The 57,671-nt window shown below is 42.8% G+C and carries 46 protein-coding genes and 1 pseudogene; 24 read left to right on the top strand and 23 right to left on the bottom strand.

Going from position 1 to position 57,671, the window contains the following annotated elements:
* Nucleotides 1-17: 17 nt before the first annotated feature.
* The gene (locus E5N72_RS02265) at nucleotides 18-545 is read right to left on the bottom strand and encodes a sugar O-acetyltransferase (protein ID WP_135923061.1); all 528 of its coding nucleotides are present in this window, start codon (nucleotides 543-545) and stop codon (nucleotides 18-20) included.
* Nucleotides 546-700: 155 nt separating this feature from the next.
* Between E5N72_RS02265 and E5N72_RS02260 the strand changes: the two genes are divergently transcribed.
* From E5N72_RS02260 to E5N72_RS02245, 4 genes are all read left to right on the top strand, one after another.
* A complete protein-coding gene (locus E5N72_RS02260) occupies nucleotides 701-1,471 on the top strand; it encodes a DeoR family transcriptional regulator (RefSeq protein ID WP_135923060.1) in 771 nt (256 codons plus the stop codon).
* A 95-nt stretch (nucleotides 1,472-1,566) separates the two neighbouring features.
* Nucleotides 1,567-3,387 carry a glutamine--fructose-6-phosphate transaminase (isomerizing) gene (glmS, locus tag E5N72_RS02255; RefSeq protein ID WP_135923059.1) on the top strand — a complete coding sequence of 607 codons (1,821 nt, stop codon included), beginning with the start codon at nucleotides 1,567-1,569 and terminating at the stop codon, nucleotides 3,385-3,387.
* 130 nt (nucleotides 3,388-3,517) lie between these two features.
* A complete protein-coding gene (locus tag E5N72_RS02250; protein ID WP_135923058.1) occupies nucleotides 3,518-5,104 on the top strand; it encodes a D-aminoacylase in 1,587 nt (528 codons plus the stop codon).
* A gap of 170 nt (nucleotides 5,105-5,274) precedes the next feature.
* Nucleotides 5,275-6,393, top strand: a complete 1,119-nt coding sequence (locus tag E5N72_RS02245; RefSeq protein WP_135926207.1) for an alpha/beta hydrolase-fold protein — start codon at nucleotides 5,275-5,277, stop codon at nucleotides 6,391-6,393.
* Between the two features lie 19 nt (nucleotides 6,394-6,412).
* Here the strand turns inward: E5N72_RS02245 and E5N72_RS02240 are convergent, their stop codons facing one another.
* The 7 genes from E5N72_RS02240 to E5N72_RS02210 all read right to left on the bottom strand — a co-directional run bounded on the left by E5N72_RS02240 (nucleotide 6,413) and on the right by E5N72_RS02210 (nucleotide 13,957).
* Nucleotides 6,413-7,561, bottom strand: coding sequence for a serine hydrolase domain-containing protein (locus E5N72_RS02240; protein WP_135923057.1), 1,149 nt, complete (start codon nucleotides 7,559-7,561; stop codon nucleotides 6,413-6,415).
* 176 nt (nucleotides 7,562-7,737) lie between these two features.
* Nucleotides 7,738-8,100 (bottom strand): hypothetical protein, encoded by a 363-nt coding sequence (locus E5N72_RS02235; protein ID WP_135923056.1) that lies wholly within the window; start codon nucleotides 8,098-8,100, stop codon nucleotides 7,738-7,740.
* A gap of 19 nt (nucleotides 8,101-8,119) precedes the next feature.
* Entirely contained in the window at nucleotides 8,120-8,479 is a 360-nt protein-coding gene (locus E5N72_RS02230; RefSeq protein WP_205994284.1) for a hypothetical protein, read from the bottom strand.
* A 3-nt stretch (nucleotides 8,480-8,482) separates the two neighbouring features.
* The gene (locus tag E5N72_RS02225) at nucleotides 8,483-9,571 is read right to left on the bottom strand and encodes a hypothetical protein (RefSeq protein WP_135923054.1); all 1,089 of its coding nucleotides are present in this window, start codon (nucleotides 9,569-9,571) and stop codon (nucleotides 8,483-8,485) included.
* A 206-nt stretch (nucleotides 9,572-9,777) separates the two neighbouring features.
* A complete protein-coding gene (locus tag E5N72_RS02220; protein WP_135923053.1) occupies nucleotides 9,778-12,993 on the bottom strand; it encodes a S41 family peptidase in 3,216 nt (1,071 codons plus the stop codon).
* A 168-nt stretch (nucleotides 12,994-13,161) separates the two neighbouring features.
* Nucleotides 13,162-13,407, bottom strand: a complete 246-nt coding sequence (locus E5N72_RS02215; protein ID WP_171040424.1) for a DUF3297 family protein — start codon at nucleotides 13,405-13,407, stop codon at nucleotides 13,162-13,164.
* Between the two features lie 85 nt (nucleotides 13,408-13,492).
* Nucleotides 13,493-13,957, bottom strand: coding sequence for an energy transducer TonB (locus tag E5N72_RS02210; protein ID WP_135923052.1), 465 nt, complete (start codon nucleotides 13,955-13,957; stop codon nucleotides 13,493-13,495).
* A 179-nt stretch (nucleotides 13,958-14,136) separates the two neighbouring features.
* Here E5N72_RS02210 and E5N72_RS02205 point away from each other — a divergent pair, with 179 nt between their 5' ends.
* The 3 genes from E5N72_RS02205 (at nucleotide 14,137) to tkt (ending at nucleotide 19,476) form a co-directional block, all read left to right on the top strand.
* Nucleotides 14,137-16,221 carry a TonB-dependent siderophore receptor gene (locus tag E5N72_RS02205; RefSeq protein WP_135923051.1) on the top strand — a complete coding sequence of 695 codons (2,085 nt, stop codon included), beginning with the start codon at nucleotides 14,137-14,139 and terminating at the stop codon, nucleotides 16,219-16,221.
* Entirely contained in the window at nucleotides 16,211-17,356 is a 1,146-nt protein-coding gene (locus E5N72_RS02200; protein ID WP_135923050.1) for a heparan-alpha-glucosaminide N-acetyltransferase domain-containing protein, read from the top strand. The genes E5N72_RS02205 and E5N72_RS02200 overlap by 11 nt, the downstream gene beginning before the upstream one ends.
* A gap of 119 nt (nucleotides 17,357-17,475) precedes the next feature.
* The gene (tkt, locus tag E5N72_RS02195; RefSeq protein WP_135923049.1) at nucleotides 17,476-19,476 is read left to right on the top strand and encodes a transketolase; all 2,001 of its coding nucleotides are present in this window, start codon (nucleotides 17,476-17,478) and stop codon (nucleotides 19,474-19,476) included.
* A 121-nt stretch (nucleotides 19,477-19,597) separates the two neighbouring features.
* Here tkt and tal read toward each other — a convergent pair whose 3' ends face one another.
* Nucleotides 19,598-20,551 carry a transaldolase gene (gene tal / locus E5N72_RS02190; RefSeq protein WP_135923048.1) on the bottom strand — a complete coding sequence of 318 codons (954 nt, stop codon included), beginning with the start codon at nucleotides 20,549-20,551 and terminating at the stop codon, nucleotides 19,598-19,600.
* 231 nt (nucleotides 20,552-20,782) lie between these two features.
* On the opposite strand from tal, the gene E5N72_RS02185 reads away from it, so the two are divergent.
* The 6 genes from E5N72_RS02185 (at nucleotide 20,783) to E5N72_RS02160 (ending at nucleotide 28,607) form a co-directional block, all read left to right on the top strand.
* A complete protein-coding gene (locus E5N72_RS02185; protein ID WP_135923047.1) occupies nucleotides 20,783-22,435 on the top strand; it encodes a ribulokinase in 1,653 nt (550 codons plus the stop codon).
* Complete coding sequence (locus E5N72_RS02180) at nucleotides 22,432-23,127, top strand: L-ribulose-5-phosphate 4-epimerase (protein WP_063528078.1); 696 nt, start codon at nucleotides 22,432-22,434, stop codon at nucleotides 23,125-23,127. Before E5N72_RS02185 ends, E5N72_RS02180 begins: the two co-directional genes overlap by 4 nt.
* A 23-nt stretch (nucleotides 23,128-23,150) precedes the next feature.
* A complete protein-coding gene (gene araA / locus E5N72_RS02175; RefSeq protein WP_055198523.1) occupies nucleotides 23,151-24,650 on the top strand; it encodes an L-arabinose isomerase in 1,500 nt (499 codons plus the stop codon).
* A gap of 130 nt (nucleotides 24,651-24,780) precedes the next feature.
* Nucleotides 24,781-25,365: a beta-phosphoglucomutase family hydrolase gene (locus E5N72_RS02170; RefSeq protein ID WP_135923046.1), complete on the top strand. Its 585-nt coding sequence runs from the start codon at nucleotides 24,781-24,783 to the stop codon at nucleotides 25,363-25,365.
* 71 nt (nucleotides 25,366-25,436) lie between these two features.
* Nucleotides 25,437-26,648 carry an aldose epimerase family protein gene (locus E5N72_RS02165; protein WP_135923045.1) on the top strand — a complete coding sequence of 404 codons (1,212 nt, stop codon included), beginning with the start codon at nucleotides 25,437-25,439 and terminating at the stop codon, nucleotides 26,646-26,648.
* Between the two features lie 12 nt (nucleotides 26,649-26,660).
* On the top strand, nucleotides 26,661-28,607 hold the full coding sequence (locus E5N72_RS02160) for a family 43 glycosylhydrolase (RefSeq protein ID WP_240704484.1): 1,947 nt from the start codon (nucleotides 26,661-26,663) through the stop codon (nucleotides 28,605-28,607).
* Between the two features lie 212 nt (nucleotides 28,608-28,819).
* Here E5N72_RS02160 and E5N72_RS02155 read toward each other — a convergent pair whose 3' ends face one another.
* The gene (locus tag E5N72_RS02155) at nucleotides 28,820-29,254 is read right to left on the bottom strand and encodes a DUF4019 domain-containing protein (protein WP_135923044.1); all 435 of its coding nucleotides are present in this window, start codon (nucleotides 29,252-29,254) and stop codon (nucleotides 28,820-28,822) included.
* A gap of 494 nt (nucleotides 29,255-29,748) precedes the next feature.
* Here E5N72_RS02155 and E5N72_RS02150 point away from each other — a divergent pair, with 494 nt between their 5' ends.
* Nucleotides 29,749-30,699, top strand: a complete 951-nt coding sequence (locus tag E5N72_RS02150) for a diguanylate cyclase (protein WP_135923043.1) — start codon at nucleotides 29,749-29,751, stop codon at nucleotides 30,697-30,699.
* A gap of 3 nt (nucleotides 30,700-30,702) precedes the next feature.
* Here the strand turns inward: E5N72_RS02150 and E5N72_RS02145 are convergent, their stop codons facing one another.
* The 3 genes from E5N72_RS02145 to E5N72_RS02135 form a co-directional block, all read right to left on the bottom strand.
* Nucleotides 30,703-31,125: a hypothetical protein gene (locus E5N72_RS02145; protein WP_135923042.1), complete on the bottom strand. Its 423-nt coding sequence runs from the start codon at nucleotides 31,123-31,125 to the stop codon at nucleotides 30,703-30,705.
* 132 nt (nucleotides 31,126-31,257) lie between these two features.
* A complete protein-coding gene (locus E5N72_RS02140) occupies nucleotides 31,258-34,677 on the bottom strand; it encodes a LamG-like jellyroll fold domain-containing protein (RefSeq protein WP_135923041.1) in 3,420 nt (1,139 codons plus the stop codon).
* Nucleotides 34,678-35,031: 354 nt separating this feature from the next.
* A complete protein-coding gene (locus E5N72_RS02135; RefSeq protein ID WP_135923040.1) occupies nucleotides 35,032-35,994 on the bottom strand; it encodes a glycoside hydrolase family 43 protein in 963 nt (320 codons plus the stop codon).
* A 599-nt stretch (nucleotides 35,995-36,593) separates the two neighbouring features.
* Here E5N72_RS02135 and E5N72_RS02130 point away from each other — a divergent pair.
* The 4 genes from E5N72_RS02130 to E5N72_RS02115 all read left to right on the top strand — a co-directional run bounded on the left by E5N72_RS02130 (nucleotide 36,594) and on the right by E5N72_RS02115 (nucleotide 43,981).
* Nucleotides 36,594-39,410 (top strand): TonB-dependent receptor, encoded by a 2,817-nt coding sequence (locus E5N72_RS02130; RefSeq protein ID WP_135923039.1) that lies wholly within the window; start codon nucleotides 36,594-36,596, stop codon nucleotides 39,408-39,410.
* Between the two features lie 272 nt (nucleotides 39,411-39,682).
* A complete protein-coding gene (locus tag E5N72_RS02125; RefSeq protein WP_135923038.1) occupies nucleotides 39,683-41,020 on the top strand; it encodes an MFS transporter in 1,338 nt (445 codons plus the stop codon).
* Nucleotides 41,021-41,100: 80 nt separating this feature from the next.
* Entirely contained in the window at nucleotides 41,101-43,545 is a 2,445-nt protein-coding gene (locus tag E5N72_RS02120) for a glycoside hydrolase family 127 protein (RefSeq protein ID WP_135923037.1), read from the top strand.
* Nucleotides 43,546-43,555: 10 nt separating this feature from the next.
* Complete coding sequence (locus E5N72_RS02115; protein ID WP_135923036.1) at nucleotides 43,556-43,981, top strand: FKBP-type peptidyl-prolyl cis-trans isomerase; 426 nt, start codon at nucleotides 43,556-43,558, stop codon at nucleotides 43,979-43,981.
* An 82-nt stretch (nucleotides 43,982-44,063) separates the two neighbouring features.
* On the opposite strand, the gene E5N72_RS02110 is transcribed toward E5N72_RS02115, so the two are convergent.
* Complete coding sequence (locus E5N72_RS02110) at nucleotides 44,064-45,038, bottom strand: arabinan endo-1,5-alpha-L-arabinosidase (protein WP_240704536.1); 975 nt, start codon at nucleotides 45,036-45,038, stop codon at nucleotides 44,064-44,066.
* Nucleotides 45,039-45,171: 133 nt separating this feature from the next.
* On the opposite strand from E5N72_RS02110, the gene E5N72_RS02105 reads away from it, so the two are divergent.
* Nucleotides 45,172-46,200, top strand: a complete 1,029-nt coding sequence (locus E5N72_RS02105; RefSeq protein WP_135923034.1) for a family 43 glycosylhydrolase — start codon at nucleotides 45,172-45,174, stop codon at nucleotides 46,198-46,200.
* 42 nt (nucleotides 46,201-46,242) lie between these two features.
* Here E5N72_RS02105 and E5N72_RS02100 read toward each other — a convergent pair whose 3' ends face one another.
* Nucleotides 46,243-47,871, bottom strand: a complete 1,629-nt coding sequence (locus E5N72_RS02100; protein WP_135923033.1) for a sodium:solute symporter — start codon at nucleotides 47,869-47,871, stop codon at nucleotides 46,243-46,245.
* A 262-nt stretch (nucleotides 47,872-48,133) separates the two neighbouring features.
* On the opposite strand from E5N72_RS02100, the gene E5N72_RS02095 reads away from it, so the two are divergent.
* From E5N72_RS02095 to E5N72_RS02080, 4 genes are all read left to right on the top strand, one after another.
* Nucleotides 48,134-48,856: a FadR/GntR family transcriptional regulator gene (locus tag E5N72_RS02095; RefSeq protein WP_135923032.1), complete on the top strand. Its 723-nt coding sequence runs from the start codon at nucleotides 48,134-48,136 to the stop codon at nucleotides 48,854-48,856.
* Between the two features lie 45 nt (nucleotides 48,857-48,901).
* The gene (locus E5N72_RS02090) at nucleotides 48,902-49,681 is read left to right on the top strand and encodes an SDR family oxidoreductase (RefSeq protein ID WP_135923031.1); all 780 of its coding nucleotides are present in this window, start codon (nucleotides 48,902-48,904) and stop codon (nucleotides 49,679-49,681) included.
* Between the two features lie 124 nt (nucleotides 49,682-49,805).
* Nucleotides 49,806-50,513: a sulfite exporter TauE/SafE family protein gene (locus E5N72_RS02085; protein WP_135923030.1), complete on the top strand. Its 708-nt coding sequence runs from the start codon at nucleotides 49,806-49,808 to the stop codon at nucleotides 50,511-50,513.
* 27 nt (nucleotides 50,514-50,540) lie between these two features.
* A complete protein-coding gene (locus tag E5N72_RS02080; protein WP_240704483.1) occupies nucleotides 50,541-51,425 on the top strand; it encodes an SMP-30/gluconolactonase/LRE family protein in 885 nt (294 codons plus the stop codon).
* Here E5N72_RS02080 and E5N72_RS02075 read toward each other — a convergent pair.
* Genes E5N72_RS02075 through E5N72_RS02065 form a run of 3 tightly spaced genes read right to left on the bottom strand, consistent with a single transcriptional unit; the run spans nucleotide 51,420 to nucleotide 53,713 of the window.
* Complete coding sequence (locus E5N72_RS02075; protein ID WP_135923029.1) at nucleotides 51,420-52,307, bottom strand: LysR family transcriptional regulator; 888 nt, start codon at nucleotides 52,305-52,307, stop codon at nucleotides 51,420-51,422. The two genes, E5N72_RS02080 and E5N72_RS02075, sit on opposite strands and share 6 nt — an antisense overlap.
* 54 nt (nucleotides 52,308-52,361) lie before the next feature.
* Nucleotides 52,362-53,228, bottom strand: a complete 867-nt coding sequence (locus E5N72_RS02070) for a pirin family protein (RefSeq protein WP_135923028.1) — start codon at nucleotides 53,226-53,228, stop codon at nucleotides 52,362-52,364.
* A gap of 59 nt (nucleotides 53,229-53,287) precedes the next feature.
* Entirely contained in the window at nucleotides 53,288-53,713 is a 426-nt protein-coding gene (locus tag E5N72_RS02065) for a DoxX family protein (protein ID WP_135923027.1), read from the bottom strand.
* Between the two features lie 128 nt (nucleotides 53,714-53,841).
* Between E5N72_RS02065 and E5N72_RS02060 the strand changes: the two genes are divergently transcribed.
* Entirely contained in the window at nucleotides 53,842-54,378 is a 537-nt protein-coding gene (locus E5N72_RS02060; RefSeq protein ID WP_135923026.1) for a hypothetical protein, read from the top strand.
* A gap of 26 nt (nucleotides 54,379-54,404) precedes the next feature.
* Here E5N72_RS02060 and E5N72_RS02055 read toward each other — a convergent pair whose 3' ends face one another.
* From E5N72_RS02055 to E5N72_RS02035, 5 genes and pseudogenes are all read right to left on the bottom strand, one after another.
* On the bottom strand, nucleotides 54,405-55,247 hold the full coding sequence (locus E5N72_RS02055) for a DUF4198 domain-containing protein (RefSeq protein ID WP_135923025.1): 843 nt from the start codon (nucleotides 55,245-55,247) through the stop codon (nucleotides 54,405-54,407).
* A 9-nt stretch (nucleotides 55,248-55,256) separates the two neighbouring features.
* The gene (locus tag E5N72_RS02050) at nucleotides 55,257-55,757 is read right to left on the bottom strand and encodes a DUF2271 domain-containing protein (RefSeq protein ID WP_135923024.1); all 501 of its coding nucleotides are present in this window, start codon (nucleotides 55,755-55,757) and stop codon (nucleotides 55,257-55,259) included.
* A complete protein-coding gene (locus tag E5N72_RS02045; RefSeq protein ID WP_135923023.1) occupies nucleotides 55,757-56,389 on the bottom strand; it encodes a PepSY-associated TM helix domain-containing protein in 633 nt (210 codons plus the stop codon). Before E5N72_RS02045 ends, E5N72_RS02050 begins: the two co-directional genes overlap by 1 nt.
* Before the next feature lie 196 nt (nucleotides 56,390-56,585).
* Nucleotides 56,586-56,975: pseudogene (locus E5N72_RS02040) on the bottom strand (YbaN family protein); the annotation flags it as partial.
* Complete coding sequence (locus tag E5N72_RS02035) at nucleotides 56,975-57,553, bottom strand: biliverdin-producing heme oxygenase (protein ID WP_135923022.1); 579 nt, start codon at nucleotides 57,551-57,553, stop codon at nucleotides 56,975-56,977. The gene E5N72_RS02035 and the pseudogene E5N72_RS02040, both read right to left, overlap by 1 nt.
* Nucleotides 57,554-57,671: the final 118 nt, after the last annotated feature.

Here is a 57,671-nt window from a genome sequence, read left to right as displayed (position 1 = left end):
GCGCGTTGGTATGAGAGTTAAATGTCTTTAATCTTCACCGCGGGGTTACCTGCTACTAGAGTATTTGCCGCGACATCTTTGGTAACTATTGCCCCTGCGCCAATCACTGAATTATCAGCAACTTTAATACCTGCAAGTATAATAGCGCCTGCACCAATCCATACATTGTTGCCAATGTTAATCGGCGCTGCAAAATTAGCTTTTGCTAAACGCTCGGTTGGGTTTACTGCATGCGATACCGCGAGTATTTGCACATTTGGGCCTATTAAGCAGTCATCGCCTATCGTAATTTGCGCATCAGATAGCGGTGCATCGAGTACAGTACAGTTAATATTTATGAAGGTTCGATCACCTATTTTAATACCACTGCCATAATCACAATGAAAACCCGCTTCTATAACAACCAGCTCGCCACAGTGAGCAAACATGCCTTTTAGTCGTTTTAAGTTACCTTTACTTGGGCTTTTGGCAAATAAACGGCAAACTTCATGGGCATTTTTCCGTTGTTCTAGTAAGGACTTATCGAGGCTATTAAACTCTTTCATCGGGTATGTTCATGGTTATATTTGCCAATAGCTTAGCCTGTTGACGATGAAGATCAAAATTAAAGCTGTGTAGGTTAACGATCATTCACTTGCCATTTATATTGTTTCGTTTAAAATCTCACAACTTTCGAAACGAAACTTATGTGATTCACTTTATGACAAAACGAAACACTCAACAACGTCGCCATACAATCTTAAGCCAAGTGAATGAACTCGGTGAAGTTGCTGTTGAAGCGTTAGCTGAGCAGTTTCAAACTTCTGAAGTGACGATACGTAAAGATCTGACAGCCCTTGAAAAAAGTGGCTTGTTGCTACGCCGTTACGGGGGCGCTATTGCACTACCACAAGAAATCGTTGCAAATAGCAACGAGAAAAGCGACTCGCTTCGCAAAATGGCAATCGCAAAGGCGGCTGCAAAGCTTATTAAAGATCATAATCGCATCATAATTGATAGCGGCCGCACTACAGCGGCAATGATCCCCGAGCTTGCGAGTAAGCGCGGTTTAGTGGTGATGACAAATGCTATAAATGTCGCTAACCGGCTGCTTTCATTAGAAAATGAGCCAACACTTTTGATGACCGGGGGAACCTGGGATCCGCATTCAGAATCGTTTCAGGGTCAAGTTGCGGAGAATGTTCTTCGCTCTTACGACTTTGACCAGCTCTTTATTGGTGCCGATGGCATTGATGTTGATAGAGGTACTACAACCTTCAATGAATTAGTTGGGCTTAGCCAGGTGATGGCTGAAGCTGCTCGTGAGGTTGTGGTGCTGGTAGAGTCAGAAAAAATTGGCCGAAGAATACCTAATTTAGAACTGCCTTGGCAACGTGTGACCACCGTTATCACAGACAACAACCTAAGCGAAGATAAACGCGAGGCGATAAAAGCGTGTGGTGTACAGCTGATCTGTGCAGAAATTGAATAACCCGTAATAAGACCGACAACACCTTATTACATTAAATTTATGACAACACATACCGCCCAAAGTAAAACGCTTTGGCATGTGCAAAAGGAGAGATTATGTGTGGAATCGTTGGGGCTGTTGCAGAACGCCCAGTAAATAAAATTCTTGTTGAAGGCCTAAAACGCCTTGAATACCGCGGCTATGACTCGGCAGGCGTGGCTTTACTTAAAGGTAATAAGCTTAACACGGTTAAAGCTGTGGGTAAGGTTGCAAATCTTGAAGCGGCACTTAACGATGCAGCTGTTAATGGCACTACCGGTATTGCACATACGCGTTGGGCAACCCACGGTGGTGTAACCGAAGCCAATGCTCACCCACATATTTCGAACAGCGAAATTGCCCTTGTTCATAACGGTATTATCGAAAACCATGCCAGCCTTCGTGATGCATTAAAAGGCGACGGTTATGAGTTTTTATCAGAAACAGATACAGAAGTAATGGTGCACCTTATTCACCAACTTCGCCAACAGCACGATACGCTATTAGCATCAGTACAAGCAGCTGTTAAGCAGTTTGAAGGCGCATTTGGCACCGTTGTTTTTGATAAAGCGAACGACAACGAAATCATCGTAGCGCGCTCAGGTAGCCCACTGGTGATTGGTTTAGGTCTTGGCGAAAACTTTATTGCATCTGACCAACTAGCGTTATTACCAGTTACACGCAGCTTTATTTACCTTGAAGAAGGTGATGTTGCGCGTATTACCCGTGACAGTGTAGAAATCTTTGATGCAAACGGCGATGCAGTTGAGCGCGAAGTGATTGAATCAAACATTACGCAAGACGCATCAGGTAAAGGCGAATATCGTCACTACATGCTGAAAGAAATTTACGAGCAGCCGCTTGCTGTACGTAACACCCTTGATGGCCGCCTTCACAATGATACTGTAGCGATTGATGCCTTTGGCGAAAGCGCTCAGCAAATCTTTAAAGACGTAAAACACGTGCAAATTATTGCCTGTGGTACTTCATACCACTCAGGTATGGTTGCGCGTTATTGGCTTGAACAATTTGCTGGTGTGAGCTGTAACGTAGAGATTGCGTCTGAGTTCCGTTACCGCGAATCATTTGTACATGACAACAGCTTACTTGTGACAATTTCACAGTCTGGTGAAACAGCCGATACGCTTGCTGCACTTCGTCTTGCAAAACAGCAAGGTTACATGGCTTCAATGACCATTTGTAACGTGCCGGGTTCATCATTAGTACGTGAATCTGATTTAGCCTTTATGACTAAAGCGGGTGCTGAAATTGGTGTTGCATCAACGAAAGCCTTCACTACACAACTTGTTGGCTTACTAATGCTAACGGCTTCGATTGCGCAAGAAAAAGGCTTAGATCAAAGTGCGATTGTAAATGCAATCAAAACACTACCTAACAAGTTAGAAGAAGCATTATTGCTTGCTGAGGGTATTGAAGATTTAGCTGAAGAATTCGCTGACAAGCACCACTCACTATTCTTGGGTCGTGGTTCACAATACCCAATCGCGATGGAAGGTGCACTTAAGCTGAAAGAGATTTCATACATTCACGCCGAAGCATACGCAGCGGGTGAGCTTAAGCATGGCCCTCTTGCGTTGATTGATGCCGACATGCCAATCATTGTTGTAGCACCAAACAACGAACTACTTGAAAAGCTTAAATCAAACGTAGAAGAAGTACGTGCCCGTGGCGGTATTATCTATGTATTCGCAGACAAAGACTCAGCGTTTGAATCTGACGAAACAATGCGTGTAATCAACGTAAACCATGTAGATGACGTGATTGCTCCAGTTGTATATACAATTCCGCTACAGCTGCTTTCATACTATGTTGCGGTTATTAAAGGCACCGACGTAGACCAACCACGAAACCTAGCAAAATCGGTAACGGTTGAATAAGTTAAAGCATCGAGAGCCGGCTAATTAGCCGGCTTTTTTGTGCCTGTAATTTGCTTAATTACTGTTCGCTGATGCAATTTGTATTGCAATTGATTAGGATGGTTAAACACTCTGGCTAAGGATAATAACAATGAAAAAGCGCAGTGTTTTAACCTCTATAGGATTGACCGTATTAGTACTCAGCTCGGGGATTGCTTATGGACAATCATTTGATCTCATCATCAAAAACGCTATGTTGCTCGATGGTCATGGCGGGAAAGCGGTTCGCGCAGATGTCGGTATTGAAAGCGGCAAGATCACTAAAATTGGTGATATGGCGGCTGACAAAGCTCAACAAGTTATAGATGCCAATGGCAAGGTTGTAGCACCGGGCTTTATCGATTTACATTCCCATGCAGAGCGCTCAATTGCAGAGCTGCCTCGGCTCGATAATTTAGTGCAGCAGGGGATTACCACTATTTTGGGCGGTAACTGTGGTTTTTCTCCTGTCGACTTTAAGCAATTTTTTGCGCAAACCGAGCGCTTACCTCTAGGGCCTAACTTAGCCTTATTAATTGGCCATAATGATGTTCGTAAAGCTGTTATGGGTGAAGAGCAACGACTTGCCAGCGCTGATGAGCTAAAAGCAATGCAAGCATTGGTCGATAAAGCGATGCAGCAGGGGGCGTTTGGTTTATCGACTGGGCTAAAATATGTTCCAGGTGTGTACTCAAACTTTGCTGAGGTAAAGGTGCTTGCCGAAACCGCTCATGCGCAGCATGGATTTTTTGCCTCTCATATGCGCGATGAAGGCGCAGAGACTGTTACGGCGATGAATGAAGTGCTCGATGTTGCAAAAGAGACCGGTATTCCTGTGCATATCTCTCATCATAAGCTGATTGGTCATCCAAATTGGGGTGAGAGTAAGCACACTATTCAGATGATCCGCGATGCTCGTAAAGCGGGTTTAGATGTCACCCTCGATCAGTATCCTTACACGGCTTCTTCTACGCGATTTGCTATTTTATTTCCTGCATGGTCATTGGCTGGTGGCCAAGCTGAAGTTGAAAAGCGTCTACACGATCCAGAGTTAAGGCAAAAAATAAAACAAGGCTTGATCAAAAATATACGAGAAGACAGAGGCGGTGGTGACCCCGCAAGGCTGCAAATAGCGCATTATGCGGCAAAGCCTGCATGGGATGGGCTAACCTTTGCTGAAGTTTTAAAACGTGAAGGGCGAGCGCAAAGTATTGATGAAGCCGCTGAACTTGCCATGGAAATTCAAGCAAATGGCGGTGCTCAGGGGATCTTCCACGCTATTAATGAAGATGATGTTAAGTACATTATGGCTTACCCAATTACTGCAATCGCCACCGATGCGGGTGGTTCAGAACTTGGTAAAGGCAACCCCCATCCAAGAGGATACGGCACCTTCCCCAGAGTACTAGGTCATTATGTGCGTGAACAAGGGGTGATTTCGTTACCAGATGCAATACGCAAAATGACCAGTTTACCCGCTGCAAGAATGGGCCTAACTGACCGAGGAGTGATAGCACAAGGCTATGCTGCTGATATTGTTATACTCGACCCTGCGACGGTTGCTGATAAATCAACGTTTAGCGCACCTCATCAGTACGCAGAAGGAATTGAATACGTCATTATTAATGGCCAAGTCATTAAATCACCGGATGGCATGACGGGTAAAAGCGCCGGGCAAATATTGCGTCATACGCTTTAGTTAAAATAATGACTTATATGTACTTTTTTACGAAAAAAGTACATAAGTTATCTTTGTTTGTACCTGCAATTCTGTTAGCTTAAAAAATTACCAATATTTCTTAAGGATAAGTCGTGCGACTATTTAAGTTACTCTGTATTAGTGGTTTTTTACTCTGTACTAGTCATGTAATGGCTGAACCAGCTGCAGATGATGCGGTTACAAATTACAGCCAACATACGCATACAATCGAATCAAGTAATCTTAGTGAGCAACGCACTGTCGTTGTGCAATTACCAAAAAGCTATCAAACACAACCAAACAAAAGATATCCCGTTATTTACCGTTTAGATGGGGCCGGTAATTTACCATTGATTAATGCTGTGCTTGAGCGCTTACAACAAGATGATCAAGCGCCAGAGGTGATTGTAGTTGCAATTGAAAGTACTAATCGACTTAGAGATTTTTATCCTACAGTGAACAAAGAGCCACAAGGTCCTGTTGGTGAAGGCGGTGGTGCAGCAAAGTTTTTAGCTTTCGTAGAGCAAGAGCTGATGCCTTTGGTTAATAAACAGTATCGTACTCATGATTATAGAGTTATCGCAGGAGCCTCTGCTGCGGGTGTATTTGCTCTTTACGCAATGCAAGCTGACCCTGAGTTATTTCAGGCGCACATTGCTTATAGCCCTGCGGTATGGTGGAACTATGGCGCCCCGGCTAAAAGTCTAAATACCTTTGTTACCAAAGCTAAAAGTATTAATAGCTATGTATATATGAATATCGGTGAAGAAGCCGGCATTATGCGCGAAAGGTACGATGATATGCAGCAAACTATGCAAAATAGTAAGGTGCAAAATCTGCGCTTTAAGAGCGATGCCTTTGCAGGCGTTTCGCATAACCTAACCTCAGCTGCTGGGGCATTTAATGCGTACCATGGCTTATTTTTATCTAAACAAATGCCTTTGAGTGCATTGGGCGATGATGTTTCATCAATTGATGCTTATTATCAACGCTTATCACAGCAATGGGGCGAGCAAATAGCGCCACCAGACCGCGCTGTTAGGATGCTGGGTTACAGCTTAACGGATAACCAGCAATTTGAGCGGGCTATTGAGGTGTTTAAGTACAATATAAAAAACTACCCTAAATCAGCGTATGCACTGTCAGCTTTGTCATATGGCTATGAAATGCAAGGTAATACTCGCCAAGCATTAGTTCAAATCGAGGCTGCAATAGCTGTTGCCGATGACTCTTATCCCTACCCAGATTACTTAAAAGAGACAAAAACGAGGTTACAAGGGCAGCTATAATTAAGCTGCCTTAAACAAATCAATGGTCTTGGTGATAATAGCTTAGGGTTTGTAGGGCAAGCGCAAATACATCTGCGCTGTTATCACCATTAACGTTTTTAACTACAGTCACCGCGCGTTGATGATCAACACACATAATGGTCATGGTAATGCCACCCATACTACCGCCAGAGTGCATTACCGCGTGTGGCATGTCGGCCATCAAGGCTTGTAGTTCAGTATCATGTTGGTATTTTTCTCTTTGTTGATAGTTTTTGAAACCAGTCATCCAACCGATACCAAAATCGACCTGTTCACCATTATTGAGTGTGGCTGGGCTAAACATTTCATCCACGGTGGTTGCTTTTAGGTAATTGCCCTGCGTGTGAGCTACTGCAAACTTGACGATATCACTTGGTGTTGCAATAAAGCCACCGCCTGCCCATTTATAGCTGTGATCGGTCTGCGGTGAGTTAATTAAACGGCCCTGATCAATGCTATAAGGTCTTGCACGATGTGGGATCAGGGTAAACTGCTCATCAAAATATATGTCGTTTAACTTAAGTGGCGCGAAGACTTCTTGTTCGATAATTTCTCTAAAGTTGCGTTTCGGATCAGCGCCTTCCATCGCAGCGCTTACTAATGTCCAAGCGAATGTTGAATACTGCTGTTTGGTGCCCGGCTCAAACAGCAGGGGATCATCTTTAAACATGGCTAAAGCGCTATCAATATCGCCATACCATTTGTTGAGTAAAAATTCATTGGCGCCTTTTTTGTAATGGCGGATCCCTGCTGTATGTGACGCGAGTTGGCGCAGTGTTAAAGCGGCATGTTTTTCTGGCCAGTTAGTTACATAGTCGGTTACAGGTTTGTCTAAGCTAATCAACCCCTTGTCGTAAAGGCGCATCAAAGCAGCTGTGGCAATAAGTTTAGAGACACTGCCAATGCGAACCTTATGCTCGGGACTCATTAAAACTTGGTTTTCGATATCGGCAAAACCATAACCCTTTGCGGCGATTACTCCTGATTTATCGGCCACCGCGACAGTAATGCCCGGCACCGTTTTCGCACTCACCGCCGATTGAAACGCAGCATCAATCGCTTGTGGTAGTTCAGCTGCGCTACTTACATGGGCAGCCATCAATAGAGGTAGGCTGATGAGTGAGCGAGCTATTCGGTGTTTGAGCATGGCGGCATCCTTTTTGAGTAACCTTGCAGTCACTCTTGTTATTATTTTTTAAGGCGTTTTTAGATTGCTCAAATTTTCTCTAGATGACAACCCATAGGCGCTTAATTGCACATTTTTCACGTTGTGATGAACATTTAAACAGGGCGTAATTCCATAAGTTGAATCGAGTAGCTTAATTAATAAGCGCGTTCCCCTAAGTCATACGCAAAATAACCATAGGTCGCAAAGATCATCATAATAATGAGTGAGTAATGCATCGTTCGAGCGAGTACAAGGTCAATAGGGCGTGCGTGGCGAAGTATTGCCTCATCGTTAACGATGGTTGCTTTTGCTGGTTTTTGACGACGAATTACTTTGCCATACATGCTCACTCTTATACCTATCCCTTTATCCCAAAGAGGCTCATGTATTCCTTCTTCGCGCATTTTTTTCTCAATATGCTTCATCGAAATGCGAGTGAAGCATAGAGTTGAGATTAAGAAAGCAATAAATGATGGTCCAGCTAAAATCCAGAAAATATTTTCAGGTATAGTAAACATTTAAAAGTAACCTTGTTTATTAAGCGCCTTCCCCTAAATCATACGCAAAATAACCATAGGCAATTATTAGCATCAAACCTAAGAATGATACATGCATTACGCGAGCTAGAATTAAATCAATAGGTCTGGCGTGCCGTAAAATTGCTTCATCATTAACAACAGTAGCTTTTGCAGGTTTTTGTCGCCTAATAACTTTTCCATACATAGTCACCCTTATACCTATACCTTTATCCCAAAGTGGCTCATGTATTCCTTCCTCGCGCATTTTTTTTTCAATGTGCTTCATTGAAATACGAGTGAAGCACAGGGTTGAAATTAGATAGCTAATAATTATTGGCAAAGATATGAATAGAAATATCTTTTCTGGTATCACATACATAATTTAAAACCAATTAATGCTTGAGCTTAAGTCATATAACTGACCAGAAACCGACTTACCAAGCAAATCGCCTCCCTTTCCAACAATAAAACCAGCCCCAAGGCCAGCACCGATTAAAATGACCCAACCAACAGGCCCCATTGCTATTGCTATACCTACACCAGCGGTGACTACTGCACTTCCCGCACCAATGCCTGCCGCCGTTCCTAAGCCAAACCCTGTTGTTTCAACAACTGCACGGCGTTGCCAATCTTTCCCAGCTTTGTAGTCACTATAAACGCTGTCAATTCGAAGCCCTGCATCTAAAGCTATAATGGCTTTTCCGGCGATATTTGCACCTTGCTCTAACTTACGTAAATGCTGAATATTTGCTAACGAAGACAATTGCAAAGGAGCTGAGCTTCTAGCGCTTTTAGCTATGTTAATTCCCCGCTGTGGGTTTGACCAAATATTACCTCGCGCTGAGGCTTTGATTCTTCCTTTAAATTTAACCAGCTCAGATTGAAATTTTGTATTTAATTCTAAATGAGCTTGTTTTGCTGCATTCCCTAACTTTATTAATTCAAGTTTTGGAGCTTTGTTTTGTGCAGCTTCGCGAACTTTTAATAAGCTTACTTGGTATTTTAAAATAGACTTTCCAAAATCACTTAGCCTAACTTGGCTAGATTCTAGGGAAGTGGCTGCTGCGCCAAGGGCTGTCAGGGAATCAAACTTTTTACCTGCAACTGGAAGCTCTGTAATTTTTCTTACTTTATTGATGTAAGGGGAAATCTCAGCCTCATACAATTCTGCAATTGCCAGAGCATTTTCATCACCAAATTGGTTAACTATAGTGCTAACATTTCTTTTAGTATGCTCTGGCCATGAAATTGTGCTGTCGAGTGCACAAGCAATATCAGGACGTGTTCGTCTAAAATCACTCATGTCACCTTGTTCAGGACTTCTAAGAATGAATGGAGTACCTTGAGGAATGAAGTTCCCGATAATGTGGGGGTTATCTTTTCTAAACTGTTTTAAAAGTTTAAGGTCATTTTCGTTAATTGGTAAGTTTGTTCTGCTTTTAGTATTAAAGCATAAGTCAAAATTAGACATAATATCCCTATATTAAAATCAATCCATTGAGCGAACAAAATAGCAGAAATATAGTGCTAATCAAACAGGGTAATTCACTATTTATCAAAGAGTGTTAAAAACATAAGGTAATAAATTTGTATATATAAGTTTGAATGTTAGGCATTTAGCAAAAATAAACCCCGCATTACTGCGGGGTTTTTTACTTTTTAACAACCAGTTAAGAATTAAAAGTCAGTCGGTGCTGGTGGCACGGTGAGTGGCTTTTTCGGGTTGTCTTTTAGCTCTTTTAATAGCTCTTCTACGGCACGTTCAATCGATGGATCTTTACCTTGGTAGATTAACTCTGGGCGATCAACAACCTTGATATCAGGGGTGACACCTTCGTTTTCGATGATCCAGTTGCCATCGTTATCTAAAATGCGGAATGTGGCCGCGATAACTTGGCCGCCATCGACAAGGCTTGGATTACCTGAAATACCAATTAATCCACCCCAAGTACGGGTACCAATGAGCTTACCTAACCCTGCTTGGCGGAAGTAGTAAGGAATAGCGTCACCGCCTGAACTTGAGTAACCATTGATCAGCATGGCTTTTGGACCATCATGAGCAAATTGTGGTGTTTTAGTTGGCTCAACACCACGGCGCTTCCAATAATTAAGCGGTTTACGGGCAAGCCAGGTGATCATGTGCTCAGGAATAAAGCCGCCGCCATTGTATCGGTCATCAATAATCATGGCGTCTTTGGTGGTTTGCGGCATGTAGTTTTTGAACATGGCGCGGTTACCTTCGTAGGCTGTATTTGGTAAGTGAACATAACCAATACGGCCATTTGATAGCTTATCAACGTAGGCTGCACGAGAGTTAACCCAATCTAAATAACGCAAACCTTGTTCGCTCGCTACAGGCTTAACGGTAACTTGCCATGCACCTTTGCTGCGCGGTTTACTGTTAAGAACTAGCTCAACTTGCTCACCTTGGGTGTTCTCTAGCAATTCGTAGAAGTTAGCTACGTCTTTTACTGAGCGGCCATTTACGGCAATGATGTAGTCGCCGTTATGTGCTTTTACCCCTGTTGTACCAAGTGGTGAGCGGAAGTCTTCATGCCAGTTTTCGCCTTGGAAGATTTGCTCAATTTTTACGTATCCAGATGGATCGCTGGCAAGTTTTGCACCTAATAAGCCGTGCTTTTTACGCTCTGCTTTAGGCATATCACCCGACTGCACATAAATGTGGCCTGAGTTAATTTCACCTGCGATTTCACTGAGAATGTAATCTAAGTCACTACGGTGTGAGATAGCATCAGCCATAGGTTGATACTTGGCTAAAATTGCGTCCCAATCTTGGCCGTGATGGTTCTCGTCGTAGAACCAATCACGTAATGTACGCCAGCCTTCAACATACATTTGCTGCCATTCGATTTGTGGCTCAATTTTTAAGGTCATGTTACTAAGATCTAGCTTATTCGCTGCTAGGTCTTGTTTTGCTTTTGGCTCAATTAAGCTGTAATCGTTACCCGCATGCACTAACAGGTGTTCACCATTACTCGAAATAGTATAGCTGCTTACCCCTTTAGCCACAGTTTCAAGCTCGCTGTCGTGAGCTGTGCCTATTAATTGTAGGCCGCCATTAGCCAGTGTTAGCACGCCATCTTTTACAGCCGTTAAACTGCGATAATCTCCAGCTGGCGCATTTAAAGCGGTAACGCGCTGCATAAAGTCGCTGCTTTGCAGGGTATTACTGTTTTTCTTATCGTCATCTTTTTGTTTATCGCTGACGATCGCTGTTTCATCACTTTGTAGTGCGATAAGTGGTTTGATACTGTCATTTACGGCAGCGGCATAAATACGCGTTGCACGATTAAACATGTAGTCAAACTCGTAGCTGCTAAAGGCTAAGTTAAAGTCGCGCTCAGAGCTGAAGTACAGATATTGACCATCAGGAGAGAAAGTTGGGTTTTGCTCATTGGTCATTTCATCCGTTAAGCGAGTCACTTTCTTTTTATCAATATTGTAGTGCCACAGTGAGGCATAGCGGTTTTCATTGTTTTTTACATACACAATGTCTTCGCTATTTGGTGACCAAGTATACTGGCGAATACCTTCTTCATCGTAGATGCTGGTATCAATTTTGTGCTGTTTACCTGATTTTGCGTCTATCCACCAGAGTGTGTGGTTCTTATCTGCAAATAACAGTTTTGAGCTATCAGGTGACCAAATTGGTGTAAAACGCCAAATAGTGCCGTTGCTGGTTAGCTGCTTAGTGGCATTGTTGTCGCTGCGATCTTTTAAGTAAATTTCGTATTCGCCGCTTTCATCGCTCATATAAGCAATATAACGACCATTTGGCGACCAGCTTGCGTCAATCTCGCGGCCTTTTGCTGTGTAAGATAAATTACGTGTTGGGCCTTGTTTAACCGGTACGCTAAATAGCTCACCGCGGGCAGTAAAGAGTGCACGTTTACCATCATGAGAAATCGACATTGAATCGATAAAGTCACTCACATTTTTTGTGTACGGCATTGCGTATTGACGCACACCAGCAATGTTAATGCTCAGCTTAGTGCTTTTTTGAGTTTTTGGGTCAAAGCGATAAAGGTAACCACCATTTTCATAAACAACAGCATTTGGGCCAGCTGATGGCCACAGTACGTCAAAGTCTTTATGGTTGGTTAGCTTCTTAGGCTCAGCGCCTTTTTGGTACTGATACAGGTTAAGGGTGTAATCACGGTCAGATACAAAGTAAATGTTGTCGCCAACCCAGGTTGGTTGCTGATCGGTAGCGCGGTTACTGGTTAGCTGCTCTGAGGTATTGTTTTTTAGATCGTAAACCCAAACATCTTGTGCGCGACCGCCTCGGGTGCGTTTCCAAGTACGAAATTCACGGTCAATCGGGGTGTAAACATATTTGCTACCATCTGGCGAAAGCATACCGCCGCCCGTTTCAGGGATAGCAAGAGGCTGCTCAAGGCCACCGTCAGCAGGCACCATGTATGGACGACCCATACGTTTACCCCACGGTGTGCGGTTAGCACGAAATACCACATTTTTGCCATCAGGTGTCCAATCGAGAACACGATAATCAAAACCACCGCGTGGTGGCATTGGGCCAACATCGTTGTAGTAAGTGAGTTGTTTTAAGCCAGAACCATCGCTGTTAATTACATAAATTTGGCGGCTGCCATTGTATTCGGCTGCAAAGGCAATGCGTTTACCGTCAGGTGAAAACTTCGGAAAGGTTTCAAAGCCAACATGGTCGGTTAAGCGTTTGCTCTCGCCTGTTTGCGTATTAGCAATGTAAATATCACCACCGTATACAAAGGTAACATTTTGATTATGAATATCTGGAAAGCGCAATAAGCGCGTATCTTTAGTTTCGTAAGCTGATGCCCAAGGTGCCAGTGTCGCAGCCATGGCCAGTGCCAACGTTGTTAGTTTTTTCATGGGATTACATCCTATTTTGGGAACTGTTACATCATAACAATTCAGTTTTAAATAGCGATGCAGTTGCGATGAACGCAGTGTTACAAAATGTGTCTAAAAATCAAACGATGGAATGGAGCTATGTATTTAGGGGAGTGTCGGCTAAAGCAGGCTTTAGCCGACAAATCATTACTTGTAGAATACTTCTACAGTGCCTTTTACTTTTAATAGTAAAGGTTGGCCGCGGCGATCTAGCGCTTTTGGAGAAGCGATTTTGATCCAGCCTTCGCTGATATTATATTCTTCAACGTCAAAACGCTCTTTGCCGTTAAGTTTTACACCAATTTCATGCTCGAAAACTTCTTCCACATAAAATTTACTACGTGGGTTGATAGAAAGTTGGTTTGGTAATTCTGGTTTTTGTGTATCAGTCATAGTTGCGATCTGCATTGAATAAATTGTGCGCCATTGTAGGCAATACCTGGCATTGGCTCAAGTATCTAAATGGCAAATTTATTGTTTACTCGCAGGCTTGTTCTGAATGTTCAACACACATGGCTACGGCTTCACTCTTTTTATCGAAGTCGTGTGTTAAGCAGTAGTCAAAACGCATGGTTAACTCAATCACCTGTTCATCGGTGCGTTCAGGCCAATGCCAGTCTCTCACTATTTGTCTTGCAGCTTTTCTTACTTCTTTACTAAAACGCTTAGGTGCTGAGTTTTCGATATTAAGGTTTTTTACGTTGCCTTCTGGTGTTACCTGAAAGTTGACAACTGCACAGCCACTGCCTTGTCGATTTAGCAGTCCCGTTGGGTACTGTACATGAGTCATTGGTGGCAGCCGTTGCCAACTAGGCGTATTCGTAGTGGTATCGAGAACTTGCGCTTGAATATCTACAAATGGAAATTTACGAGATAAGTCTGGGTTTGCAAGCGTACTTGCTGATAAACAGATAAGTGAGAATGAAAAAATAATTTTATTCATAGTTTTCCCTAACTTGATTGTTTTTTATTCATTTTTGATACTAGAGATGAATTTGCATTATGTAAACAAAAAAAGATAGGTAAAAATTCGGAACAAAGTGATTTGTTATACTATATCAATCTATTTATTTGTGTTATTTTATAACAAAACATATCTATCAATTTCTACAATTAAGCCTTATGAAGTACTCAACTCTTAGTTTAGCCTTAGCTGCGGCGTTTGCAGCGAATACATATGCAGCTGATAACAGCGATATAGAAACGATCACCATTGAGCATAAACAAGCGTTCCGTGGTGATATTCCAACAAAAGATTTACCACAGTCGATCACCACATTAAGTAAAGACATGCTCACCGATAACGGTATCACTAAGTTTCGTGACGCACTGGATTTTTCTGCCAGTATCAGCCGTAAAAATAATGGCGGGGCGCTGTGGGATAGCTACTCAATACGTGGTTTGTCGGGTAACGAAAATATGCCGTCTGGATATTTAGTTAATGGCTTTAGTGGTGGTCGCGGTTTTGCTGGCCCGCGTGATGTATCAAATATTGAATACATCGAAGTATTAAAAGGGCCGGGCTCGGCACTCTATGGCCGTTCGGAGCCGGGTGGCACAGTAAACATTATTACTAAAAAGCCACAGTTTTATCAGCAAGGGCAACTTCAAGCCGAGTTAGGTAGCGATGATCACAAGCGTATTCAAGGTGATTACACTAATGGTCTAAGCGATGATTTAGCATTTAGAATCAATGGTGCATGGCAAGATAGCGACAGCTTTAGAGACTATGTTCACCATGACAAATTCGTCATTACTCCTTCGCTTTATTATCAAATTAACGATAACTCATCACTGACCTATGAGTTTGAGTATGTTGACCAACAGCAAATGTATGACCGCGGTATTGTGGTGCTAAATGGTGATTTTGATACCGTGCCTGAATCGCGCTTTTTAGGTAATCCAAATGATGCGCCAACTAAGGTGCACTCACGCGGTCATCAATTAAATTACAGCAACGATCTAAACCAAGATTGGAGTTTGTTATTAGGTGCCAGTTACCGTACTGCAACGTTAACGGGTTATTCGTCAGATGCTGAGCTTTCACCATCACGTCAGTCATTATTTGATGATGGTAGAACTTTAACTCGCCAGCACAGATATCGTGACTATGAGTCTGATGATTTATCGCTGCGTTTTGAATTAAGCGGTCACTTTGATGTTGCCGGTATCACCAACCATGTACTGATTGGTGTTGATGGTTACGATTATGAGCTGCGCACTGGGCTTTATCGCTACCGTGGTGGTAATGGCACTTACACCATTGATATTTATGAGCCAGAGTACAGCACTACTGAAGGCCCTGAAGTGGGCATGCAGTACGAAAATAACGAACAGCAAAATGCGTACGGTATTTACCTGCAAGACCAACTAGATCTAACCGATAACTTAAAAGTGATGTTAGGTCTGCGTTTTGATGAAATTGAACAAGATATTTTTGAGACTAAGTCTGGTGTGGCATCAAACAGCAAAGAAAACCGCATTAGTCCACGTTTTGGTGTGGTTTACGCACTTAATGACGACATTAACCTTTACTCAAGCTATTCAGAAGGATTTTTACCACTAAGTGGCACCGATGCTGAGGGTAAGCCATTTGGTTTTGAAGAAAGTGACTCGTTTGAAGTGGGTGTTAAGTTTAGTTACGCCAATATCAGCGGTACGCTTGCTTATTTTGATGCAAGTAAGAGCAATATGCTGGTGGCAGATCCAGTAAATGTGGGTTATTCAGCACCTGTTGGTAAAGCAAATAGCACAGGTTTTGAGTTAGACTTAACAGGGTCATTGGGTGATAACATTGAGTACACCCTATCCTATGCTTATGTTGATGCCGAAACTGCCACAGACAGCATAAATGTTGATTGGTTAGTGCCAATTCCTAAAGGCAGCCCACTTGTGAACGTACCGAAGAATAATCTTTCGATTGGCTTAAACCATGACCTAAGTGTATTTGCACAAGACATAAAGATTGGCGGTCATTATCAATATGTGTCTGACCGTTTAGGTGACCCTGCTGATTTAACCTTCCGATTACCTAGCTATCAAACCGTTGGTTTATTTGCTAAATGGCGAGCGACTGAACGTGCAACTGTGTCACTGAATGTTGATAACGTGTTTGATGAGCAGTATATCGCCAGCTCTTACAATGCATTGTGGGCCTACCCGGGTGCGCCAACACAATTCAAATTAGGTTTAAGCTATGACTTCTGAGCAAGTTAAAAGCCGTATTCACAGTATCGACATCATGCGTGGTGTCGTTATTCTGCTGATGTTACTTGATCACGTGCGAGAGCGGTTTTTCTTGCACATGCAGGTGGCCGATCCCATGGTGGTTGATACCACTTCGCCGGGGCTTTTTTGGAGCCGCTTTGCTGCGCACTTTTGTGCGCCAACCTTTATCTTTTTAACCGGTTTGTCGGCGTGGCTTTATAGTCACCCAGCAAGTGGTGTGGCGCGCTCGGCTCGAAGCTTTTTAATCAAGCGAGGGCTTTTTTTAATCGCTCTCGAAGTGACCCTGATTTGTTTTTCGTGGATGGGTTACTACCACACAATATGGCTGCAAGTGATGTGGGCGATTGGTCTATGTATGCTGGTGTTAGCATTACTGATTAAGCTGCCACGCAATCTATTGTTAGTACTTGGTTTGATTATTGTATTTGGCCATAATTTACTGACCCCAATCAGCTTTACGCCCGATGAGTTTGGCTACTCGCTGTGGACGATTTTGCATGACCGAGGCTATCTATCACAAGGCGGTTTAATCGACGTCAAAATTAGCTACCCAGTGCTGCCTTGGATTGGCGTAATTTTATTGGGTTACTGTGCAGGCCCTTTATATGCGCACACTCAAGCGGCAGATTCGCGTAAACGAGCATTGCTGCTGTTAGCGCTGTTATGTGTGGGGTTATTTGCGCTGCTGCGTGGTTTTAATATTTATGGTGAAACCTTGCCGTGGCAAACGTTTAGCACCACAACCGAAACCATGATGTCGGTATTTAACGTGACTAAGTACCCACCGTCACTGAGCTTTTTGCTGATCACGTTAGCAGGCATGTTTGTTGGCTTATGGTTATTTGAAAGACCACTTAACCGCTTTACGAATGCGCTGCGAGTGTATGGCTCTGTGCCTATGTTTTTTTATATTTTCCACCTGTATGTACTGCTATTTATGTATCAAATAGGCATGCTGATCTGGGGGGCAAATCAAGGGCAATACTTAGGAGTCAGTGATATATCTAGTATTTGGTTTATTACTTTATTGCTGGCAATAGGACTTTATTGGCCAACCAAGAAGTTTAGTGAATACAAGCGTAAGGCTAATAAGCCTTGGTTAAAGTATTTATAATTAACAAATAATAGGTTGCTAGCTCCCGTTTATACGGGGGCTGGCGGTTTATTAAGTTGCTATTTGGGTGAGTTTTTGCGATATTAATTATATTATAATATTAACAGGAAGCTAATAAGATGACTCTGCCTAGTTCTCAATCTGCAAATGCTATTCGCATACTTGCTGTCGATGCCGTTCAACAAGCTAACTCTGGCCACCCAGGTGCGCCTATGGGTATGGCTGATATTGCAGCGGTATTGTGGCAAAACTTTCACCGCCATAACCCATTAAACCCAGACTGGTCTAACCGTGACCGCTTTGTGTTATCAAATGGCCATGGTTCAATGCTGCAATATGCATTGTTACATTTAAGCGGTTATGACGTAAGCATCGAAGATATTAAGCAATTCCGTCAGCTTCACTCTAAAACACCGGGTCACCCAGAATATGGTTATACTCCGGGTGTTGAAACAACTACGGGCCCATTAGGTTCTGGTATTGCTAACGCAGTGGGTATGGCAATCGCTGAAAAAACCTTAGCAGCGCAATTCAATAAGCCAAAGTTTGATATTGTTGATCACTTCACTTACTGCTTTATGGGTGATGGCTGTTTAATGGAAGGTATCTCGCACGAAGCATGTTCGCTGGCAGGTACGTTAGGTCTAGGCAAGCTAATCGCATTTTGGGATGACAATGGCATCTCTATCGATGGTGAAGTAGAAGGTTGGTTCACCGACGATACACCTGCACGTTTTGAAGCTTACGGTTGGCAAGTTATCCGTGATGTTGATGGTCACGATATGAATGCAATTGCGGGTGCAATCGAAGCGGCACAAAGCAACACTACGCAACCAACACTAATTTGTTGTAAAACAGTGATTGGTTTTGGCTCGCCAAATAAATCAGGTAGCCACGACTGTCACGGCGCACCACTTGGTCACGACGAAATCGCCGCTGTACGTGAGCAGCTAAACTGGCCGCACCCTGCATTTGAAGTTCCACAAGAGGTTTATAACGAGTGGAATAATCAAGCGAAAGGCCAAGAACTTGAAGGTGCATGGCAGCAAAAATTTGCAGCTTATAGCAAAGCACACCCTGAACTTGCAAAAGAATATACACGCCGTGTTCTTGAAAAAGCATTACCAGCTAACTTCGCTGAATTAGCTGATGAGTACATTGCTAAATGCCAAGCCGACATGCAAAACATTGCGACACGTAAAGCATCACAAAATGCGATCACCTTCTTTGCTAACCAGCTTCCTGAACTAATGGGTGGCTCTGCCGACCTTGCTGGTTCTAACTTAACCTTATGGCCAGAAGCAAAAGGTTTACAAGATGCTGCTGATGGTAACTACGTGTTCTATGGCGTACGTGAGTTTGGTATGAGCGCAATCATGAATGGTATTGCATTACATGGTGGCTTTATTCCATTTGGCGCAACCTTCTTAATGTTTATGGAATACGCACGTAATGCTGTACGTATGGCTGCATTAATGAAAGCACAGAGCATTTTTGTGTATACCCATGATTCAATCGGTCAAGGTGAAGATGGCCCAACTCACCAACCAATCGAGCAAATCGCTAACCTTCGCATGACACCAAATATGACTGCATGGCGTCCGTGTGATGAAACTGAAACTGCGGTAGCTTGGCGCCAAGCGTTATTAAAAGAAACCGGTCCAAGTTCACTGATCTTCAGCCGTCAGGGTACAAAAGCGATGGCACGTGATGCACAGCAAGTTGCTGACATTGCTAAAGGGGGTTATGTACTTGTTGATAGCGAACAAGCTGCAGAGCTTATTCTTATTGCAACGGGTTCTGAGGTAGAGCTAGCTGTGAATGCTGCTGCTGAATTAACAGCACAAGGCAAGCAAGTTCGCGTTGTATCTATGCCATCAACGAATCAGTTTGACAGCCAAGACAAAGCATACCGTCAAAGCGTGCTACCAGCGGGTACACCAAAGATTGCTGTTGAAGCTGCGCACCGTGACTTCTGGTTCAAGTATGTTGGCCAAGATGGTGATGTACTAGGCATGGACACATTTGGTGAGTCAGCGCCTGGTGCCGTATTGCTTGAGCATTTTGGTTTCACAGTGGCAAATCTAGTTGCAAAAGCAAATGCATTACTTGCTGAATAATGTGACTGGCGAAAAATTATCGTAATCGCAACACGATAAACCTACATTTGTGATGATGTGTAGGTAATAAAAAAGCCCGCAAACTTTGGTTTGCGGGCTTTTTGCTGCTTAAACAATCGGTTTAAACTAGTTCGCTTAAGATTGACTCTAGTTTCTCTTGGTCAATTGCGAATTGACGAATACCTTGGCTTAGCTTTTCAGTTGCCATAGCATCTTCATTCATTTCCCAGCGGAAAGCCTGCTCAGTCATGGCTGCTGGCGCTTCTGCTTTTTCAGTTGCTGGTAATAGTTTTTGAGTTAAAGGTGCGTCAGTTGCAGCTAGTTCAGCAAGTAACTTAGGGCTGATAGTTAAACGGTCACAACCTGCTAATTCTTGGATTTCACCGATGTTACGGAAGCTTGCGCCCATTACAATCGTGTCGTAGCCGTGCTTTTTGAAGTAGTTATAGATATGCGTGACTGACTTAACGCCTGGATCGTTAGCGCCGTCGAAATCAGCGCTTGCATCTTGTGCTTTGTACCAGTCAAGAATACGACCAACGAATGGTGAAATTAGGTAAGCACCTACTTCGGCACAAGCGCGTGCTTGAGCAAATGCAAATACCAGCGTTAGGTTACAACGGATACCTTGCGCTTCAAGTACTTTAGCCGCTTGAATACCTTCCCATGTAGAAGCAATTTTGATTAACACGCGCGATGTGTCGATACCTTGCTCTTTATATAAAGCAACAAGCTCAAGTGCTTTATCAATAGTTGCTTGAGTATCAAATGATAAACGCGCATCCACTTCTGTTGAAACTAAACCCGGCACTTGCTCCATTAATTTAGAGCCAATTAATACCGCTAGCTTGTCAGCTGCTTTTGTTACAACTTCAGCTGCGTCACTGCTTTGTGCTTTTGCCCATGATACGGCTTCGGCAGCAAGTGGGCGATATTTCTCAATTTGAATCGCGTTTAAGATTAGTGATGGGTTTGTTGTTGCATCTTGCGGTTTATATTCGTTGATTGCTTCAAAATCACCCGTGTCAGCAACAACGGTTGTCACTGCTTTAAGTTGTTCTAATTGACTAGACATAGTTATCCCATTCTTATCATACAAAAGTTAATGTAGTGGCTTTAACCTATTATTTGTGCTGAAAAAACAATCTAATCTTCCAGAGAAACTGCGCAATAAATCGCCCGCCAGCAGCAAATAATCCTGTTAATAATATTTTTATAATACCTTTACAATCCGGTATTGTTGATATTATCATACAAATAAAGATAATGACTAACAATGTTAGTAAGCAATTAGTGAAAGGTAATTATGTCTCGTTATACGTTGGGATTAGACTACGGGTCAGACTCGGTAAGAGCATTACTCGTTGATGTCGCGACTGGTGAAGAACTTGCCAGCCATTTAGTAAACTACCCGCGCTGGGCACAAGGCTTATATTGTGACCCAAGTAAGGATCAGTTTCGTCAGCATCCACAAGACTATATTGATAGCCTTGTAGAAGTAGTAAATGGTCTATGGTCACAAGTTCCAGCGGATACTGCAGACAAAGTAGTGGGTATGAGCTTTGATACGACTGGCTCAACGCCTGTGGCAATTAATAGCCAAGGTACACCACTGGCATTAACTGAAGAATTTGCAGAAAACCCAAATGCAATGTTCATTTTGTGGAAAGACCATACGTCAATTAAAGAAGCAAATGAAATCACTGAAGCTGCAACTAACAACGATGTGAACTACCTTTCACATATGGGCGGTATCTACTCGTCTGAGTGGTACTGGGCCAAAGCATTACATATTTTCCGCGTTGATAGCAGTGTTAAAGCAGCCACATATTCATGGGTTGAGCACTGCGATTGGATGACCGCGCTAATGTGCGGCACAACACACCCTGAAGCATTAAAGCTAGGGCGTTGTGCAACGGGCCACAAACAAATGTGGAACGAGCAGTGGGGCGGTTTCCCACCAAACAGTTTCTTCAGCAATATCGATCCACTATTAGATGGTGTTGTTGATACGTTAAATGCAACTACAGAGCCAAGCGACCAAGTTGCTGGCAACTTAACTGCTGAGTGGGCCGAGAAGCTAGGTTTACCACAAGGTATCGTGATTGGTTACGGTGCATTTGACTGTCACATGGGCGCAGTAGCAGCCAATGTTCGCCCTGGTGTTCTAACCAAAGTAATGGGTACTTCAACTTGTGACATCACAGTAACGTCTAAAGAACAACTAGGTGATACTTGCGTTAAAGGTATCTGTGGTCAAGTTGATGGCTCAGTAATCCCTGGGTTAATTGGCTTAGAAGCCGGTCAATCTGCATTCGGTGACTTATACGCATGGTTCAAGAACCTAGTACTTTGGCCAACTCGCCAACTTACAAATCTATCTGACGCTGAACAAGCGTTAGTTAACAAGCTAGAAGATTCAATCTTAGTTGATCTATCAAAAGCAGCGGCAGCACTGCCTGTAACAAGCAACGATGTAACGGCGCTTGATTGGGTTAATGGTCGTCGTACGCCAGATGCTGACCAAAGCGTTGCCATGGCATTAACAGGCTTAAAAATGGGCACTGATGCACCTAAGTTCTTCAAAGCGCTTGTTGAAGCAACTGCGTTTGGTGCACGTGCTATCACTGAGCGCTTCCGTAGCGAAGGCGTACCAATCGAGTCAGTGGTTGTTATCGGCGGTATCTCTAAAAAATCAGACTACGTAATGCAAACCTGCGCTGATGTTTGGAACTGCCCAATCGACGTTTTAGAAAGTGAGCAAAGCTGTGCATTGGGTGCGGCAATTATGGCTGCGGTTGCTGCGGGTGAGCACGCAACAGTGGCAGATGCTCAAAAAGTTATGGCGTCGTCTGTATGTCATCAGTATTTACCAAACCCTGAGCGCGTTGCTGTGTATGACGAGCTTTATGCCAACTACCAAGCACTTGCAAGCTATGTAAACGGAGACAAAGCATGAGTTTTACTGAACTAAAACGTGAAGTCTATGAAGCGAACATGGAGCTGCAACGTCGTGGCTTAGTAATTTATACCTTTGGTAACGTATCGCAAATCGACCGCGACAAAGGCGTGATTGCGATTAAACCAAGTGGTGTATCGTACGACCAAATGAAAGCCGACGACATGGTGATCGTTGACCTTGAAAACAACATTGTTGAAGGGTCTATGCGTCCGTCTTCTGACACAAAAACACATGTTCATTTATATCGCCACTTTGATTCAATTGGCGGTGTAACACACACGCATTCGACCTATGCAACTGCATGGGCGCAAGCAAAACAAAGCATTCCTTGCCTTGGCACAACTCACGCTGACTATGTACACGGTGACATCACCTGTACTCGTGAGCTAACCGATGAGCAAGTGAATGGCGATTATGAATTAGAAACCGGTATTCAAATTACTGATGCGTATCAAGACCGCGATCCGAAAGCTGCACCTATGGTGATTGTTGCGGGTCATGCGCCTTTCACGTGGGGTAAAGATGCCGCTCAGTCTGTATACCATGCCGCGCTACTCGAAGAGATTGCACGCATGGCGTATTTAACACGCACTTTAGATCCACACGCAGCTGAACTTAAAAAAGCAGTGATGGATAAACATTATCTACGTAAGCACGGTAAAAACGCGTATTACGGTCAGAGCAAATAGCAAGAATTTAGAGGATTATTAACATGACGACGATGACGAAAGAAGTCTGGTTTGTTACCGGCTCACAACATCTTTATGGTCCTAAGGTGTTAGAAACGGTTGCCAAAGACAGCGAAGCAATTGTAGCGGGCTTAAACAGCGAAGCTAATCTACCAGTAAACTTGGTATGTAAGCCTACCGTTAAGTCACCTGAAGAAATTCACGCTGTTTGCCAAGCGGCAAATACGGATCCTAACTGTGTTGGTTTAGTATTATGGATGCACACTTTCTCACCTGCGAAAATGTGGATTGCTGGCCTAAGCGAATTACGTAAGCCTTGGTTACACCTTCATACTCAGTTCAATGCAGCCCTTCCTTGGTCTGATATCAACATGAACTACATGAATACGCACCAAAGTGCACACGGTGACCGTGAGTTCGGTTTCATCGGTACTGTAATGCGTAAAGAGCGTAAAGTTGTTGCAGGTCACTGGCAACGTGCTGACGTACAACAGCAGTTAGATGACTGGTGTCGTGCGGCAAAAGGTTGGGCAGAAAGCCAAACACTTAAAGTTGCGCGTTTTGGCGACAACATGCGTCAAGTTGCAGTTACTGAAGGTAACAAAGTTTCAGCGCAAATAACCTTTGGTTATGAAGTACACGCGTTTGGTGTCGCTGAGCTTGTAAAAGTGGTTGATACTATCACTGAAGAAGAAGTTGATGCACAGTTAGAGCTTTATAAGCAAGACTACGTAATTGCTGACGAAACTCTACAAGACGATTACGCTGTGAAAATGCTACGCAACGAAGCACGCTTAGAGCTTGGTATGGAGCGCTTTTTAGAGAAAGGCGGCTTTAAAGCATTCACTAACTGTTTTGAAGACTTATCAGGCCTGTCTGGTCTTCCGGGTCTTGCTACACAGCGCCTAATGTCGAAAGGCTATGGTTACGGTGGTGAGGGTGACTGGAAAACAGCTGCTATGGTTCGCATCATGAAAGTAATGGGTGAAGGCCGTGACGGTGGTTGTTCATTCATGGAAGATTACACTTACAACATGGGTGAGACTGACCAAGTACTTGGCGCGCACATGTTAGAAGTGTGTCCTTCAATTGCAGCACAAAAGCCACGTCTTGAAGTTCACCAGCACACTATCGGCGTGAAATGTGATGTAGGTCGTTTATTGTTTACAGCAAAACCGGGTGCTGCAATCAACGTATCACCAATTGATATGGGTAACCGTTTCCGTATTCTAATCAACGAAGTAGATACAGTGGCTCCGCCAGCTGATTTACCTCACTTACCGGTTGCTTCAGCGCTTTGGGAACCAAAACCAAATCTATCTGTAGCATCAGCTGCATGGATCCACGCCGGTGGTGCACACCACACTGCATACAGCCAAGCAGTAACAACCGATATGATTATCGATTTTGCTGAAATGGCTGGCGTTGAAACGATGATCATCGATAACGATACGACGATCCGTGGTTTCAAAACAGAGCTTCGTCATAACGCAGCTTATTACATGCTAAAACGTGGCCTGTAAAACGAATATTTAAAGTACTTGGGCATGTGTTTAGCATGCCCTGTCAAATTTTGTTGTCGATTAAGCCAGTGATGAGCCTTGCTCCTCGCTGGCTTATGCTATTGTGAAGCGAAACTTTTTAGGAGTAGATATGATCGATTTAAGCGCCTACCAAGGCATTATTTTTGATATGGATGGCACCTTAATTGACTCAATGGGCAGTCACTTACAGGCATGGCAAAAAACCTGTGAAGTCTATGGCTATCCATTTGATTACGACTACATGTATAGCTTGGGTGGCATACCGACCGTTAAAACCATTGAAATGCTTAACGAAAAATTTGGCTTAGAGCACGATCCTCTGGTTGTAGCAAAAGATAAACACCAGTTTTGGGTTGATTTACAGCACCATCCACAGGTGATTGACGAAACAGTTGCTGTACTTGAGAAATACCATGGTGTATTACCTATGGGCGTGGGCACAGGCGCTGACCGCGAACATGCAATTGCTCATCTAACAGATACTAATTTAATTAATAAAATTGGTGCCTTAGTGACTGCAAGTGATGTAAGTAAAGGCAAGCCAAACCCTGAAACATTCTTAAAAGTAGCAGAGCTTTTAGATGTTGAACCAAGTAAATGCGTAGTGTTCGAAGACACGCAAATTGGTTACCAAGCGGCCAAAAGTGCGGGGATGGATTGCATCATGGTGAAAGACGGCAAAATCCAACTTTAGCGATTAAATTTGCAATGACACCCTTATTTGTATTATAAAACTATAAATACAATTACAAAAAGGTTATTCATATGTCATTGCAATGTGTTTTCCAAGGTTTAAAAACAACTCATCAAACAGCCGGTTCGAACACGAAAAAGTCGCGCGGGCTTTATGCATTGTTGGTGACATGTGGGATTGCCCTTACACCAGCGTGTGCTCATCAAGGAGACAATATGACGACTTCCCCTTCAGCATCAATGACAGCCTATGGCTTACTTGCTGACCAAACACCCGTTAATCAAGTAACACTGACGAACAGCAATGGTATTAGCGTTGATGTGATCAACTACGGTGGCATTATCACGCGTATTGAAACACCTGATGCAAAAGGCGAAATGGGTAATATTGTACTGGGTTTAGATAACCTAGAGGCATACACAAAAGCGACAACTTACTATGGTGCAATCATCGGTCGTTTCGGTAACCGTATCGCAAACGGTAAATTCACCCTAAATGGCACTGAATACCAATTAGCGACTAACGATGGTGACAACCATTTACATGGTGGTGTGCAAGGTTTCGATAAAAAAGTGTGGAACATGACACCGTTCACGACGCAAAACAGCGCAGGTGTTACCTTAAGCTTAGTGAGCCCTGATGGCGACCAAGGTTACCCGGGTGAAGTAACGACCGAAGTGACTTACACACTAACCAATAACAACACGCTAGATATGCAGTTTATTGCTACAACAAGCAAGCCTACCATCATCAATATGACGCAACACAGCTACTTTAACCTAGCGGGTAAAGGCGACATTCTTGATCACCAAATGCAAATTAACGCAAAAGCAATTACCCCTGTGGATGGCGGCTTGATCCCAACTGGTGAGTTGATGGATGTGGCAGGCACACCGTTTGACTTCCGAACTGCTAAAGCAATCGGTCAAGATATCAAAGCAAGCAATGAACAACTGAAACTTGGTAAAGGTTATGACCATAACTTTGTGCTTAAAGACACGCCAAGTAATGAACTTATTGAAGCGGCGACGGTTTACGAAGCAAACTCTGGCCGTACGTTAACAGTTTACACAGAAGAGCCTGCGGTACAGTTTTATTCAGGTAACTTTTTAGACGGTAGTACTCAGCAAGCGTCTGGCTTAGTGCATAATTTCAGAAGTGGTTTTTGCTTAGAGCCACAGCATTTTCCTGATGCACCAAATCAGCCAACGTTCCCAAGCACAACATTACTGCCAGGTGACGTGTATTCAACACGCATCGTGTACGAATTTGGTACAAAATAAAGGAACACAAACGTGAAAACAACAAAGCTCAAAAGCGCAATGCATAAGGCCGGTTTAGCTAGCCTATTTGCCTTGTCTTTTGGCGCTCTGACGGGCTGTCAGACTACGGCTGAAGACAACACAGCCAAAGCAGATGTCGCAGCCACAGCAAAAGCGCCAATTCAAGATAATGGTATTTTTACCAACCCACTTTTTCCTAATGGTGCCGATCCATGGCTTGAGTATTGGGATGGTAACTATTACCTAACTACAACAACATGGACATCTGAGTTAGTGATGCGTAAATCACCAACACTAGCTGGCCTTGCTGATGCAACACCTATCAATGTTTGGTCTGATTCAAACCCTGAGCGTTGTTGTAACTTTTGGGCGTTTGAGTTCCACCGTCTAAAAGGGCCAAACGGCTACCGTTGGTACATGATGTACACAGCCGGTACTGATGGCACTTTAGATAACCAACACTTAAACGTATTAGAAAGTGCTGGTGATGACCCTATGGGTCCATACGAATACAAGGGCGCATTAATGCCTAACGTATGGAACATCGACGGTAACTACCTAACATACAAAGACAAGCTATATGTGATCTACTCACAATGGCAGGGTGATCAGCAATTAAACATTATTGCTGAAATGGAAAACCCATGGACTCTGAAGAAGAACTCACCGCATACGGTGATCACGCGTCCTGAGCTAGATTGGGAAATCAGTGGTCGTAAAGTAACTGAAGGCGCTGAAATTTTACAGCACAATGGCCGTACGTTTATGACGTACTCAGCGAGCTTCTGTAATACTCCTGATTACAAACTAGGTATGCTTGAGCTTGTTGGTGACGATCCGCTAAAAGCGAGCAGCTGGAAGAAATACGACAAGCCAGTATTTGAGCGTACAGAAGAAGTGTTTGGGCCTGGTCACAACGGCTTTTTCACATCGCCAGACGGTACAGAAGACTGGTTAGTTTATCATGGTAATGATTCGGTAGAGCACGGTTGTAGCGCGACTCGTTCATTACGTGCGCAAAAATTTACTTGGAATGACGATGGTACACCAAGCTTTGGAAAACCATTAACACCAGGCGTTGAAGTCGCACCGCCATCAGGTGAATACGGCCCACTAGTAACGCGAGTGCAAGGTCAGCGCTATCAATTAGTGAATGCAACAAGCGGCTTATGTTTAGACATTGCAGCTGATCCACAAGATGCACGTGCAGTACAACGTCAGTGCGCAAGCACCAATGGTCAATGGGTTATTGATGCAACAACAGATGGTTTTGTTCGTTTAGCTAACCGTGAAGACAGCAAGTTCTTAGAGCTTGAAAGCTGTAATGATGCCGATAACGCTAAAGTACAATCTGCAGCATGGCGCAATAACTTCTGCCAGCAATGGAAAGTAGCACCAAGCACAGATGGTAATGTCTCTATTACTAACCGTTACACAGGCAAGCCATTAGCGGTTGCAGGTTGTTCTGCTGCACAAAACCAAGCGGTTTTACAGCAAAGCGACGCAACAGCGTGTGGCGACTGGCAATTACGCCCTATGGGCAGTGTTGTAGTATTAAGCCAACAAAGTGGTAAAGCACTTAGCGTGGCTGGTACAGTTAAAGCAGGTACCAATGTTGAGCAACAAGCTTACACGCATAAAAATGCACAGCAATGGTTATTCACACCAACAGATACAGGCTATGTAAGCCTTAAACAAAGCGCTGACAGCGAGTTCTGTGCTGCGGTAGCTGATAACGCCTTAGTACCAGGTGCCAACGTAGAAATGGCTTCGTGTGCAGCGAAAACAGCACAGTGGCGTATTGCTCCGGTAGAAGGCGGTGGTGTTATGCTGATCAACCGCTACACAAAGCAAGCACTTGGTTTAAGTAACTGTGGTTTAGCTGAAAACACTAACTTCGCACAACAACCTGATTTAGGTAACAAGTGCCAAGTGTTCCATCTGCGTGAACCAAATTAAGTTATAAGTAAAAAATCGACTCAACCAAAGCCACTTCATTTATGAGTGGCTTTTTTTGTGGCTGAAGACTGTAAGTTAGCGAGAGTAAAGTTCCAAGCTGAGCGGTGGGGTTGTTATGTGTGGCGTACCTCTCAGCACTTGCTCTGTTCATTTTTGGGTAGGTTGGGTAGAGCGAGGCGAAACCCAACATAACCTCTACACCTTCATAACCCCTAATTAATTAAATAACCTAAAGGCTGCCATTGGCCACTATTTTTACTCAGGCTCAGAGTTTCTAAGGCATGCTCCTTATTAGTGAAGCTTGTTTGAAATTGAACCACTAAATATTCGCCATTAGGCATTCCGGGTAGTGATGAATATTCTTGTACATCAAAATAAGTACGAGACATTACGCGACCAAGAGGAATACGAAGTTGCTCTAATGCCAAGCGCCATTTTGGCTCTGGTGTGGCTGTCTGAAATATGTGATCTGTTTGCTGCCAACTTTGCACGTATTGGCCGCTATCAACAAGCTTAAGCCATGCTCTTGCTGTTTCAATTGAAGTTGAATCTTTTGCTTGAGCAAAAAAGCTCATCCATAAACATGTAATCAATAAACATGCTTTAAACGTAAATCCATTTACTGAAACTAATAAAATGTTACGCATAGAATGACCTTACTTAATTCATGGGATGCAGCCATCTTACGTTTGGGTTGGTTAAATTCTATACTAAAAAAGTGCTATGAGAGGGTTGTTGAAATAGCTAATTAATACTTATTTCTTATTTTTTGTTTTTGCTCGTTTTAACTGAGAGTGAAGTGTTTAGGTTTACTTTAAATTATATGCTTTTGTTTTTTAAATATAAAAACTATGTTTCTTTACTGCTTATTTTTTAAAGTAAGCGCTTAAAATTTTGTGTTTTTAATGGTTAAGGAAGTTTCGTATTTGCTTGATCGATAATTCAGAGCCCGCATTTTCACTGTGTTTTGCCCCTTTTTAGGGAGGTAAGAGGGAGTTAGTGAGGGGAGAGTTACAAGAGTAAAGTTGGCTTTGGCCAGAAATATACTACCCAAATGTTGGGCCTTAGCTATTTGCCGTCACTTGAAAACCCTGATAATGCAAACTACCCTCAACGATGAACCAGCAAGGGTAAACTTTATATGGATAGTTCGCTTAATTCGTTACGAAAAAAAGCTGAAAAAGACCTGAGTAAAGCAACGCTTGATAGCAATGTTGTTTTGGTTGAAGACAGTGATCTTGATTTTACTATTATCAACAAAGTGTTATCACCTCAATATAATGTTAGCCGCTTCTCAACAGCTGAAGCATTGTTAGAGCAATTAGGTGATCTAAAAGTATCACTTTTCTTATTTGATTATCGGTTGCCCGGTATGGACGGTATCGACCTATGTCAAACCATTCGTAGTGTTCCTGCGTTTGAGCATACGCCCGTAATCATGTTGACGGGCGAAAATTATACAAACTTTGAATATAAGTTTTGGGACGCAGGATGTAATGATTTTATTGCTAAACCCTACAGTGCCGTAACACTTCAAAAACGTGTAGAAAAAGAGCTGAAATACAGTGCTTTGCTTGAGCAACATAAAGAAGCATCAATGATTGACTCGCTCACGAAAGTTTTTAATCGACGCTATTTAGAAGTGGTGATGAATCAACTGAGTGCAAGGTACGAGTCACCCGAAGTCTCTGTGTTATTACTGGATATTGATTATTTTAAAAAATATAACGACCGTTATGGCCATTTGGCAGGTGATGCAGCGCTTGTATCAGTTACTAACACTGTGAAAAGAGCATTAGCACGCGACACTGATTTTATTTCACGTTGGGGTGGTGAGGAGTTTGCTGTTGTTCTTCCACACACTAACTATGAAGGCTGTCAGTTGGTGGCAAAACGAATAATAGACCTATTGCACGAAGAGCATTTACCTCATGAAGGTTCACCCTGTGGCTACTTAACTATTTCAATTGGCGGGGTGACTGTTCCTGAATCTCCAAGAGATTGGAAGACACTTTTCTTAAAGGCCGACGAAAACCTGTACGAAGCTAAAAAGAGCGGTCGTAATCAATACTGTTTAAAGCCAGAGGTCTGAACTTTATACCAACACACTCATCAATACACCGGGATCGCTTATACCTGCTTCTTTTAGCGCGTCGCTAATTGATTGGCTAAGAGACATTATTTGCGTATGGATTTCCATGACCATTTTGGTCTGTGTTTCAACTTGCACTTTAACCGCTTCATCTTCTTGGTTTTTAAGTGCTTGCAGTTTGGCTAATTGCTCTTTGGCAAGTTCAAGCTGTTCTTTGAGTTTTTCTAGTTGTTCAACCATTTTGCGGATATGCGCAGGGAGTTCGCTAGATACTTCTTCTTTTTGTGTGGGCTCTACTTCACGACCAGAGAGTTTATTCATCTCTTGGCTGCTGAGTTTGTAGCCGACTTTGGAGTTGGTATTACTGCTTGCTTTATCTGCATTTGAGATAGTTAACGCACTTGATAATGAGTTAATAATAGCCATAATGATTGAGTTAAAAGGTAAAGATAGCTATGTATCGGCAAAGGGTACGTGAGCTTTAGAAAAAAAGCCGGCTTTTTTAACCGGCTTTTCCAGACAACAAATAGTTGAGGTGAGGCAGCTCACCTCACTTTGTTACTCTTGTGCAGCTGCTGCATCAAAGAGTGCTTTTATTTCTTCAGCGCTAATCGCACCGTTGAAAATTTTCAGTTCATCGATAGCACCGTGGTATGGCGTATCCCAGTAGTTAACACCGAGAGCAAACTCATTTGTTTCACCAGGAACCGTGAATACACGTGGGAAGCCATCGGTTTCTAGCTGTAATTCACCGTTAACATACATCTTCAACACATCACCGTTCGTACCATCAACAGTGAATGCAACATGTGTCCATTCTTTTGCTGGAATACGGCTATCTAGTTCAGCATTATCGAAGAAGGCACCGTTATTTGCCCATAAACGAGTTAGGCCTGTACCTGCCATAGATGGCACATAACTTAACCAAGAGCCTGCACTTGCACCTGCGAAGAACGCTGTAGTGTAATCAGTGAAGGTTTCAGGTTTTAACCACATAGATACTGAGTAGTCATTGGTCGTGATTAAGTTATCTGGTAGACGAACACCTGAACCTTCAAGGAATACTGCTTGACCCATGATACCGTCAACAAAAGTTACGTTACCACCAGTGTTGTTGATGAAACCACCCGTTGGCTTACCCGCTGCATACGCACCGTTTAATGCACTTAGGTCACCTTCGAAGCTGTATTCTGCAGGTGCAAGTGATTTTAAGGTTACATCGAATGACTTAGTATCAGTAAAGTCTTTGTACTTAATAGTTGCAGTTAATGTCACTACTTGGTCGCCAGCAGAGGCGCTAGGTTGTGTCACAACAGCTGTACCATTAACCGGTTTTAAGTACTCTTCGTTGTTTGACGTCCAGCTAATACCAGATACAAATGGACCGACTCGTGGTAATTCAAAGCTATCACGAACTGCCGATACATCACCTAAATCAAGCGCATCCGTAATGAAGTCTTCGAATTTAGTCGGATCTGTCAGGTTATTGATAGCCGCACCATTAATGTCTAGGCCGTTTAGCGCGTAGTCATAAACGATGAATTCATCAATTTGACCTTGGAAAGGTAAGTCCCAGCCGTAGTTCACACCAAGGGCAAAGTTACCTGTTTGTTCGCTAAAGAAGTCAGGGCGAGGCATCGAACCTGCACGTACACCATCACGATAAAGTGTTGCAGTGCCATTAGCATAAGTGATTGCAATATGATTCCAATCCATTACTGCTGGTGAGTCAGAGATGATTTGGTTCCACATATCTGTGCCATCATCAGCTAAGTAACGACTCCAAAGCATTGGTGTTGTTGTAAAGTGGGTACTACCTGGGATCAAGCTCATCCAACGTGCATCAGACGTTGATGCGAAGAATGTAGGCGTAAAGTTAGTTAGTACAGTTGGCTTAAACCAATACGAAATAGTGTACTCATCGCCTGTTACTAACTCATCAGGTAAACGTACGCCCGTTGCACCGTCAAAGTTAAATGCTTTACCTGTTTGACCTTCTGCGTATGCAGCTGTACCAGCATCCACATTTAACATGTTATTATCTGTTACGCCCGCATCATCAAGGTTACCTAAACCATCACTTAGCGAATCTTCGAATGCATAGTGTGCAATCGCATTTTTAAACTCTGGTCGCGCTTCTAAATTTACATTAAATGTCTTGGTTGCGCTCTCGCCGTTTAAAGAGATATTAGCAGTTAAAGTAACCGCTTTATCACCGCGATCTGGCGTTGGAATGAATACTGAGCCTTCACTGGTGATGTAGTATTCATCACTGCTTTCCCAGTTAATTGCAGCACCGTCTTTACCTTTGGTTGGTAATGAGTAGCCTTCGTCAGCAATTGATAATTCAGTTTTGATATCAAGTGCTTCTTGAACAGTGCCCAGCACGTTTGCAGTATCCGTAATTTCATCACGTTTACTTGCCCAAATGGTAGCGCCTTCGCTTGATGTAGCTGATACAGTGACAGCCATTGCTTTAGTTGCATCATCCCATTGCCATTTAGCCACGCCAAAGTAAGTACCAGAATCTAACTCAAGTTTAATATTTGAGTCATCAATCATGTACCAGATACCTGGATCATCACCGGTTACTGAGTGATCTTCGTTTAAAGCAATATGCATTGAGCGAATAGCATCTGTATTTACATCATTGCCATGGTTGATAAATTTGTAATAGCCGTTAAGCTCATCTGCCACAACCATGTTGTCGCCTTCAAGCGGCACATAACGTTGTGGAGAAGCCATAGGCCAACCTAATGAGTTAATGAACATTTCATGTACGCGAACTTGGTGCGCTTCTGAAATGGTTGGGAACTCAGTCGATGTTTGCGGGAAACGCGTATGCGTAACTAAGATATGACGACCTGTCGCTTCATCGTAGTAAGCAGAGTTATGGCCCGGTGATTGGTAGCCCCATGCTGGTGCTGTTTCGCCAAGTTCTTGCGTGTACTCAAAGCCGCCCATTAGTTTTTCGCCGACCTCCAGACCGCCGATAGCTGCAATGTCATTACCTGCGTTATCTAGATAAGGGCCATCCGGTGTTTTTGAGCGAGCAACACGGATGTTGTAGCCACCATTAAGATCAAAACCAGCAACAGAGAAGAATAGGTAGTAGTATTCACTTTCTGGGCTGTACATGACAAATGCACCTTCCATCGCACGGAAGTCACCGCCAACTAGCTTTTTACCATAGCCTTGACCTGCTTCTGGCATACCTGTTTCTTCGTCCATTGCTAGCACGAAAATACCGCCAGAGTATGAGCCGTAAACCATCCAAAGTTTGCCATCAGCATCATAGAAAGCTGCAGGGTCAATGGCGTTAGGATCAACGGCACCATTCCATGTTGTCTGGCCATTATCAAGTGGGTAAGCTGCAAACTCAGCTTCTGTGCGATAACCGCTGCGTAAGAAAATACCTTTGTTTGTATACGGACCTTCGATATTGTCAGCTTCAGCTAAACCAAGGTAAGAGCGGTTCCAGCATACTTCATCAACAACATCTGGTGTATCTGGGTTATCTTGTGCACAATGATTATAGTAGAACCAGAACTTGCCATTTGGCGCCTGAATAACATCAGCAGCCCAGTTTCCTGTGAAACCGTCTGTCCATTCAATGCCTTCGGCAATTTCACCTGTGTAGTTGTAATCAAATAATGGGCTTTCATTAACGGCTTCGTTAGCTGAAAGACTCGAAATCATTTCCCAGTTCAAGAGATCAGTCGATTTAGCGGCAGCAAGGTGTGACCCGAAAATATAATATGTGTCGTCGACTTTAACGACAGAAGGATCGTGCACGCTTACATTGGTAACCATTACACTACCTGATTCAGTGTATTCAACACTGCTGCTTACAGTCGGTTTTGCACTTTGCGGGTCGGCAACCGCTGGTGCTGTGTCAAGCTTAGTACCATCTTCTTTGCCACAACCTGTCACAGCCAAAGAGCAGGCTATGACCATGGCTAATTTATTTAATTTCATTTTATGTGTCCTCTTGAAACTGGGATTCATTTTTTTATTCGATTGTTGTCAATAAAATTGCCGCGCGCCTATATCAAACTAATAAGAACGTAGTATTGTAATTTTATATTATGATTTAAAATGTGCAAATACTTTTGCAAAGGTAATTGATATGTAAACATGAAGTATCAGTGTTTACAATATGTACAGCGTGATTTTAATTTTTTCAAGTTGCCATTTTTGGCGTTTTTTTCGCTGTTTTTGCGCTATTAGGGAAGTTTTTTGCTTATCTGAAAGTGGGGATTTTCCGTTAAATTTGCTTATTTGTATTACATTTGAGCATTAAAAAGGGCTCTTAAAGAGCCCTTTTTGATATTACTTGTCTTGTTTATTCAGACCTTCAGTGGTCATGATAATGCGCTTAAGTGTGCCATCTTCGTTGTAGTAAAGTGGCTCAATCGCTACTGAACGACGAAAACGCCCGCCACTTGGTTTGCCATCAATCGGTGGTACGGCACCCGTATGGTAAATAAAGTAGTCTTTACCTTTGTATTCGATAATTGATTGGTGGTTGGTTTCGCTGTTACCGGCTATCTCATTCAAGATACCTTTATATTCCCACGGTCCATGAATGCTTTTGCTCATGGCATAACAGATCTTCTCTGGGAACTCACACGCGTACGAAACATAGTAATTGTCGTTTTTCTTATGAACCCATAGCGCTTCGGTAAAGTTTGGTAAATCAAGCGTTTTAATTTCACCATCAAGAGACAGTAAGTCGTCGCTCAGCTTTACGTATTTTGGCATTAGGTTACCAAAGAACATGTAAGTATCGCCATTTTCTTCTGTATAAATAGCCGGGTCGATGTCGTCCCAATCATTTGGCGTGTGCTTGGTCATATCATCAGTAACAAGCGCGTGACCAATCGCATCTTTAAAAGGGCCTGTTGGTGATTTAGAAGTCGCAACACCAATTGCAAAACCTGGTTTTGTATCGTTGTGGCGAACTGTGGTAAAGAAATAGAAAGTGCCATCACGCTCAATCATGTGTGAAGCCCATGCTTCACCTTTAGCCCATTTAAAGTCTGTTGCTTTCATGATTGGGCCGTGTTTTTTCCAGTTCACCATATCTGTTGATGAAAAGGCTAACCAGTCGTGCATGTCAAAAAACACGTCATTATTAGGGGCTTCATCATGGCCTGTATAAAGGTATACGGTGTCATTGTGAACAAGTGCCGCAGGGTCTGCAGTAAATACATCGGTAAATAATGGGTTTTGTGCAACAGCTAAGCTGCTCGAAAAAAGTAATGGTAGCGCCAACGCTTTCAATTTCTTCATGAGTGTCCTCTGTGACTAATAATTGTTGTTCGAACTGCAGCTTTTGTACTTAGAGCTCGCTCTAAATGACCAGATAATACACAGTGTATGCCTGATTATACTGAGTAACTGATTGTTTACATCGAAACAAACCAGTAAAAGTGCAGCAAAAAATAACTCTATATTGTATTATTGTATTTTTATCATAGTAGCATCAAAATACGCCGGGTAAATAACTTGTTAGCCCTTTTTTGTCGCTCTGGATGAACTAAAGACAAATTAAACAAGCAAACAAATAAGCGCTAAGTGACTGATAATAATGGGTCTATATAAATTCCCAAAATAAAAACGCAGCCCTTTTTGAGTTTGTAACGTGTTATAATTACAACGTTTTTTGTAAACATAATGGCACTAATTTTAATTTGGCTTTTTGAGTTGACTGTTAAATAATCATACAATATGATTAAAGTTCAGGCAGCAATGTATTAACATAATAAAATGTAGACACACTCGCGCACCGTTTTGACAACACACGATGCACAATGCAGTGGTCACTCTTCGGTAACTGAATGGGGAAAGTTCAGCGGACCGATATAACTATAATTTGGAGAACACCGCTTATGTTTAAAAGAACACACATAGCCAGTGCTGTAGTTATGGCATTTACCTGTCAATTTGCTTTTGCACAGGAGGAAGCACCAAACACTCCTGAGAATAACGTCGATGAGATGGAGGTTATTCAAGTATCAGGTATTCGCGGCAGTTTAAACAAAGCGCTAGATGAAAAACGTGCAAGCGTTCAAATCGTGGATGCAATTGTTGCTGAAGATATTGGTAAATTCCCTGATAACAACGTAGTTGAAGCACTACAACGTGTGACAGGTGTACAAACAACAGGCCGTGGTGCTGGTGAAGTAAGTGCGGTTTCAATCCGTGGTCTTACTGATGTTAATACCACAGTTAATGGCCGCGCTATCTTTACAGGTGCGGGTCGTGATGTGGCGCTGCAAGACATTCCTGCAAGTTTACTTTCAGGCGTAACAGTTTATAAAACCCGTTCGGCGGATCAAATTGAACGTGGTATCGCAGGTGCGATTGATATTAAAACACATCGCCCTTTTAACTTTGATGGCGAGAAAGTGGTTTTAGCTGCCCGAGCTATCTATTCAGACCAGCCAGATGAAGTTGATCCAAATATCAGTGCATTACTTTCTAATCGTTGGGAAATCGACGGTGCTGGTGAGTTTGGTGCACTTTTCAATATTTCTTATGCTGAAACACATTACCGCGATGACACCATCACAGCGGGTGCAGCGTTCCCATTCTTTACTGATAAACCACAGTACAACTACTCACCGTACTCACGTGTACCAAATGAATTTTGGACTCAAGGCACTGAGTTAGGTCTACCGACTGCGGCAGGTTCTACTTTAGACGTAAATGGTGAGCCAACTGAATACCTACTTGCACGTGATGCTATTTTTGGTACTTCATTCACTGGTCTTCGTAAGCGCCCGGCTGCGTCTGTCTCTTTACAGTGGGCACCAGATGAAACCCTAGAAATCACAGCTGAGGGTTTCTACACAGGTTACGAAAACGAATCGCAAAACGCGATGTGGTTCTCAAATACGTTTGAAAACGGTAACGGTTTCATTGAAACACCAACTGTGTTTGATGGCACTAATGTGGTTAAAGAAAAGCAAGCGATTGGTGCTGGCGGTTTCCAAAGTGGTGACTTTTCATATGGTAAAACAGATAGCTACTTATATGCGCTAGGTGCAGAGTGGCAAGCAAGCGATTACCTAACCATTAATACAGAAGTTGTTTACCAAGACAGTGAGTACGAAACAGATTTCTTCGCAATGCGTTTTGATCGTGTAGCGACGGGTCTTGACGTTGATTTTAATGATAAAGACGGCGTACCAGGCATCGCGTTTTGGGATAACCCAAACACAGCGGTAAACGAAGCAGATATGGCTGCTATCGAAAACTGGAATGCTGGCACTATTTATGACAATGGCGGCGGTAACGCGGGTGATGCATTAACTTTCACATTTGATGCTGAATACCTAATTGGTGGTACTTATTTTGATAAAGTGAAATTCGGTGGCCGTTACGAAAAACGTACTGCGCAAGAGTACACGCGTGGTCAAGATACTGGCATTGCAAACACATCTGTAGCTAGCTTAATTGAGCAATTAGCTGCAGCTGGGGCATCTGGTGATGGTTCTGGTATTGTGTTCCAAGTTGATGATTATTTCGATGGCCGTGCTGACGTCTTCGACAGCTTTGTAACTGCTGACGGTGGTTACATGCTAGATAACGGTGATGCTGTTCGTAGCGTATACGGCCTTGAAGCTGAAGACGTATACAAAACTTTTGATATCGAAGAAAACTCATACGCGCTATATGCCACAACTAACTTCTTCTTAACTGAAGATATCAGCGGTGAGTTTGGTTTACGTTATGTAAGCTACGAGCAAGATATGGACTTTATTGCTGAATCTGGCGGCATGAACTCAAATGTATTTGAAGAAAGCTCAGCAAGTGCTGATAGCAGCGCATTACTACCAAGCTTAGTACTTAACTGGAATATCACTGATGATGTAGTGGGCCGTGTAGCGTACACAGAAACATTACGTATGCCTAACTTTGCTGACTTAAACGCGCTGCAATACTGGTACGATCCATTAACAGAAGGTGCTACATACGGTACTGGTACGGGTGGTAACCCAGAGCTTAAACCAACAGAATCAAAGAACTATGACGTATCACTTGAATGGTACTTCGCAGATACAAGTTCACTTTACGCAGCTTACTTTTACCGTGAAATTGAAGGCTTAGTTGTTGCGGGTCGTAAGCAAGTAGTGCGCGAAGGCGATGATGGCGTAACACGCCCATATGTATTAAGTGCACCAGTGAATGCTTCAAACGGTGAACTGTCTGGTTTAGAAGTTGGTTTAGTTTACTTCCCAGAAAACTTACCAGAGTACTTAAACGGTTTTGGTGTGCAAGCAAGCTATACGATGCTTGACTCAGAGCAAGATACACCTGAATTCAATGAGCTAGGTGAAATCTCTGGTTATGTTGATTCACAAATGGCAGGTGTTTCTGATGAATCGTACAGCATCGTAGGTATCTACGAGCGTGATTCATTCGATATGCGTTTATCTTATGTATGGCGTTCTGAGTTCTACACAGGTAACGAAGCGGCAATCTTTGCTAACCCGATTCAGTTTTGGAATCGTCCTGAGCAAAGCTTAGACTTCCAATTTAGCTACAATGTGAATGATGACTTTGTTGTAACCTTTGATGCAACGAACATCCTCGACGACGTATATCAAAACTACTATGGTGAAGGTAACGACAACCTGTTTAACTTTGGTAACGGTATCTACTCACGTACATTCGCACTTGGTGCACGTTATTCTTTCTAATTTTCTTAAATAGACCCAAAAACCCCGGCTTAGCTGGGGTTTTTTATTGGTTTTTATAAACCAAACCATCGGTCGAAAAGAGTTGCGATTTAATAAGTATGATAATACTATTAATTAGATTAGCATTAAATTTACAAAAATAACGAACGCAATGGCCAAGCTGTGTAATATCTAGGGCTATAAATTTATTTGATACGCAATGTTGAAAGCTTTTTAGCATTGCTTGAAATAGTGAGCGGCGGCTCATTATTGACCAATTAGGGTGTTGTTGTATGGTATCTCAAAAGTTATCCGTTGTAGAAAAAGTCGGCTTTGGTGCCGGCGACATGGCAGTAAATGTCATGGTTGCAGCGTTATTCTATTTTATGTCTTTCTTTTACACCGATATCTACGGACTTGATCCGGTTGATATGGGTGTGTTGTTCTTAGTGGCGCGTTTTGTTGATGCCTTTACCGACCCTTTAATGGGGGTGATCACCGATAAAGTGAAAACCCGTTGGGGTCAGTTCCGTCACTGGTTCTTATTTTTATCTGTGCCTTATGGTTTATCGGTCGTACTGTTATTTACCACGCCTGATTTCGACTACAACATGAAGTTAGCTTGGGCTTATGCCACGTACTTGTTTGCGACCTTGATGTTTACCGGTGTTGCTATCCCTTATATCTCTTACATTGGTGTATTAACTGCCGATCCTAAAGAGCGTTTGTCAGCCAATGGCTACCGTATGTTCTTCGCTAAAATTGCCAATGTGGTGATTGTATTTTCAGTGCCGCTACTTGCCTCATATTGGGGAGATGGCAGCTTATCGTATGGTTATAAACTGGCAATGGCATTGGTATCGGCATGTGCCGTAGCACTATTTTTGTTTTGCTTCTTTACTACTCGCGAACGTATTACGCATGAGCCACAAACCGAAGGCGTACTTACGCAATTAAAAGTACTTATTAAAAACGACCAATGGTTACTACTTTGTGCAGCATGTGTGCTTGGTACGCTTGGCTATGCGATTCGTGGCAGTGTTGCTATGTATTACGCAACCTATTACTTAGGTGTACCAGATTTAGCAGGTGCCTTTACCAGTGCAGGTATTGCAGCATCTATTGTCTCAATGGTGGCAAGTACGTGGATCACCCAGCGTTACTGTAAAATGAAGCTATTCCGTCAATCACAAATTGCCGTGCTATTTATTTCATTACTAATGTACTTTGTAGTGCAGCCTGGCGATGTAATGATGGCGTTTGTGCTTTATATCATCTTGTCATTTGTGGTTGATTTACACGCGCCAGTATTCTGGTCTGCAATTGCTGAAGCTGTAGATTACGGTGAAATTAAAGACGGTGTTCGTGCATCAGGTCTATCGTTTGGCGGCATTTCATTCTGCCAAAAAGCAGGGGGTGGCTTAGCTGGCTTAGCAGGTGGTTTATTACTGGCATTCTTTGAGTACAAGCCTAACGTTGAGCAAACCGAGTTCACCCTAATGGGCTTAGCACTGATGCTAACTATCATTCCAGGTGTATTTCACGCCTTACTTGGTTTGATCTTGAAAAAATACAAAATTACCGATGAGTACTATACGGATATGGTTATTCATAAACGCCTACCAAAATAACCACTCTTTAAATGCGCACACTAAACGGGGTGTGCGCTTTGCTCTTTAAAATAACAATTCGCTGGGAGGCAACAAACAGTATGAACACATTAAAAGTTAGCTATTTAGCAAGCATTTGTGCTGCATTATTAACTGTGACCGGTTGTAGTGAGCTGCCAACAGACAGTAAACAAACTGCTGCTGTGGAGCATGCTGAACATACCAGCGAACAACATTTATTTGCCCTAAACCAAGTAAGTTTAAGTGCCAGCCCGTTTTTACATGCACAGCAAACGAATGTGCGTTATTTATTAGCACTTCATCCTGATCAGCTACTTGCTCCTTACCTGCGTGAAGCCGGCCTTGAACCTAAAGCGCCTAACTATGGCAACTGGGAAAGCACAGGTCTTGATGGCCATATTGGTGGTCATTACCTTTCTGCCTTGAGTCTTGCGTGGGCAGCCACCGGTGACGAAGAATTAAAGCAGCGTTTAGATTATATGCTAAGCGAGCTGGATCGCGCCCAACAAGCCACAGGTGGTTACTTAGGTGGTATCCCAAATGGCGATGAAATGTGGCAGCAGATTGAAAAGGGTGAAATCAAAGCCGACTTATTTAGCTTAAATGACCGCTGGGTACCGCTTTATAACATCGATAAAATTTTCCATGGCTTGCGTGATGCATATGACGTAGCCGGTAGTGATAAAGCCAAACAAATGCTATTTAAGTTAGGCGAATGGTTCTTAGCGACCACTGCAAAGCTAACTGATGAACAAGTTCAACAAATGCTGTATTCAGAGCATGGTGGCTTAAATGATGTGTTTGCTGACATGTACTTTATTAGTGATGATGAGCGCTACTTAAAGCTAGCCCGCCAGTTCTCTCATAACATCATTATCGAACCTTTATTACACAAAGAAGATAAGTTAACGGGCCTGCATGCCAATACGCAAATTCCAAAAATTATTGGCATGTTGAAAGTAGCAAATGCCAGCGATGATGAAGCATGGCAGCAAGGTGCTAACTTTTTCTGGAAAACAGTGAGCCAAGAGCGCTCAGTATCAATTGGCGGTAACTCAGTACGTGAGCATTTTCATGATAAAAGTGACTTCACGCCAATGGTTGAAGATGTTGAAGGCCCTGAAACCTGCAACACTTACAACATGATGAAACTAAGTAAGTTATTGTTCTTAAAAAGCGGTGATACGCGCTATTTAGACTATTATGAGCGCGCCACATATAACCATATTTTATCGTCACAACACCCAGAGCATGGTGGCCTTGTTTACTTTACCTCAATGCGTCCTGGTCATTACCGTATGTATTCGTCAGTGCAAGATTCAATGTGGTGTTGCGTAGGCTCAGGTATTGAAAATCATAGCAAATATGGTGAGCTGATTTATAGCAATACAGGCAAAGAGCTATGGGTAAACTTGCTTATTCCAAGCACTTTAAACTGGCAACAGCAGGGCTTACAGATCACGCAAGAAAGCCAATTCCCAGATGATAACAAGGTCTCACTGACCGTGAATCGTTTGTCTGAGGGGCAAAGCACTGAGTCGGTAATTCATATTCGTAAACCGTCTTGGCAACAAGGCGAGCTGAGCTTTACTCTAAATGGACAAGCTGTAAACGCAACCGAAAAAGACGGTTACTACAGCATCAGCCATGCATGGCAAAGTGGTGATAAACTTGCCTTTGAGCTTAACCCTAAGCTTTATACTGAACAGCTCCCTGATGGTCAGCATTATTATTCGGTGATGTACGGACCTGTTGTAATGGCTACCAAAGTACAAGCATTTGCAAATGAAAAGCTTAACTTTGTTGCTGATAATAGCCGCATGGGCCACATCGCCGCAGGGCCGACTTGTCCGCCTGAGGCTCTACCAATTATGCTGAGCGAGCCAGAAAAATTTATTGCCGATCTCACTCGTAAACCGGGCCAAGAGCTCGCATTTATCGCCGATAAAAATGTGGCAATTGCCAAGCAAGGTATCGATAACACCAAAAGCACAGAGCTAATTCCGTTCTTCCGCTTACACGATAGTCGCTATCAAGTGTATTGGCCGCAGCAAAGTGAAGCCGAGTTCACGCAATTTGTTGCCGATGCAAAAGCGGCTGAGCAAGCGAAAGAGCAGCTTCGTTTATTAACCGTGGATCAAATTACGCCGGGTGAACAACAACCAGAAGTTGAGCATGGCTTTAAAGGTGAAGGAACTCGTGCGGGTGTTAATAATGGTCATCACTGGCGCGATGCAACAGGTTGGTTTGAGTATCAGCTTAGTAACCCAGAACAAAAAGCGGTTGCTTTGCGTGTTCGCTATTTTATTGGCGATGTGAACCGTCACTTCTCAATTAATTTAAATGGTGAGCAATTAGCTGCAGTTAGTTTGCCTGTAGGTAAACCAATGGATGAGTTCTACACCATTGATTACCCATTAACAGAAGCAATGAAAAAGTCGACAACGCTGACCTTACGTTTTGCTGCCGACAAAGATTCTGTTGCCGGTGGTATCTATGGTATTCGTTTAATCAACGCACAATAAAGAGTTGGCTATGTTAAGCAACAATGTATTTGCGACGACTAAAGAGCATGTTTTACCGTCGCTTTTAGATAATAGCGCTGAGCAACACAGTTTTTACCAAACGCCGACAGGGCTTGGTTATAGAGTGATTGAGCAAGGTCAGGGGGATAAACCTTGTTGGGATGCCACAGTGACTGTACATCAACGGGTTACCCTTAAAAATGGTCGGGTGTTGTTCGACACTCGCAAGCAAGGCGCTGCTGTAGAGTACGAAATTGCAGAGGCGATAGTGGGCTTGCAAGAAGCATTGCAATTAATGAATAAAGGCAGTCGCTTTGAGGTGCTAATACCTGCGCATTTGGCACGCGATGTGTACAGCGTATTTATTGAAGAAAAGCATCAACAAGGCTGCCAAAGCCCCATGCTCGTTGATATTACCTTGGTTGATTTTCGTTAATAATACCAACTTGCTATCTCAAAATAGATCACTTAAGTAAATAAAAAACCTGCAATTTTGCAGGTTTTTTTGGTTTGGATGATTACTTCTTAAGCTTGGTTTTGAGCTTATTTAGGTCGGCGGGGTTGACAACCGGCCAATCGTTTTTCCAGCTCATAGGTAAAATACGTAGCTTTTGCACGCCGTTGTCGGCGGTTTCGTAGGCGTGTAATACTAAATAGTCTTTGCCATCAAAGGTGTATGCAGCATTGTGGCCAAGAGCAGCCCAATCTTTATTACCTTCAATAACTAAGCTACCACCGCCATCAACCATAGATCGACCTTGCTGATCTAAATATGGCCCTTCAACGTTTTTGCTGCGACCTACGCGTACATTGTACGTACTTTTTACCCCTTGGCAGCACTTATCAAATGATACAAACAGGTAATAATAGCCATTCTTTTTGAAGATATAAGGTGCTTCAATCGGACCATGTTCCGTGTTGGGACGACTCGCAATGTGGTGCCATTTTTCAGGTTTTGCTAAGCGCACCATGTCATCATCAAGTTGTACTAGTTTTAAGCCGCCCCAAAACGAACCAAAGCTCATCCACGGTGTACCGTTATCATCTTCAATAATCGCAGGGTCGATCGCGTTCCAATCGTCACGCTCTGGCACAGACTCGACTACAATACCGTAGTCAATCCACTTGTAATCAGGTGACGATGGGTCAAGGGTTTCGTTAACTGTTACACCAATTGCCGAAGTGTTTTTGCCAAACGCAGAGACTGAGTAATAAAGGTAAAACTTACCATTTTTCTCGTACACATCGGGTGCCCATAAGTGGCCACCAAAATTAGGTGACACGCGTTTTGCCCAGCTAGGCTCGTCTTTAAATACCCGGCCTGTAAGTTTCCAGTTGGTTAAATCTTTAGATTCATAATAGGTAATACCAGGGCCTGTGCTAAATACATAATATGTATCGCCTTCTTTCGCCATCACTGGGTCATGTACTTCAACTTGCTTTGCAGATACGGCTGCGGCAGAAAAAAGTAGCCCTGTTGAAAGCCACTTCATCGCTTGTGTCACGTTACTTACGGGTCTCATGCTTGAATACCTTTTGTTGTTTTAACTCTTGTGTTCATCCAGCTACTATATAATATGTAATACAATATTAACAATAAAATCGAGACGAATTACAGGACACATTATGCTCAAAAAAATATCTCGGCTAACGCTTGTTAGTGCGTTAAGCGCCTCGTCATTGTCAGCCCTTGCTGATGCTAATAGTAGCAAGACTTTAGCGCCTATTGATAACCCCATTGTACTTAAACGTGCCGATCCTTGGTTAGTTCGTGATGAAAAAAGTGGCTGTTACACGTTTATAGGTAGTTCGCCGAAATTTGATGAAATTGAGCTGCGCCAAGCTTGTCGTTTAAACGATTTAAAATTAGCTGAGCCGAAGGTTATTTGGCAAAAGCGCGATAAAGGCCCAATGAGTGTCAATATTTGGGCCCCTGAGCTTCATCAGATTGATGGCAGTTGGTATATCTACTTTGCCGCAGGTGATATCGAAAAGCCGTTTAGTATTCGCATGTATGCACTTAAAAACGACAGCGCTAATCCGATGCAAGGTGAGTGGCAAGAAATGGGGCAAGTAACTAGCCATCTTGATAGTTTTTCGCTTGATGCCACAAGTTTTACGCACAAGGGTAAGCGTTACATGATTTGGGCGCAGCAGAACCAGCCTGCAACCTATAACTCGGCTTTATGGTTAGCTGAAATGGACTCACCAACATCAATTAAAGAACCGATTATTACGATTACAGAGCCAACCCTAGAGTGGGAAGTGCAAGGCTATAAGGTCAACGAAGGTGCTGCTGTTATCACTCATGGCGATAAAATATTTGTCACTTATTCAGCCAGTGCCACCGATCATCGATATGCAATGGGCTTGCTATGGGCGGATGTGAATGCTGACTTACTTGACCCTGCTAGCTGGCATAAGAAGGCTGAGCCGGTGTTTACCACCAATGCTGAGCTAGGTCGTTTTGGCCCTGGGCACAACAGTTTTGTAAAAGCTGAAGATGGGGTAACCGATTTAATGATTTATCACAGCCGTGACTATAAAGAGCTCAAAGGCACACCACTTACAGATCCTAACCGCCATGCGCGAGCACGTATTATTACGTGGGATAAAAACGGCTTTCCTGTGTTCTCACCTGAACTCGCAGACTAAAAAAGGGCGCCAATTGGCGCCCTACAACTTGGGAACGAACGATTACCAGAAGCGGTAGTAAATAAAGGCTGTAATACCAATAATACCCGCGGTATGAATGTAGTCCCACTTATCTAAGCCGGCAGCCACTTCTTTCATGGTTGCTTTATCTAGGCTTGAGAAAGTAAGACCTTTCAATTGTTCTTCGTCTGCTTGCTTGGTGAACATACTCACCACAATCATAATCACAACGACCACGACAAATAGCAGAATACAGTAATACAACCAGTTCATCGTGGTGATCCATGCAAATGATGAACCTGTTAAATCATCTTTAAATGGCAGCAACACTAAGCGGATCATACCCAGTACAAACCCTGATACTAAGCCCACAAAACCCGCTGTTGGAGTGATGCGTTTACTACATAAACCTAGTAAGAATACCGCAGCAATACCCGGTGCAATAAGAGACTGCACACTTTGCAAGTATTCATAAAGAACATCGGCAATTAAGCTCATCACGGGTATCCATAGAAGGCCTAAAACAACAATCACGATAGTGGCAATGCGGCCTACTTTAAGAAGGTGTTTCTCAGATGATTCTGGTTTGAATTTCTTATAGAAATCAATGGTAAATAAGGTTGCTGATGAGTTAAATAATGATGCTAAAGAGCTCATAAGAGCCGCTACTAAACCACCAATTACAATTCCCTTAACACCAGCAGGTAATAGCTCAGCAACTAAAGTTGGGAAAGCTTGGTCAGCACTTTCATAGCTAATAATACCTTTAACATTCAATGCGTATGCAATCATGCCTGGTACTAAGAAGATAAATACAGGAAGTAGCTTTAAGTAACCGGCAAACATGGTACCGCGACGGGCTTCTTTAATGCCTTTTGCAGATAAAACACGTTGTACGATGTATTGGTCTGTACACCAATACCAAAAGCCAATAATGAATGAACCAAACACAATGCCAGGCCATGGGAATTCAGCATCTGAAGCGCTTCGAATAAGGTGCATATTAGCATCGTTGATACGCTCAACTTCTGCCCAACCACCTACTTTATCTAAACCAACAACTAATATGACTAAGGAGCCAATAATCAGCACAGGGGTCTGCAACACCGAGGTCCACATGATGGCTTTCATACCGCCAAGTACCGTATAAATACCAGTAATCACCACAAGGCCAATGGCTGAAATCCAGAAGAAGTCGATACCCCAAATACTCTCAATACCTAGGATTGTTTTAAACGCGATACCACCGGCATACACTGTCACTGCAACCTTGGTTAATACATAACTAATCAATGAGATAACAGATAAGAATGTACGTGATTTAGAGTTAAAGCGGCGCTCAAGGAACTCTGGCATGGTGTAGACTTTACTACTCCAATAAAAAGGCACGAAAATCCAACCGAGCAGTAGAATGATCCACGATTGCATTTCCCAGTGAGCCAGTGCCATACCCGATTGTGCACCTGAACCTGAAAGGCCCACTAAATGTTCCGAGCCAATGTTTGATGCGAAAATAGAGGCACCAATCACTAACCAACTTGCATTACGACCCGCTAAAAAGTAATCAGCGGTGTCTTCTTCTTTTTGTCGCATAGACATCACGACAACGCCCAGTAACAGGACAAAAAATCCTGCTAGCACTGCCCAGTCTAAGGTACTTAGTTCGACCATCGTGTGTTCCACCTAATTTTGAAAGAGAATTTTTGCTTTTTTAGTTGTCTAATAAAAATATTATATTATAAATAGGCCAAGTGAAAGAGATTTGTTAAAATAAGGTGACACTATGTAGTTGAAATGGTGACTTGGTTGCGCAATTTATAGACACTTGTATTAGGCTGTTTTTTGTTTGTTATTGATTTTAATCAACTATTTCCAGGATGACGGAATAGCTTTATAGATGTATCATATTACTCAGATCTTTTGAGGAACACACATGGCGCGCTTAGAAAATTTAAACCTATCACAACAAGTTACCAATGAGCTTGGTAAGGCAATTATTGTTGGAGATTATAACTCTGAAACGGGGCTACCAACCGAAGCACAATTATGTGAAGTGTATGGTATTAGCCGCACAGCTGTTCGTGAAGCAGTGAAAATGCTTGCAGCAAAAGGACTGATTTCTTCTCGTCCACGACAAGGTATTCGTGTTGAGTCGGCGGATAACTGGAATTTATACGATACAAGCGTATTAAAATGGTTGTTAGAAAGCAGCCCATCGCTGTACGTACTTAAAGAATTCTTACAAGTGCGCTTGGCGATTGAGCCACAAGCAGCAGCACTTGCAGCAAGAAAAGGCGACCAAGCAGCCATTGCAGAAATCAAAATGGCACTCGATAAAATGCAAGCGGCAGCAGAAGAGCCTGAAGGCGTAATGCATGAGCCAGATCTTGCCTTCCATACTGCAATTTTACATGCCAGTGGTAACCGTTTCTTCTATCAATTACGTGATTTTATTAGCACCGCATTACACGTGAGTATTCAACATACTACACCTGCTAAGGGCAACAAAAAGGCTATCGCTGAAGAGCACTTTAAAGTGTATAACGCGATTGCGAGCGGCGATCCTGAGCGTGCTAAAAACATGATGACATACATGATTGATGAAGCAATGGCGTTTATTGAAAAAGAAATCGCTGATAAAGAAGCGGCTCAATAAGTATCGCTTTTTGACGTTGTAATTACTTTAAAACAAAAGGTTATCATGCCAAATTCAAACGAGCTAAAAACAGTTTACCCAAGCCTTGTTGGTAAGAGTGTGTTTATTACTGGCGGTGCATCGGGAATTGGTGAAGTAATGGTAACGCGGTTCTGCGAGCAGGGCGCGAAAGTCACCTTTGTTGATATTGCAACCGAGCAAAGCGATGCGTTATGTGCGAAATTAGCTGGTAAATATGAGTTTGACCCGCAATTTATTCATTGCGATATACGTGATGTAGAAGCCTTAAAAGCGGCCATTGAGCAAACTCGTCAGCAACAGGGTGACATTGGTGTGTTAATTAATAACGCAGCCGATGACACCCGCCATGCCGCTGAAAATATGGATGTGAAATATTGGGAAGACAAGTTTGCAGTTAACTTGCGCCCGTGTTTTTTCTCATCGCAAGCTGTGGTTGAACACATGCAGCGTTTAGGCGGTGGTAGCATTATCAATATGGGATCGGTAAGCTGGCGTATTAAGCAAACAGGCATGCCAGCCTACACAACAGCGAAAGCGGGGATTGAAGGTTTAACCCGTTCATTAGCTGCTTCATATGGTAAAGACAATATTCGTGTAAATTCACTGGTTCCGGGGTGGGTGATGACAGAGCGCCAAATTACTCATTGGCTAACCCCAGAAATGATTGAAGATGTTCGTTTAAGTCAATGTATTAACGAAACAATTCAACCAGACCATGTAGTGAATGCCGCGCTATTCTTAGCCGCTGATGATAGCTGCATGATGACAGCACAATCACTGATAGTGGATGCAGGTTGGACTTAACTAAATTGTCAGTTGCATTAACTTAAAGCAAAGAAAAAATTTTACACAATTCAAATGATACTATAATAATAAATAATTATTTAAAACATTTGAAATCTCATAGTTAGGAAGGTGGTAAGAAAGTTTGACCGACTTTGTGCTTGTTTATTTAATTCTGATTATTGGCGCTTGCCTGCAAAGTGTTATTGGCTTTGGTTTAGGTATGTTATGTGTGCCAGTGCTTTACTGGCTAATGCCAGAGCTGGTGCCGGGACCAATGATTTTGAATGCGCTGTTTTTAACGTCGGTGTTAATGATTAAACACCGTGGCGCGATAGACATGAAACAAACAGGCATATCCATTATTGGTGGAGCTGTGGGGGTTATCTTTGCTGCTATTGTGATGTTGTATGTCAATGCGAAGCAGTATCAGCTATTGCTTGGGGTGAGTATTTTGGTAGTGGTGGCATTGTCTATCATAGGTATGAAACCGAAAATTTCCACCATTACAAGCTTACTAGCGTCGATGTCGTCGGGCTTTTTAGGCACCACGACTTCTGCTGGTGGCGCGCCAATGGGGCTGCTCTATCAAGCTGAAGATAAAGACAAAATTAAAGCTAACCTAAGCGCCTTTTTCGTATTTATAAACTTGTTTGGCATTGTTGTACTGATGCTTACAGGCTCTGCCGATATGGCTGATGTGAAGTTGTTCTTTTTCTGCTTACCCGCAATTTTAATTGGCTGGGGCTTGTCGTTTGTGATCAATAATAACCTCAATGAAAAGGCCATTCGCGGCATCATCTTACTGGTCGCTGGTTTATCTGGCCTAGCACTTATTTTCATACACAGATAGAATGAGGATAGTTCAGCTGTTTGTGTAATGAAGCCTATGCTCGATGACACCATTAAAGTAATCATTTCTAGTCAATGCCAATTAGGCGAGGGTGCCTATTTTGCCAAGGCGCATAACTGTTTATTTTGGGTCGATATTTTAGGGCAACGTTTGTTTCGTTTAGATTGCCAATCAATGCGCGTTAGCCAGTTTACTATGCCAGAACCTATTTGCTGGGTGATGGAAACCGAGCAAGCTGAATTAATCGCAGGCTTTGCCAAAGGCGTTTATAAACTCAATAGTGAAGACTTTAGCCGTGAACTTCTTTACTCAATCGATCACGAACCCTCACAAAACCGCTTAAACGATGGTAAAACGTCTCGCCAAGGCTTTGGCTTTTTTGGTTCAATGGACTCTCAAGAGCAAAGCAGTAGTGGCAAGTTATACCGTTTTGGTCATGGCCAGACTCCGACAGCGGTAGATCATGGCTACACTATTAGTAATGGCCCTGCGGTAAGTAAAAATGGTCAGTTTCTATATTCTACAGACTCAGATAAACAAACAATCTACCGCTTCACTCTGAGTGAGACAGGCGAACTTGCTGATAAACAAGAGTTTATTCGCTTTACTGACAATATGGGTTTTCCTGATGGCATGACAGTTGATAGCGAAGATCATCTTTGGGTTGCCGCATGGAATGGTTATGGCATTTATCGTTTTGCTCCAAGTGGTGAGCAGGTGCAGTTTATTCGCTTGCCCGCACCGCGTGTTACGAGTGTCGCATTTGTCGGCGAGGAGCTCAGACATCTTGCGGTGACGACTGCGGCAGTAGGGTTAGAAAACTCGGTGCTCGCTGATTACCCGCACAGTGGGGGCGTGTTTATTCTTGAGCCGGGCGTTAAAGGTATTGCTGAAACGCCCCTAAAACTATAGGTTTTCCATCACTTGATAACGCAATTCGCCAAGAAATGCGCGTGCTGCCGGACCTAGTTTGTCACCATCTTTAAAGAGCAAATGTAACTTAGCGCTACGACTACTGTTATGAGTTAAATTGAGCGCTTTCATTTGCCCAGCAGCGAGTTGTTTTTCTATCGCTATTTTTGGTAGCCATGCAAAGCCAAGTCCATTACTGATCATATCAATCGAAGTGCGCATATGAGTAACGGTCCAGCGCTGGTCGGCACCTAACCAGCCACCATCTTGTTTGTGTTTTTTTGCTGAGTCGCGAACAACAATTTGGCGGTGTGACTTTAAATCTTCGAGAGTGATTTCACGCTCTATCGCATGTAAAGGGTGATCTGGGTGAGCTACAGCGATAAATTCGATATCGCATAATTCTTCGTGAAAGTTTGCCGCTATCGGAAAGCCGGTAATGGCAATATCAACCTGATCGTTTTCGAGCAGCTCATTGCCCCCCATTAGCACAGACTCATGCAGTTCAATACGCAGTTGCGGGTATTGCGACGAAGTATCGTTAAGCACTTTATAAAGCAATTGCTGCGGAAAAATAGCATCAACAGCAATGCGTAATTTACTTTCGATACCTTCACCCAAGGTTTGCCCAATGGCCTCAACTTTAGCTGCCTCATCAAGTAAGTAATTGGCACGGCGCAGTATCATTTCACCGGATTCAGTGAGTACAGTTTTACGGCCTTGGATACTGAATAACTTTACATTGAGTGCAGATTCAATCTTACCAACCGCATTATGAATACTCGATTGGCTTTTATGAATGCCTTGTGAGGCTTGGTTGAAGCCTCCAAATTCAACAACAGCACGAAACATGCGCCACTGCTCTAGCGTAATTCTTAGCATGATGTTCCTTTGCTTACTTAACTGCTTAATAGTACCTGTAAATGCTGGAAAAGTTTACTTTTTAGCTGTGGGCAACTCAATATACTCAAGCTCATCACCGGGAATGCTTGCAAAGCGCTGTGCTTGCCAATCTTGTTTTGCTTGCTCGATACGCTCTTTGCTATAAGCAACAAAGTTCCAGTGCAAGTAAGGGACTTTATTGAATTTACTGCCACCGAGTAAAATAAAGCGGCTGTGCAGCAGAGTCGTTATTTCGTGTTCGCTGTCATCAAGTAGCACAAAGTCACCTTGGGTATAGCGAGTATCACCCACACTAATTTCACCATAAATAACATACACGGCGGTTTCATGATGAGGATGCGGTTTAGTAATATGACTACCTTGCTCGGCTACCGTATCTACATAAAACATCGGTGAGTAGCTTTTCACCGGCGAGCTTAAGCCATAGGCATCACCCACGATAAGTCGCATCAGCACGCCTTTTTCGATTCTCTCAGGCAGCAGCTGTTTTTTGATATGTTCAAAGCGCGGTGCTATTTCGGTCATACTCTCAGGTAAAGCAACCCAGCATTGCAGGCCATTGATGTCGTGCTCGCTCGCCCGCACCTCAAGGCTTTCTCTTTCTGAGTGCACTATACCGCGACCTGCTGTCATCCAGTTGACATCGCCGGGTTCTATTTGCAGGCTATTACCTAGCGAATCGCGATGGTAAATGCTGCCCGTAAATAAATAAGTGAGCGTTGACAGGCCAATATGAGGGTGAGGCTTTACATTTATGCCTTCACCGCGAGGAAAGTGATTCGGCCCCATGTGGTCAAAAAAGATAAATGGGCCTACCATTTTCTTGTCAAAATGCGGCAAGATGCGTTTTACATCGAGCCCACCAATATCGTGGCTGGTTGCTGTTAATAATTTTGCCATGCTTGCGCCTCTTAAAAATAAACTCAGCCAATAACCTAGGGTATTGGCTGGGATTAATATTATGCCTGACTACGCTTTAAAACTAGTTGATCTAGGCTGATTTTGCCTGCCCCAACACTCGCTAATGCTAAAAAGCCGCCAGCCATTGCAATGTTTTTGTAGAACATTAAAAATTGCATTTGATCATCAAGTTGAAAGTGGAATAACAAAGCACTGACTATGCTGAAACCAGCAAAAGCGACAGCGGTTAGTTGTGTTAAAAAGCCCAGTAAAATAAATAACCCGCCCACAATCTCAAATGCAATCACAAACGGCAGTAAGAACTCTGGTAAACCTACTGATGCCATGTACTGTGCTGTTGCATCAAAGAATTCTATTTTGCTAAAGCCGGTTAGTAAAAAGATCGCCGATAAACCAATACGTGCCAATAAAGTGCTAATATTTTGTAATTGTGGTTGTGCTGTTATTAAAGTAAAAAGTTTCATAGTAGGTATCCTGTTTAGTTAAGCAGTGTGTCTGCGATGGAGTAACTATAAGTTCACTTTAAAAGAATTAAAAATTGTAAAATTAGTGCCAATCATTCTTTAAAAGAGAATTTAAAAGGAGGTTGAATATGAAGTTGTTGTTATTAATAGGGTTTAGTTTTTCGGTGGCTGTAAGCAGCTTGGTGTTTGCTAATCAAAATTTACCAAATAGCCGTCATTATGAGTTATTAGCTTCAGATATTGCGGTGCAGCAAAGCTGGCAAGTTAAAGACACAATTAAAGGTTATGAGATGCTGGAATATCAAATAAACCTTAATAAAGGCAATACCTTAATGGTTGATTTGGCTCCTTCAAACTCGAGTAACTACTTTAATATTTTACCAAAAGGTAATCCAACCGCTTTGTTTGTTGGCCCGGCAAAAGGAGATCATGCCGAGATTAACATCCCTGATGATGGTGATTATGTGATTCGGGTGTTTTTGATGCGCAATGCCGCGCGTCGTGATGAGAAAAGTAACTTTACAGTAGACATCAGCGTAATAAAAAGTGCACTAAAAGGCATGCACCCAAGCTGGGATGTCGATGGTGATGGGATTAATGATTGCGAGAAAGACGGTAGCTGCGATCACACTGTTGACTACAGTCTTCCTCGAAAGTCGAATTAGGCCGCGTTTAGGCCTAATTAAGCGTATTATTCAGGCGCCACTTCAAGCGTTGTGAATAATGAGTAGCGTACGTTATCGATATCTGCCTCTGTTGGCTTTTGATCAACAGATGCTTCAATCAGATACATGTCGGCATGAGCGAAAGTCACCGTAAAGAAGCCTTTTTTATCGGTTGTTACTTTCACTTCGTCGCGTTCATTACGGTAGCGAGCACTACCACGAACAATAGCAAGCTCAACGTCAGCAGCTGGTTTGCCATCCATTAATAATTGGAATTTAGCCTCTTCACCTGCAAACAGATCGTTCGGGTGAGTTGGGCCTGAAATTTCTAAGCCTTGACCAAGTAATGTTGGCTTAGAAGTGCCATTTCGGCTAACGAAAGTATCAACAGTTGCGATTGATTTTACAGTACGTACCTCAGTTGCACCTGCTGGTAGATCTGCTTCTTTTTTACCTGCGAACACACGACCGCGATTACCGTCTTTGTCTTTATAAAAAGTCATTAGCATTGGTTTTTGCTGCATAGCAATATGGTAAGTACCGTCTTGAGATAAACTCACTGCCGCTGAATTTTTGCGTTTTAAGTAGTATGCACGAATTGTTTCTTCAACCGGTTTACCATCTGGAGCAAGGGCAATTAATAGGTTGTCGTCGTACTCTGCGCCTTTTTCTTTCGGGCGGTATGCTTTATCTGGGCTAAACAACTCATTTGAAATACTGGCATCGATCATCACATAGTGAGTTTTCTCACCTGATAAAGAAGTATGAGATGGCATTAACCAACGGGCATGTGCTTGTGCATAGCCAGACGCGATTGCTGTGAAGGTCACTGCGCCAATCAGCGCTGTTTTTAATAATTTTAATTTCATTGTTTGTCCTTAATTACTGGTAATGGTAACAAAGCTAGTAGCGAACTCTTTTTCGCCTTTAATTGTGACTTTGCCGTCTTTCGTTAAGTCGATTTCAACGCGGGTGTAATCTCGGCCACCTTCTTCACGAACAACCTCGACATTAAGTAGGTAGCTACCAGGTTTAACTGGATTGCCTTTTAAATCTTTTCCTTGCCACTCAATGGTATAAGTACCAGGGCGTTTTGTTGCACCCGTCACACCATCGAAGTTGTCGTTGCTACGGCCGGCTTTTCGCCACCATTGACGTAAGTCTTTAAACCATTCTGCTTTTTCGACCCAAAGTGCAATAGTGGTAACGTGTTTACGTTCAGGTGTTTCTAGCCATAGCGCCACGTAAGGGCGATGATATGGAGAAATATCTAGCTCTGGTAAGGTGAACTCAACGGTTAGGTTGGCGTCTTTTGCAAAGCTCAGTGGGCTGAATAAACAGCTGATCAATAGAGCGGCGATTAAGTGGGCTTGTTTCATTAAGATACTCCTTTAAGTTGAGGCACCCAAACTAGATAAATGACCAAAGGCGTGGCAACACCAAGAAGCGTTAACCAAAGGCCTGCGGCCCGTTTTTTACGGTTTTGAAAGAGAATAATTAATCCGGTGATGGCAAACAGAATCATCAAAACAGCCGAGATATCAATGACCCAGCTCCATGCTTTACCTGTATGGCGGCCTTTGTGTAGGTCGCCAATCAGGCTCATAAAGCCACCGGTTTGATAATCAATATTGAGCTCGCCCGTTTGAAAATCGATTTCGGCGTAAGCAAAGCCTGCTGGTAGCGGGTAGTCGAGCATCACCAAAGCATCTTCTTTTTCCCACTCAATACTTTTTACATTACTGAGTGAAAATTGCTGCTGCATGTACTGTTCTATATCAGGGTATAGGCTCGGTAACGTGTCGAGATTAGCTTGTGCTTTTTCGAATAACTCCGCAGAAACAAGTAGTTGGTTCTGACCATTATGTTTATCATTTTCGAGCCAACTAACGTGATTCAGAATAATGCCGCTGACACAAAATAAAATAAGTAAAAAGAATAGTGCAGTTGAAAGGTATATATGTAAGGCGCGGCTTACACTATAAAAGCTGCGTTTATTTAAAGAAAACATAATTAGGTGTATTTGTTTGTTATACGTATATGATAATGATTTGCATTAGTGATAACAAGCAAGTTTACGTTCTTTACATTTCTTTGCGTTAGAAATGAATAGCAAGATAAGCCATTACCGCAAGTTGCGAGCTGAGAAAACAAGCAAGCAACATTAAGCGGGTGTGTGTGGTCAGTTTAGTTTGAATTAGGGTTGGTTTATTTGGCGCTGATGGGCGGTTAATTAAATAGGCTAAAACGCTTAACTCAATCACCGCCACTAAATACATAACCCAAATTGGCGCGGCACTTTGTAGTAAAAAAGCATACCCGATAGCCATGCCCAAACCTGCTAAGAACTTAGCGCGAGTAGGAACGACCTTATATTCTTGCCAAAACCTTAAAGGCTGGCCGTATCTAGGGTGGTTTAGCAGCCAGGCTGAGAGCTTAGGTGATGAGCGGGTAAAGCACGCCAATGCTAGTATAAAAAAGATAGTTGTAGGCATCACAGGTAATGCAATACCTATGATACCTAAACCCACCATCAATAACCCGAGTAATTGATAGCAGCCATTTTTATAGGCGGTAAACGCCGCTCTCACATTCATCAATAAAATTGGGCCTGATAAAACTTAAATCGTTGCAGTGCTTGCTCTGCACCTTCTATCAAGGTGGCCTGTTGCTGTTCACTGAGCTCAAGGTTATCAATAAGATGACTTAGTTGACAGCCTTTAGAGTACTTACTGGCTTTAGCAAGGTAGCGCGCACCACGTTGATTATTTAACTTTAGCTCAGCTTCAACTTGTTTACCTAATGTAGTTGCAGAAAATTGCGACCCTTCAACTACATACAGCCAACCAAGTACATAGGCAAAGTCGGCATTTTGAAAGCGACAGGGTTGATATTTATGATTTGGTAACGGGTGTTTTAAATCGTTTAAATCCTGCTCGATTAAAGATAATCGCGTACGATCATGCAAGTTATCTATATATTGATGTAAACCAGCATGTTCGTATAGACCTTTTAATTCTGATTGAAAGGCATACTGTAAGGTTAAAAACTTTTTATAGTTATCTAAATCAGCACTAGGCGCTAGTGCTAATAGATGATGGTCAATATCATCCGTGATGGTGTTTATCGCTTGTTTTAGCTTTTCAGCTCGAGAAAGTAGCTCGAGTATTGACATGAATATGTTCCTCTGCAACGTCTTCAAAGTAAATGCACGGGGTAGTTGATGTTGTCATAGGGTCTATACCCATAATTTCTAAGAGCTAATTTGATATAGCTACTATACAGCTTTTATC

The sequence above is a fragment of the Pseudoalteromonas sp. MEBiC 03607 genome (genome assembly GCF_004792295.1).
In the GTDB taxonomy this organism is placed as follows: domain Bacteria; phylum Pseudomonadota; class Gammaproteobacteria; order Enterobacterales; family Alteromonadaceae; genus Pseudoalteromonas; species Pseudoalteromonas lipolytica_C.
The sequence above is the reverse complement of the archived record's forward strand: the minus strand, read 5'-3'. Positions and strand labels throughout refer to the sequence as shown.

Excerpts from the sequence above, each read along its gene's own strand:
- E5N72_RS02035 (WP_135923022.1), bottom strand. The coding sequence starts at position 57,553 with ATGTCAATACTCGAGCTACTTTCTCGAGCTGAAAAGCTAAAACAAGCG.
- E5N72_RS02245 (WP_135926207.1), top strand. The coding sequence starts at position 5,275 with ATGGCTGAACCAGCTGCAGATGATGCGGTTACAAATTACAGCCAACAT.
- E5N72_RS02055 (WP_135923025.1), bottom strand. The coding sequence starts at position 55,247 with ATGAAATTAAAATTATTAAAAACAGCGCTGATTGGCGCAGTGACCTTC.
- E5N72_RS02115 (WP_135923036.1), top strand. The coding sequence starts at position 43,556 with ATGTTAAGCAACAATGTATTTGCGACGACTAAAGAGCATGTTTTACCG.
- E5N72_RS02170 (WP_135923046.1), top strand. The coding sequence starts at position 24,781 with ATGATCGATTTAAGCGCCTACCAAGGCATTATTTTTGATATGGATGGC.
- tal (WP_135923048.1), bottom strand. The coding sequence starts at position 20,551 with ATGTCTAGTCAATTAGAACAACTTAAAGCAGTGACAACCGTTGTTGCT.
- E5N72_RS02060 (WP_135923026.1), top strand. The coding sequence starts at position 53,842 with ATGAAGTTGTTGTTATTAATAGGGTTTAGTTTTTCGGTGGCTGTAAGC.
- E5N72_RS02075 (WP_135923029.1), bottom strand. The coding sequence starts at position 52,307 with ATGCTAAGAATTACGCTAGAGCAGTGGCGCATGTTTCGTGCTGTTGTT.
- E5N72_RS02260 (WP_135923060.1), top strand. The coding sequence starts at position 701 with ATGACAAAACGAAACACTCAACAACGTCGCCATACAATCTTAAGCCAA.
- E5N72_RS02230 (WP_205994284.1), bottom strand. The coding sequence starts at position 8,479 with ATGTATGTGATACCAGAAAAGATATTTCTATTCATATCTTTGCCAATA.
- E5N72_RS02125 (WP_135923038.1), top strand. The coding sequence starts at position 39,683 with ATGGTATCTCAAAAGTTATCCGTTGTAGAAAAAGTCGGCTTTGGTGCC.
- E5N72_RS02105 (WP_135923034.1), top strand. The coding sequence starts at position 45,172 with ATGCTCAAAAAAATATCTCGGCTAACGCTTGTTAGTGCGTTAAGCGCC.
- E5N72_RS02045 (WP_135923023.1), bottom strand. The coding sequence starts at position 56,389 with ATGTTTTCTTTAAATAAACGCAGCTTTTATAGTGTAAGCCGCGCCTTA.
- E5N72_RS02135 (WP_135923040.1), bottom strand. The coding sequence starts at position 35,994 with ATGAAGAAATTGAAAGCGTTGGCGCTACCATTACTTTTTTCGAGCAGC.
- E5N72_RS02110 (WP_240704536.1), bottom strand. The coding sequence starts at position 45,038 with ATGAAGTGGCTTTCAACAGGGCTACTTTTTTCTGCCGCAGCCGTATCT.
- E5N72_RS02250 (WP_135923058.1), top strand. The coding sequence starts at position 3,518 with ATGAAAAAGCGCAGTGTTTTAACCTCTATAGGATTGACCGTATTAGTA.
- tkt (WP_135923049.1), top strand. The coding sequence starts at position 17,476 with ATGACTCTGCCTAGTTCTCAATCTGCAAATGCTATTCGCATACTTGCT.
- E5N72_RS02130 (WP_135923039.1), top strand. The coding sequence starts at position 36,594 with ATGTTTAAAAGAACACACATAGCCAGTGCTGTAGTTATGGCATTTACC.
- E5N72_RS02220 (WP_135923053.1), bottom strand. The coding sequence starts at position 12,993 with ATGAAAAAACTAACAACGTTGGCACTGGCCATGGCTGCGACACTGGCA.
- E5N72_RS02100 (WP_135923033.1), bottom strand. The coding sequence starts at position 47,871 with ATGGTCGAACTAAGTACCTTAGACTGGGCAGTGCTAGCAGGATTTTTT.
- E5N72_RS02065 (WP_135923027.1), bottom strand. The coding sequence starts at position 53,713 with ATGAAACTTTTTACTTTAATAACAGCACAACCACAATTACAAAATATT.
- E5N72_RS02145 (WP_135923042.1), bottom strand. The coding sequence starts at position 31,125 with ATGGCTATTATTAACTCATTATCAAGTGCGTTAACTATCTCAAATGCA.
- E5N72_RS02215 (WP_171040424.1), bottom strand. The coding sequence starts at position 13,407 with ATGACTGATACACAAAAACCAGAATTACCAAACCAACTTTCTATCAAC.
- E5N72_RS02180 (WP_063528078.1), top strand. The coding sequence starts at position 22,432 with ATGAGTTTTACTGAACTAAAACGTGAAGTCTATGAAGCGAACATGGAG.
- E5N72_RS02150 (WP_135923043.1), top strand. The coding sequence starts at position 29,749 with ATGGATAGTTCGCTTAATTCGTTACGAAAAAAAGCTGAAAAAGACCTG.
- E5N72_RS02200 (WP_135923050.1), top strand. The coding sequence starts at position 16,211 with ATGACTTCTGAGCAAGTTAAAAGCCGTATTCACAGTATCGACATCATG.
- E5N72_RS02265 (WP_135923061.1), bottom strand. The coding sequence starts at position 545 with ATGAAAGAGTTTAATAGCCTCGATAAGTCCTTACTAGAACAACGGAAA.
- E5N72_RS02080 (WP_240704483.1), top strand. The coding sequence starts at position 50,541 with ATGAAGCCTATGCTCGATGACACCATTAAAGTAATCATTTCTAGTCAA.
- E5N72_RS02210 (WP_135923052.1), bottom strand. The coding sequence starts at position 13,957 with ATGAATAAAATTATTTTTTCATTCTCACTTATCTGTTTATCAGCAAGT.
- E5N72_RS02225 (WP_135923054.1), bottom strand. The coding sequence starts at position 9,571 with ATGTCTAATTTTGACTTATGCTTTAATACTAAAAGCAGAACAAACTTA.
- E5N72_RS02140 (WP_135923041.1), bottom strand. The coding sequence starts at position 34,677 with ATGAAATTAAATAAATTAGCCATGGTCATAGCCTGCTCTTTGGCTGTG.
- E5N72_RS02120 (WP_135923037.1), top strand. The coding sequence starts at position 41,101 with ATGAACACATTAAAAGTTAGCTATTTAGCAAGCATTTGTGCTGCATTA.
- E5N72_RS02070 (WP_135923028.1), bottom strand. The coding sequence starts at position 53,228 with ATGGCAAAATTATTAACAGCAACCAGCCACGATATTGGTGGGCTCGAT.
- E5N72_RS02095 (WP_135923032.1), top strand. The coding sequence starts at position 48,134 with ATGGCGCGCTTAGAAAATTTAAACCTATCACAACAAGTTACCAATGAG.
- E5N72_RS02240 (WP_135923057.1), bottom strand. The coding sequence starts at position 7,561 with ATGCTCAAACACCGAATAGCTCGCTCACTCATCAGCCTACCTCTATTG.
- E5N72_RS02155 (WP_135923044.1), bottom strand. The coding sequence starts at position 29,254 with ATGCGTAACATTTTATTAGTTTCAGTAAATGGATTTACGTTTAAAGCA.
- E5N72_RS02050 (WP_135923024.1), bottom strand. The coding sequence starts at position 55,757 with ATGAAACAAGCCCACTTAATCGCCGCTCTATTGATCAGCTGTTTATTC.
- E5N72_RS02185 (WP_135923047.1), top strand. The coding sequence starts at position 20,783 with ATGTCTCGTTATACGTTGGGATTAGACTACGGGTCAGACTCGGTAAGA.
- glmS (WP_135923059.1), top strand. The coding sequence starts at position 1,567 with ATGTGTGGAATCGTTGGGGCTGTTGCAGAACGCCCAGTAAATAAAATT.
- araA (WP_055198523.1), top strand. The coding sequence starts at position 23,151 with ATGACGACGATGACGAAAGAAGTCTGGTTTGTTACCGGCTCACAACAT.
- E5N72_RS02235 (WP_135923056.1), bottom strand. The coding sequence starts at position 8,100 with ATGTTTACTATACCTGAAAATATTTTCTGGATTTTAGCTGGACCATCA.
- E5N72_RS02165 (WP_135923045.1), top strand. The coding sequence starts at position 25,437 with ATGTCATTGCAATGTGTTTTCCAAGGTTTAAAAACAACTCATCAAACA.
- E5N72_RS02090 (WP_135923031.1), top strand. The coding sequence starts at position 48,902 with ATGCCAAATTCAAACGAGCTAAAAACAGTTTACCCAAGCCTTGTTGGT.
- E5N72_RS02205 (WP_135923051.1), top strand. The coding sequence starts at position 14,137 with ATGAAGTACTCAACTCTTAGTTTAGCCTTAGCTGCGGCGTTTGCAGCG.